Genomic DNA, 43,761 nt, shown 5'->3' with positions numbered 1-43,761 from the left:
GCCCCCGCCGCGTCCCGGCCGACCACGCCCGCTCCGGCGGCCGCCAGGCCCGCGACCACCCGGCCGCCCGCGACGACGAGGCCCGCCACCACGACCCCGGCGACGACCGCGCCGGCCAGGACGCCGCAATGACCGGCGCCCGGCCCCTCAATCCGGGGCGCTGGCTGGGCGTCCCCATGCTGTTCGTGATCCTGGCGACGATCCTGTTCGCCGCCCCGATCCGCATGTGGGGCCTGCAACTGCCCGAACCCATCTTCGCCATGGTCCCGGCCTTCGCCTGGGCGGTGATCCGCCCGTCGATCCTGGCGCCGTTCGCCCTGCTGCTGCTGGGCCTGTTCCTCGACACCTTCTGGGGCGGCCCCACGGGCCTGTGGGGCCTGTCGCTGCTGGTCGCCTACGCCTCGGTGCTGGCGGTGCGCAACATGCTGACCGGCCAGAGCCGTCCGATGCTGTGGGTCTGGTACGCCGGCGCCTGCGCGCTCTCCATGACCGCGGGTTTCCTGTTCACGATGATGGACAGCCTGGCCATGCCCAGCTTGGTGGCCGTGTTCTGGCAGTTCCTGGCCACGGCGCTGCTGTTCCCGTTCGCTCACCGGCTGATCGATCGCTTCGAAGACGCCGACGTCCGGTTCCGGTGAGGCGATGAGCGAACCGTCGATCTTCTTCTTCGAGGTCAACGAGCGGCAGGGGGTCTTCCACCGCCGCGCGTTTCTGCTCGGCGGCTTGGCCGGCGCGGGCCTGCTGACCCTGACCGGGCGCCTGGCCCAGTTGCAGCTGGTCGAGGCCCAGCGCTACCAGAAGCTTTCGGCCGGCAACCAGTTCAACTACCGCCTGGTGCCGCCGCCGCGCGGCCTGATCCTCGACCGCAACGGCGTGGCCCTGGCCTCCAACCGCCCCAACTTCCGCCTGATGGTGATCAAGGAGAAGGGCATGGACGTCGAGGCGACCCTCGACGACCTGGCGACCCTGGTGCCCATCGACGGCACGCGCCGCGCGCGTCTCCTGAAGGAGATCAACAACGCCCCGCGCAAGGCGCCGGTCGTGGTGATGGAAGACATGACCTGGGAGGAGTTCTCCCGGATCAACATACGCGCCCCCGAGCTGCCCAACATCAGCGCCGACATGGGCGAGGTGCGGGTCTATCCGTTCGGCGGCGCCTTCGCCCACGTCATCGGCTATGTCGCCAAGGTCTCCGACCGCGACGTCGAGGCGGCCAAGAAGGATCCGACCCAGGACCAGGAACTGCTGCACAATCCCGGCTTCCGCATCGGTCGCCAGGGCGTGGAGAAGGCCTTCGACCTCGATCTGCGCGGCCGCGCGGGCGCCATCAAGGCCGAGGTCGACGCGCAAGGCCGCGTCGTCAGCCTTGACCCGGCCGGCGACATCCCGGCCACGCCCGGCAAGGAAGTGCGCCTCACCCTGGACGCCGACATCCAGAACCGCGCCCTCGAGGTGATGGGCGAGGAAAGCGGCGCCATCGTCGTGATGGACATCCGCAACGGCGACCTGCTGGCCATGGTCTCGGCTCCCAGCTTCGACGCCAACCGCTTCGTCAAGGGCCTGTCGGGCGCCGAGTACCGGGCGCTGTCGGAATACGAGCGCAAGCCGCTGCTCGACAAGGCGATGACCGGCACCTATCCGCCGGGCTCGACCTTCAAGCCGACGGTGGGCCTGGCCGCGCTGGCGGCGGGCATCGACCCGAACATCCGCATCAACTGCCCGGGCAGCTGGTACTACGGCGGCCGCACCTGGCGCTGCTGGCAGAAGGGCGGCCACGGCGCCCAGAACATGCACGACGCCATCAAGAACTCGTGCGACATCTACTTCTACCAGACGGCGCTGAAGATCGGCCCCGACGCCATCGCCACGGCCGCGCGCGGCATGGGCTTCGGCGAGATCTTCGACATCGGCATTCCCGGCCAGAAGAAGGGCATCGTCCCCGACCGCGAGTGGAAGAAGCGGGCCTTCAAGCGCAATCCGGCCAACCAGATCTGGTTTCCGGGCGAGACCCCCAGCTACGGCATCGGCCAGGGCGCGCTGAGCGTCAACGCCCTGCAGCTGGCGGTGATGACCGCGCGACTGGCCAACGGCCGCAAGGCCCTTAACCCGCGCCTGATCAAGTCGGTCGGCGGCGTCGAGCAGCCCAGCGGAGCCGACGTGCCCGACATGCCGTTCTCCAAGGAGCACCTCGACTACGTGCGCGGCGGCATGGCCGCCGTGGCCAACGACGTGCGCGGCACGGCCTATCGCCAGAGCCAGCTGGGCCTGGGCGACGTGCAGATGGCCGGCAAGACCGGCACGGCCCAGGTCCGCAGCTACGACAAGGCCAAGAGCCGCAACAGCGCCTCGGTGCAGTGGAAGCTCAAGGACCACAACCTGTTCGTGGCCTTCGCGCCCTATGACGACCCGCGCTACGCCGTGGCGGTGCTGGTCGAGCACGGCGGCCTGGGCGGCGCCACCGCCGGCGCCCCGCGCGCCCGCGAGGTGATGCGCGTGGCCCTCTTGAAGGATCCGGAGATCCGCGCCCGCATCGAGCGTCCCATGCCTCTGCCCGAGGCCCCGGTCGAGACCGCCGACGGCGTCGTCGAAGGCGCCGCGCCCGACGAGCCGGAGGAGGGCGCTCCGCCGCCCCCCGAGGCGACCCCGACGACCGGCCAGCCACCCCAGGGAGGCCACATATGACCCTAAGCGGCGGCCTTTCCCGGCCCGGCGAACGCGACCGGCCGATCATCAAGTTCATGGAGATCGACTGGACCTTCTGCCTGCTCCTGTGCCTGATCGCGGGCTCGGGGGCCTTGATGCTGTTCTCGATCGCGGGCGCCTCGTGGGAGCCCTGGGCCGACAAGCACCTGCTGCGTTTCGGCCTCTACTTCATCATGATGATCATCCTGGCGATGGTCGACCTGCGGGTCTGGTTCACCCTGGCCTATCCGATCTACGGCGTGGGCCTGCTGTTGCTGGTGGCGGTGGAGGTGGTCGGCGACGTGTCGCTGGGCGCCCAGCGCTGGCTGTCGATCGGCGGCTTCCGCTTCCAGCCGTCCGAGATCATGAAGATCGGCGTCGTGCTGGCGCTGGCCCGCTACTACCACGGCCTGTCGGCCGACAGCGCCCGGTTCTCCTGGCGGCTGCTGGTGCCGGCCGCGATGATCGGCGCGCCGGTGCTGCTGGTGGCCCACCAGCCCGACCTGGGCACCGCCATGCTGATCGTCATGACCGGCCTGGCCATCGTCGTGCTCGCCGGCCTGTCCTGGCGGGTGATCGCCACCGGGATCATCGGGGCCCTGGTGGCCATCCCGCCCTTCGTGCTGTTCGTGCTGCACGACTACCAGCGCAAGCGGGTGCTGACCTTCCTCAATCCCGAGGCCGACCAGTCGGGCTCGGGCTACCACATCTACCAGTCGAAGATCGCCCTGGGCTCCGGCGGCCTGCTGGGCAAGGGCTTTGGCCTCGGCTCGCAGAGCCAGCTGAACTTCCTGCCGGAAAAGCAGACCGACTTCATCTTCGCCACCCTGGCCGAGGAGTTCGGCTTCGTCGGCTGCCTGTGGGTGCTGGCGCTGTACGGCGTGGTTATCTTCATGGCCCTGCGCATCGCCTCGATCAGCCACAGCCACTTCGGACGCCTGGCGGCCTCGGGCGTGACGGCGACCTTCGCCCTCTACGTGCTGATCAACGGGGCCATGGTCATGGGCCTGGCGCCGGTGGTGGGCGTGCCCATGCCGATGCTGTCCTACGGCGGCACCGTGATGATGACGGTGATGATCGGCTTTGGCCTCGTCCAGGCCGTGCGGGTGCACCGCTATACCGAAGTCACCAGCGGCAAGGGTTCGCTGATGTAGTCGGCCTGGCGCGTGGACTTGCTATTTACGCGCGTCAATTTGAATGCCAGTCTCGCCCTCCGAGTGGGGAGGGAAGTCATGAAGTCTTGGTTGATCGCGGTCGCCGCGGCCGCGGCGGGTCTGGTCGGCGCGGCCCATGCGGGCACGCCCTATCCGGTGAAGATGAAGTGCCCCGTCGGCGGCGAAAGCTTCGTCTACACCGACACCATGTCCTACAGTACCTGGGGCCAACGGCCCGACGGCAAGCCGTATGGCAGCTGGGAATTCCCGCGCCCGATCCCGACCTGCCCCGGCAACGGTCTCGTCGTTTACAAGTCGTTCTCAAAGGCCGAACTCAAGGCGCTGCCGGCTCTGCTCGCCTCCGAAGACTATCGGCGGATGGTCCAGGAGGACACCAGCTACTACCGCGCCGCCTGGCTCGAGCGCGCCCTGAAGGGCGAGGGCGATCCGCTGTGGCTGGTGCTTCAGGCCAGCTGGCAGAGCGACGCCGAGCCCGCGCGCAAGGCGCGTTACCAGCGCGCGTTCATCGCGGGCGCCGAGGCCTTGCCCGCCAAGCCCGACGACCCGCAGTGGCTGGGCATGATGGCCAAGGTGGTCAATGCGCGTCGCGAGCTGGGCGAGTTCGACGCGGCCAAGGCCGATCTGGCGCGGCTGGATGTCGACAAGCAGCTGGCCGCTCTGCCCGCGCCGCCCGCGGAAGGGCAGGAGCCCCAGGCGGTCGCCAACCGTCGCGGGATACTCAATTTCCTGAAGAAGCTCGGCGCGGTGGTCGACCGGGGCGACGCCAGCGCCGAACCGATCGACATGATCCCGCCGATGGCGGCTGCGCACCAATGCGTGGACCTGGAAGCCAAGGGACAGAGCCACGAGGTCTGCAAGTCCGAGCGCGTCGCGAAGTTCCTGGAGAGCATCCGCGAGGCTGGCAAGGGCCGCGACGCGGCGGGAAGTTGAACTCCCGCCAGGGGCGCGTCAGTCGATGCCCTCGACCAGTTCCCGCAGGTAGGCGACGTGGCCCCTGAAGGCCTTGGCGCCCTCCGCCGTGACCTTGGCGCGGGTTCGGGGGCGCTTGCCGACGTGGTCTTTCAGGATCTCGACATAACCGGCCTTTTCCAGGGCGGTCAGGTGGCTGCCCAGATTGCCGTCGGTGGCCTGGGTGATCGCCTTCAGGCGCGAGAACTCGGGCGGCTCGCCGTCGCGCTCGGCATAGAGCGCGGCCATGATCTTCAGGCGCAGGGGCTGGTGAATCAGGTCGTCGGCCTGGGCCATGCTCAGGCCCTCGCCAGCCAGACGCCGCTGACGAACAGCGCCACGCTGGCGCTGGCCATCCAGAAGGCGAGGATCTCGGGGAAGGCGTAGAACCCGACCAGGGTGAGCGCGAACATCACCGCGCCGATCCCCAGGTAGCGCCCAGCCACGAAGACGCCGACGGCCGCGTAGATCGCTCCCACCATCAGGCCGGGAAAGGCCAGGTAGGCCGCCGGATCCGTGGGGCGCAGCACGTAGAAGGTCGACATCACGAAGATGATGGCCACGGCCATGCCGCCCATCATCTTCAGGGAGTTGCCCTGGCTTTTCATGCCGGCGGCCCGCGTGGCCTTGTCCGCCGGACGGGCCAGCAGGATGGAGCCGATCGCGCCGACCGTGTCGAGCACCAGCCAGACCCAGCCCCACTGGTGCGAAGGCAAAAGGCCCATGCCGAGATAGCCCAGGGCCCAGACCACGCTCCACAGCATCAGGATCGGCCCGCCGATGCGGTAGCCGCGCAGGGTGGCGCCCCGGCGGGTGGTTTCCTGAATGTCGGCCAGCGCCGCGGCCGCTTCGTTCTTGGTCAGCACCATCACATCCTCCATGGAGCTTCAAAGCTCTCTGTGGTGCAGAGTGATATCGCGAAGTAACTCTGTCAAGCAGAGTTCTCTGATCGGGTTCTCGGCTCTTTTCCGAGCATCCCCGCGAAGGCGGGGATCCAAGCTGGATTTCAGGGTGGGGCTGGGCGGCGAATGAGCCGCCGAATCGGCTTGGGTCCCCGCCTTCGCGGGGAAGTGCGGATCAGGAAGGGCTGGGGAGGGACGGCAGATCCAGCCTACCGACCCGTCGCCGCGACCAGCAGGCTGGCGGCCAGCAGCAGCATCACCGCGCCGATGACGAGGTCGAGCGCGCGCCAGGCGGCGGGGCGGGAGAACAGCGGGACGAGGAAGCGGGCGCCGAAGCCCAGGGCCGAGAACCAGGAGACGCTGGCCAGGGCCGCGCCGGCCATGAACAGCGGCCGCTCGGCGACGGGCAGGCTGGCGCCGACCGCGCCCATCAGCATCACCGTGTCGATATAGACGTGCGGGTTCAGGAAGGTGAAGGCGGCCGTGCCGGCCAGCGCCGCGCCCAGGGTGATGCTCGGCTGGTCGGCCAGGGCCAGCGCCTCGGGATTGGCCGCCCGCCGCAGGGCGCCGACCCCGTACCAGGCCAGGAACGCCGCGCCGCCCAGGCTCAACGCCAGCGACAGGCCCGGAACCAGCGCCAGCAGCGCGCCCAGCCCGTTGACGCCGGCGATGATCAGGGCGGCGTCGGCCAGGGCGCAGAACAGCACGATCGGCGCCACGTGCTCGCGCTTCAGCCCCTGGCGCAGGACGAACATGTTCTGTGCGCCGATGGCGACGATCAGACCGGCGGACAGGGCGAAGCCTTTTGCAAAGGCGGGGAGGAGGGCGGTGCTCATGGCCGTCTTGATGGCGGCGGCGACGGCTGTAGTCTAACTAAGGATGCTAAATCAAAATTAGGCGATCTAATGCTGGACTATGCGTCCCTGGCCGCGGTGGCGGCTGTCGCCCGTGAGGGGGCCTTCGACAAGGCGGCCGCTGCGCTGGGCGTCACCCCTTCGGCCGTCTCACAGCGGGTGAAGGGCCTGGAAGAGCGCCTGGGCGCGGTGCTGCTGACCCGCGGGCAGCCCTGCCGGCCCACCGCCATCGGCGCGCGGCTCTGCGCCCATGTGGAGCAGGTGCGGCTGCTGGAGGGCGACCTGATCGCCGACCTGCCGCGCTTGACCGACCTGGCCGAGGGGCCGGCCGTGGTGCGCATCGCCGTCAACGCCGACAGCGTCAGCACCTGGTTCCCGCTCGCCGCCGCGCGCTTCGCCGAAGAGACCGGGGCCATGCTCGACATCGTCATGGACGACGAGGCTCACACCGCCGAGCGCCTGCGCGACGGTGAGGTGCTGGCCGCCGTCACCGCCGATCCCGCGCCGGTGGTCGGCTGCAAGACCTATCCCCTCGGGGCGATCGAGTACGTGGCCACGGCCAGTCCCGCCTTCATGGCGCGGGTCTTCCCGGGCGGTTTCGGCGCCGAGCGCCTGCGCCATGCGCCGTTGCTGCGCTTCGACCGCCGCGACGGTCTTCAGGCTCGCTGGGCCCAGGAAGCGCTGGGCGTACGCCCCGAAGGCCCGGTGCACTGGACGCCGGCCACTCAAGGCATGCTCGACATGAACCTGGCCGGCCTGGGCTGGGCGATGACGCCGCGCACGCTCGCGCAGCCTCACCTGGCTTCCGGCCGGCTGGTCGAACTGCCGCCGGGCCACGCCATCGCGGTCACGCTCTACTGGCAGCGCTCGCGGCTGTCGGCGCGGCTGCTGGACCGGCTGACGGCGGCGGTGCGAACGACGGCGGGCGAGGCGCTGGCGGAGGCTACTTGCTCTTCAGCGCCCGGCCGGTGACGACGGCGCTGAGGCCGAACTTGCCGCGCAGGGCGTCGATGGCGGTCTCGCTCTTCAGGGCCCGGCGCTCGTCGCCGGCGAAGAAGTCGTCGGCCGCGCCGGCGGCGGGGACGAATTCGGTCAGGCCCGCGCCGATCAGGCGGTAGGACCGGCCCGGCGGCTCGGCGGCCAGCAGTTCGCGCGCCACCTGGAACAGGGTCTGGGCCGTCTGGGTGGGGACGGGCAGGGTGCGGCGGCGGGTGTGGATCTTGAAGTCGGGCGTGCGCAGCTTCAGCGTCGCGACCCGACCGGCCACCTCTTCCCGGCGCGCCTGCCGGGCGACCTTCTCGCACAGGGGCCACAACTGGTCTTCCAGGTCCTCGCGGCGGAAGAGATCGTCGTTGAAGGTGGTCTCGGCGCTGATGGTCTTGCGGACGCTGTCGGGATCGACCGCCCGGGCGTCCTGCCCGTGGGCCAGGCGATGCAGCCGCAGGCCGCCCGCGCCCAGCTCCCTGGCCAGGGTCTTGAGGTCGGCGTTGGCGATGTCGCCGACGGTGCGAAGGCCAAGGCCCGCCAGCGTCGAGACCGTGGCCGGGCCCACGCCTGGCAGGATCGACACCGGCTTTGACGCCAGGAAAGCCACCGCCTCGGCCGCGCCGATGGCCGAGAAGCCGCGCGGCTTGTCCAGTTCCGAGGCGATCTTGGCCAGGAACTTGTTGGGGGCCAGGCCGATGGAGACGGTCAGGTTCTGCTCGGCCTCGATCTCTCTCTGAACCTTGGCCAGCATCACGGCCGGCGGCGCGCCGTGCAGGCGTTCGGTGCCTGCAAGGTCGATCCAGGCCTCGTCCAGCGACAGCGGCTGGACCAACGGCGTCAGGTTCGACAGGCGCGCCATGATCAGCGCGCTCTCGTGCTTGTATTTGGCGAAGTTGGGCTTCACCACGACCGCGTCGGGACACAGCTGCAGCGCCTTGAACATCGGCATGGCCGAGCGCGCCCCGCTCATCCGGGCGATGTAGCAGGCCGTGGTGACCACGCCCCGCTTGCCGCCGCCGACGATCACCGGCTTGTCGCGCAGGCTCGGATCGTCGCGCTTCTCGACCGAGGCGTAGAAGGCGTCGCAGTCCAGGTGGGCCATCGACAGGACGCCCAGCTCTTCATGGAAGACCGTCCGCGGCGAGCCGCACGACGGGCAGCGCGGCGCCCTGCGCTCGCCGGTCCACAGACAGTCTCTGCAGAGGGCTTTCATCCGAGGGTCTTCATCGCCCGTCGAGCGCCAGCGCCTCGCGGAGGGCGACCTTCAGGTCGGGCCACAGGTCGATGCGCCGGTGCCGGTCGGGCGCGCTGGGGGCCAGGGGGCGCAGGCGTTCGTCCGTCACCATCTGGAAGCGGCCCACGCTCGGGGCGTACTCGGCGACTGATTCGAGTTGGGGCAGCAGATCGTCGATGAACACCGCCGGCCCCTCGACCCGCCCGGCCAGGTCGGCCGCCGACGGACCCTTTGGGCCGGAATTGATGATCAGCGGATAGTCGAAGCCGTGGGTCTTCAGCCAGCGGGCGCGGGTCTGGCGGCCGTGCTCGGGGGCGTTGGTCAGAATCACCACATTGGCGTCCAGCGACAGGTCGGCCAGGGCGTCGGCCGCGCCCTCGGCCGGCAGCAGATCCTCGCCGCCGTCGCGGAAGAAGTCGTTGAACAGGGCCCGGCCGGCGATGAGGTCCAGGTGCTCGGTCTCGCCCGGGCGATAGATGTTCTGGAACAGCGCGAAGCGATCGACGCGCAACTCGAAGCCGTGCCGGCCGATGAACGCGCCGAAGCCGGCCATGAACTGGGCCAGCACTTCGTCGACATCCACGATGACGAGCGGACGGTGCGCATCCAGCGTGCAGGTCTTGAGGTCGAGAGAGCGGGCGTCCATTTGTGTGCGATCGGTCGTTGGAAACGCGATTAGCGCGGGCTTAAGGATATTCGTGCGATCTGAGGATGAAGAAGCGGCGCGAATCCCTCACGTGTCGCCACGGACCGTATGGTCGGGGTCAGGATGACGAAGAAGGTCCTCATCGTCGAGGATAACGAGCTGAACATGAAGCTGTTTCATGATCTGCTCGAGGCCCAGGGCTACGAGACCCTGCAGACCCGTGAGGGACTGCAGGCGCTGTCGATCGCCCGTGAACACCGCCCGAATTTGATCCTCATGGACATCCAGCTGCCCGAGATTTCGGGCCTGGAAGTGACCAAGTGGCTCAAGGAGGACGACGATCTGTCACATATACCCGTGGTCGCTGTTACGGCATTTGCGATGAAGGGCGATGAAGAGCGGATTCGCGAGGGCGGCTGCGAGGCCTACATCTCGAAGCCGATCTCGGTGTCGCACTTTCTCGAAACCATCCGCCGGCTGCTGGAGAGGTAACAGGTCGTGAGCGCGCGAATCCTCGTCGTCGACGACATCGAGGCCAATGTGCGCCTGCTCGAGGCCAAGCTGTCGGCCGAATATTATCAGGTCTCCTACGCCTATGACGGCCCGACGGCCCTGGCGAAGGCGGCCGAGGAACTGCCCGACATCATCCTGCTGGACGTGATGATGCCCGGCATGGACGGCTTCACCGTCTGCCGCAAGCTCAAGGAAGACGCCGCCACCCGCCATATCCCGGTGGTGCTGGTCACGGCGCTGGACGGCCGCGCCGACCGCATCCAGGGCCTGGAGGCGGGCGCCGCCGACTTTCTGACGAAACCCATCGACGACGTCATGCTGTTCGCCCGCGTGCGCAGCCTGACCCGCCTGAAGATGGTCATCGACGAACTGCGCCAGCGCGAGGCCTCGGGCCGCCGCATCGGCGTGATCGCCGGCGCCGCCGCCCGCCTGGACGGCATCGGCGGCCGGGTGCTGATCGTCGACGACAACGAACGCCAGGCCCAGCGCGTCGCCTCCGAACTGGCGGTCGAGCACCGTCCTGTGATCGAGACCGACCTGGCCAAGGCCGAGATCAGCGCCGGCGGGCCGGTGGACCTCGTCATCGTCAACGCCGCCGCCCGCGGCTTCGACGGCCTGCGCTTCGCCGCGACGCTGCGTTCGAGCGAGCGCACCCGTCACCTGCCGATCCTGGCCGTGGTGGATCCCGACGACCGCCCGCGGATGGTCAAGGCGCTGGATATCGGCGTCAACGACGTGCTGCCGCGCCCGATCGACCCGCAGGAGCTGGCCGCCCGCGTCCGCACCCAGGTGCGCCGCAAGCGCTACACCGACTACCTGCGCAACAATCTCGACCACTCGCTGGAGCTGGCCGTCACCGATCCGCTGACCGGCCTGCACAACCGCCGCTACATGACCGGCCAGCTGTCGGCCCTGGTCAACCGCGCCACCATGGGCGGCGACCCGGTCTCGGCCCTGCTGATCGACATCGACTACTTCAAGAAGATCAACGACGGCTTCGGCCACGATGTCGGCGACGAGGTGCTGCGCGAGTTCGCCCTGCGCCTGGCCTCGAACGTGCGGGCCATCGACTTGCCTTGCCGCTACGGCGGCGAGGAGTTCACGGTGATCATGCCCGACACCCAGCTGGCCGACGCCGTGCGCATCGCCGAGCGCATCCGCATGCATGTGGCCGGCTCGCCGTTCCGCGTGGCCGGCGGCCAGGAACTGCTGACGGTGACCATCTCGGTCGGCGTCTCGGCCACCACCGGCGCGGGCGACAGCCCCGAGGCCCTGCTCAAGCGCGCCGACAGCGGCGTCTACGAAGCCAAGGCCGCCGGCCGCAACGCCGTGGTCTGCAAGGCGGCTTGAGCGCCGCCTATTTCGCCACCTTGATCTCGAACAGCCACGGCCAGAACTTCCCCGTAACGAAGATCCGATCGGCCTTGGCGTCGTAGGCGATGCCGTTCAGCACGTCGGCGCGGCGAGCCTCCTCCGGCGTCAGCAGGCCCGACAGGTCCAGCCGTCCGACCACCTTGCCGGTCTTCGGATCGATGCGGATGATCTGGTCGGTCTGCCAGACATTGGCCCAGACCTCGCCCTTGATGAATTCCAGCTCGTTGATCTGGTCCACGGGGCGACCATCGTCGGTCACCTTCACCCGGCCGGTTTCCTTCAGGGTCTTGGGATCCAGGAACCGCAGCTCGGCGGTGCCGTCGCTCATGATGATGCGGCGGTCGTCCTTGGTCAGGGCCCAGCCCTCGCCGGTGTAGCTGAAGGTCGACTTGACGGCGAAGGTCGCCCGGTCGCGCACGAAGCCGATCCCGTTCTGCCAGGTCAGCTGGACGATCTCGTCGCCCCAGTCGACGATTCCCTCGCCGAAATACTTGGGATCGAGGTCCGCCTGCTGCCGCACCGCGCCGGTTTCCAGATCCACCTTGCGCACCCACGAGCGGCCTTCCAGGCCCGTGCTCTCATAGAGCTGGCCGTCGCGCACCAAGAGGCCCTCGGTAAAGGCCTGGCGGTCGTGGGGATAGGTGCGGACCACCTCGTAGCTCTGCACCGGCGCCGGCTGGGCGCAGGCGGGCAGGGCGGCCATGGCGGAGAAGGCGAGGGCGAGGCGAACGATCACGCGATGAACCTATTCCAGGGACCGGAAAAACAAAAACGCCCGACGTTGCCGCCGGGCGTTTTCGAGAATCGTCGGTGCGACGAGGCGATCTTACTTGATCTTGCCTTCGCGGAATTCGACGTGCTTGCGCACGACCGGGTCGTACTTCTTCAGCACCATCTTCTCGGTCTTGGTGCGGGCGTTCTTCTTGGTGACGTAGAAGAAGCCGGTGTCCGCCGTCGAATTCAGGCGGATCTTGATCGAAGCCGGTTTGGCCATGGTCGAATCCCTGCGGTGGTCGCGCAGGTCCCCGCGCGGTCGAAATGAGAGGCGCGGAACATACTCATGAACGGGCCAAAGTCAATCGGCGCCTGAACATCGTTTGTAGGGGAAATCCACGGACCGCGCCTGGCCGCCGATTTCGCCCTCGATCCGGCCCAGCAGGCCGTCCACGCCTTGGCTTTTGTAGATCACGCGCTGGGGGAAGTCGTGGCCGGGATTCTCGAACACCAGCTCGCCCGGCCCAGCGCTCTTCAGCGGAAAGGCGGCCGGCGCCTGGCCCGAGGGCATGGCGAAGAAGGTGAGTCGACCGTCGGCCTCCTGGATCCGCGTGAACTCGTAGGTGCGGACCGTGCCGTCGCGCACCGTGCGGCTCATGCCCAGCATCAGGCCGCCGCCGGGCGCCAGCCACTGCTCCTCGACGACGCCGTTCGGGCGCTCCTGCTTCCAGCAGCCGGCCAGGAAGGCGGCCTGGTCGATGGCCGGCGCCGGCGCGGCCTGCAAGGCGAGGATGAGGGCGAGCATGGCCTAAAGCTCCGTCATCACGGCGTTGCCGCGCAGGAAGCGCATGAACGGGGCGGGGCGGCCGGGGTCCTTCAGGCGCTGGGCCGTCTCGCGCAGCACCATGCGGGTGATGCTGGGCAGATCAAGGTCGCGGGTCTCTTCGAAGGTCACCCAGGCGATTTCGTCCAGCTCGCCGCAGTCGGGCTGGCGTTCCAGGCTCAGCAGGGCGCTGGCCGGGGCCATGAAGAAGCGGGCGTCGAAGCGGCGCGGGCGATAGGGCGGGGTGATGGCGCGGGCCACGAAGCTCAGCGGCGACAGGTCGGGCAGGGCGCCCTGGGCCAGGAACGGCCGCCAGGCGCCGGCTCCGGGCCGCGCCGGCGCGGCCTTGGCCAGCAGCAGGCCGGTCTCCTCGAAGGTCTCGCGCACGGCCGCCAGGGCCAGGGCGCGAGCCAGGCGGGCGGGGGAAGGGTGGCGAGGCTCGGCGGCCAGCCGCGCGGCGACCTCGGGATCCAGCTCCGTGGCCGACGGCGCGCCATAGTCGCCGCGATCGACCCGGCCGCCCGGAAACACCCACTTGCTGGCCATGAAGGCGTGGCCGCGGCTTCGCCGGCCCATCAGCACCCGCGGGGCGGGGCCGTCGTCGCGCACCACGATCAGTGTGGCGGCGTGGCGGGGGCGAATGACGCCGGAACTGGGATCCAGCGCCTCGCCGTCGTCTTTCGAGTCGAAGGTTGGGGAGTCGGATGCAGGCTCGGTCATGGACGAAGCTTAGTCTTCACGACGGTTCTGCAAAGCCGTTCCTTAGGTAAAGCGCCGCCGCCCTTGACCCGGTCCCAGGAACCGCCAAGCTCGCCCGCAAAGTCTTCTCAAGGAGTCGGGAATGGGCGTGCGCGCGAAGGTTTCGGTACTGGCCCTGATGGCGGCGAGCGCCATGTCCGTCCCCGCGCTGGCCGCGCCCTCCGCGGCGAAGGTCGAGGCGGCGGCCAAGGCGGCCCAGCCCAAGGTCGTGGCCTGGCGGCGCGACGTCCACGAGCATCCCGAGCTGGGCAACCAGGAAGTCCGCACCGCCGCCCTGGTGGCCAAGGAGCTGAAGGCCCTGGGCCTGGAGGTCCGCGAGGGCGTCGGCAAGACCGGCGTCGTGGGCGTGCTGAAGGGCGGCAAGCCCGGCAAGGTCGTGGCCCTGCGCGCCGACATGGACGCCCTGCCGGTGCTGGAAAAGACCGGCCTGCCGTTCGCGTCCAAGGCCACCGCCACCTGGGAGGGCAAGACCGTCCCGGTGATGCACGCCTGCGGCCACGACACCCACGTGGCCATGCTGCTGGGCGCCGCGACCGTGCTGGCGGGCATGAAGAACGACATCGCCGGCACGGTGGTCTTCGTCTTCCAGCCGGCCGAAGAGGGGCCCCAGGCCGGCGACGAGGGCGGCGCCAAGCTGATGATCGCCGACGGCGCGCTCGACAATCCCAAGGTCGACGCCATCTTCGGCCTGCATATCGGCCCCGGCGACGCCCACGCCCTGAACTACCGCCCCGAAGGCTTCTACGCCGGCGCCGACCGCCTCACCATTACCGTCAAGGGCAAGCAGACCCACGGCGCGCGGCCCTGGGCCGGCATCGACATGGCCAGCATCTCGGCCGACATCGTCCAGGCCCTGAACCAGATCGCCGCCCGCCAGATCGATGTCGGGACCTCGCCGACGGTGCTGACCATCGCCACCATCAACATGGGCGTGCGCAACAACATCATCCCCGAAGACCTGGTGATGAGCGGCACCCTGCGCACCTTCACGCCCGAGCGTAAGGCCGAGGTGATCGCCAAGACCCAGAAGGCCGTAACCGCCATCGGCGACCGTTACGGCGCCAAGGCCGAGGCGGTGTTCACCCAGCCCTATCCGGTCACCTGGAACGACGCGGCCCTGTCGAAGTGGGTGAAGGCCTCGCTGGAGAAGGCCTCGCCCGGCAAGGTCGACGACCAGGCCGCCCTGGTCACCGGCGCCGAGGACTTCTCGCTCTACGGCCAGAAGATCCCGGCGGTGTTTGTCCAGCTGGGCGGCCGCAAGGTCGACGTCCCCGCCGCCGGCGCGCCAGCCAACCACTCGCCCTATTTCGACATCGACGAGGCGGTGCTGGAGACCGGCGTGAAGGCCGAGGTGTTCATGGCCCTGGATTACCTGGCGAAGAAGTAAGGGTAAGACCCTCCCCCTCTGGGGGAGGCGGCCGAAGGCCGGTGGGGGGACGTTTTTCAGCTTCCGGGGCGGTGGCTGGCTTCCCGAACACTCCCCCCACCGATCGCTTTGCGATCACCTCCCCCACGGGGGGAGGTTCCTCCAAACAGGCGCCCCCCTCGCATTTTTCGTGGAAGCGCCTATCTAACCGCCCCATGACCGACGCCGCCCCCCAGATCCTGTCCGACGACCTCGTTTCCGCCTTCCAGATCGAAGGCCTGCCCGTGCGCGGCCGCGTGGTGCGGCTGGGCGAGGCGGTCAACGAGGTGCTGACCCGCCATTCCTATCCCGAGCCCGTGGCCAACCTGCTGGGCGAGGCCTGCGCGCTGGCCGCCCTGGTCGGCTCGAGCCTGAAATTCGAGGGCCGCCTGATCGTCCAGGCCCAGGGCGACGGCCCGGTGCGCTACGTGGTTGTCGACTACGACACCACCGGCGGCCTGCGCGGCTATTGCCGGTTCGACCCCGACGAGGTCGCGGCCGTCTCGGAGGGCTTCGCGCGTCCCGGCGCCAAGACCCTGCTGGGCGGCGGCGTGTTCATCATGACCCTCGACCAGGGCCAGGACATGGAGCGCTACCAGGGCGTCACCGCCATCGAGGGCGAGAGTCTGGCCCTGTGCGCCGAGCAATACTTCATGCAGTCCGAGCAGATCCCGACCCGCGTGCGCCTGGCCGTCGGCCAGGTCGACACCGGCGAGGGCCTGACCTGGCGCGCCGGCGGCATCCTGATCCAGACCATCGCCGGCGACGAGACGCGCGGCGAGACCAAGGAAGCCTGGAACCACGCCCAGGCGCTGTTCGAGACCACGGGCGAGGACGAACTGATCGACCCGACCGTGCCGACCACCACCCTGCTGTGGCGCCTGTTCAACGAGGACGGCGTACGCCTGATCGACGAGAAGCCGCTGCGCGCCTTCTGCCGTTGTTCGGAAGAGCGGATCGGCGTGGTGCTGCAATCCTTCTCGCCCGAAGAGAAGGCCGAGATGATCGAGCCGGACGGCAAGATCCACGTGACCTGCGAATACTGCTCGCGCGTCTACGCGCTGGAGCCGAACGGCGAGGCCTAAGGCACGAGGAACCTCCCCCTGTGGGGGAGGCGATCGCGCAGCGATCGGTGGGGGGAGTGATTGCGAACTTCCCCGCGCCTAGAAAGCTGAAAACGTCCCCCCTCCGGCCCTTCGGGCCACCTCCCCCAGAGGGGGAGGATCTCGGCGGGCGCCGAGCGAAAGATGCTCCCCTTTTGGGGGAGCTGTCGCGAAGCGACTGAGGGGGTCTTCCCCGTCAGTGCCGTCCTTCCGGCCGTCGGATGACGTATTCGTGCGTCAGGTCCAGATCCAGCCGCACCGAGCCGGCCGGCGGGCCGCCGCTGTCGAGGTGCGGCCGCTCGCCCAGCACCAGATAGGCCTGGGCGCTGGGTTCGAGATTGTTGAAGCTGATCTTCGACGAGCCGCCCGGCGGGATCGACCGCGCCAGGCTCACCGGCCTGGTCGGGGCCTTCTGAAACACCACGACCGTCGAGTTCTGGACGTCGTCGCTCTGGTTGATGAGGGTGAGCTCGTAGTCGGCCACGCCGCAACCTCCCTATGTGTTCGCGGTCTCGCGCCGCTGGGGGAAGTAAACGCGTAACATTGTTACTTGGCAACGGCGCCGTTCGGCGCAGCCGTCAGCTGTAGGTCACCGAGAAGGTTCCGTTCGCCTGCTGGATGACCGTGGCGGTGGTCTGGGGCCTTCCGGTGAAGTCGATCTCAGCGCTGGCGGTGAGCTGGGCCGCGTCGATCACCTCGCCGGGCGCATAGGCCCCCTCGGCGACATAGTAGGTGTGGATCGGCCTGATGTTGGTGATCGTGTTCGGCAGGGCGGGGAAGGTCGTCGTGGGCACGGGGATCGGCGTGCCGGCGATGCGGGCCATGCCCAGCACGTAGCCGCTGGCCGGCGTGAAGTCCGAGCCCGTGACGATCGCGAACGACCCGGGCTGGGCCGTGCCCGGGCTGGTGAGCGTGGTGAAGCCGGTTGGCGAGCCGCCGCTGAAGGCGACCGTGTCCTGGGTCTGGGCGCTGACCTGCATCACGCCGCCGCTGAGCATCTGGCCGCCCACCGGCGGATGGCTCCAGTAGGCGTAGACGGTCTCGTCGAAGGTGATGCGGTCGAAGCCGCCGTTGGTGACGCCGGGAAAGGTCGCCCAGGCGTTGGTGTAGGCCTGGGGCGAGCCCCCGTTGGCGGTGAGTTCCGGCTGCCGCAGGAAGAGCACGTAGCTCTTGGCGGCCTGGGACTGGTTCCAGATCTGGATGGTGTAGGACGTCATCGCTCGGTTCCCCCGCAGGTTCGCGAACGATGACGTACTATCTCAAGGTTGCGTTTTCGGAAACGCGATCGTGCCGTCAGTTCACCCGGCGCGAGGCGCCGGGCAGGTGCAGCGAGAACTCGGGGATCTGCGCGTCGAACGCCTCGCCGGCCTCGGTGACCATCTGGTAGCGGCCGACCATGGTGCCCGAGGCCGTCGGCAGCGGGCAGTTGGAGACGTAACGGAAGGCCTCGCGCGGTTTCAGTTCCGGCTGCTCGCCGACCACGCCCGAGCCCTCGACCTCGTTGCTGCGGTTCATCGCGTCGGTGACCTTCCACCAGCGCGCGACCAGGTGCACGGTCTCGACGCCGTGGTTCTCGATCTCGACTGTGTAGGCCCACAGGTACAGGCCCTGCTCGGGAGAGGACTCCTCGGCCAGATAGCAGGGCGCGACCCGCACGACGATGTCGCGCGTGCGGGCCTCATAGATGCCGGTGTCGGGGCCGCGGCGCCGACGGATCCGCTTCAGCGGCGGGCTGGACTCACGCCTGGTCGAGCGCACGGGTCACGTCTCGCGTCAGGTCGGACAGGCTTTCCAGGCCCACGGACAGGCGCACGCCGCCCTCGGTGACGCCCAGCAGGGGGCGCATCTCTTCCGGAACGGAGCGATGGGTCGTGGTCGGCGGGTGGGTGGCCATCGACTTGGCGTCGCCCAGGTTGTTGGAGATGTCGACGATCTCCAGCGCGTTCAGGAACTTGAACGCCGCCTCGCGCGAGCCGAGGTCCAGCGCGATCACGGTGCCGGCGCCGGTCATCTGCTTCTTGGCGACCTCGTAGCCCGGATGGTCGGTGCGGAACGGGTAGAGCACCCGCGTCACCTTCTTGTGCTCGGCCATGACGTCGGCCAGGGCGGCGGCGGTGTCGGTCTGGCGACGCACGCGCAGGTCCAGCGTCTCCAGGCCCTTGAGCATCACCCAGGCGTTGAACGGCGACAGCGAAGGGCCGGTGTGGCGCATGCTGTCGCGATAGAATTCCTCGTTGATCGCCTCGGTGGTCAGGATCGCCCCGCCCAGCACCCGGCCCTGGCCGTCGATGTGCTTGGTGGCCGAGTAGACGACGACGTCGGCGCCCAGCTCCAGCGGCTGCTGGAAGATCGGGGTGGCGAACACGTTGTCGACGATGACCTTGGCGCCGACGGCGTGGGCCAGTTCGGAGACGGCGCGGATGTCGGTGATCGCCAGCACCGGGTTCGAGGGCGTCTCGATCAGAACGGCCTTGGTGTTGGGCTTGATCGCTGCTTCCCAGGCCTCGATGTCGGTGGCGTCGACGAAGGTGGTCTCGACGCCGAAGCGCGGCAGCCACTCGGCGACCAGCCAGCGGCACGAGCCGAACAGGGCGTTGCCGGCCACCACGTGGTCGCCGGCGCGCACTAGGCCCATCAGCGCCGAGTGGACGGCGGCCATGCCGGTGGCGGTGGCGCGGCAGACCTCGGCGCCCTCCAGCAGGGCCAGGCGGTCCTCGAACATCTTCACGGTCGGATTGTTGAACCGCGAATAGACGAAGCCCGGGTCCTCGCCCGAGAACCGGCGGTCGGCGCCCTCGGCGCTGTCGTAGGTGAAGCCCTGGGTCAGGTAGAGCGCCTCGGCGGTCTCCATGAACGGCGAACGGGCCAGCCCTCCACGGATCAGCTTGGTGGCGACGTCCCAGTTCTTCGGATCTTCGGACACGGCGTACTCCCGACGACGAAAAGGCCCGCGCCGGCAACTTACCGCCGACGCAATCGCGGTGGGTATAGGCGATCTTTCACTGCTTCGTCACGGTCCGAGCGCGTCGGGCGAGCGCCGGGGCGGCAAAGGTCGCCTGGCGGGGGTGACGGGCCTTGCCTCGGCGCGCCGGTTGCGGTTCCCATCCGGCGGAGCGGCGCGCGGGGGCGAGGATGGCGGCGGGGCGACGGATCGTGCTGGCGACGACGGGCTCGCTAGGCGATCTGCATCCGTTCCTGGGCCTGGCGCTCGCCCTGAAAGGTCTTGGCCATGCGCCTCTGCTGGCCACCCACGAGGACCATCGCGCCAAGGTCGAGGCCGAGGGCCTGGCTTTCGCCCCGCTGCGGCCCAGCACCCGGCAGATCCAGGAGCGCCTGGGTCTCGATATAGCCGACGTGTTCGAGCGGATGAGCCGCGACCCCGATTTCCTGCTGCGCGACCTGCAGATGCCCTTCCTGTCGGAGACCTACGAGGATGTCCGCGCGGCGGCGCTGGGGGCCGACATGGTGGTGGCGCACAACATCGTCTTCGGCGCGGCGCCGGCGGCCCGGGCGCTCGGCTTGCCGCTGGTTCGCGTGGCCCTGGCTCCGATCTTCATGCAGTCGGCGACCGATCCGTCCGAGACCGGGCCGGCGCCCTATGTCTTCACGCCGCGCTCGGCCGCGGCGATCGGATGGAACCGGTTCGTCCGCGCACTGGTGCGCGGGCGGATCGCCGCCTCGCTGAAGCCCCTGCGGGATCTGGGCCGCAGGCTCGGCGTCGCCCATGCGGGCGCCGACGCCATGTTCGATTGCGGCCACGGCGACGGTGCGCCGGTGCTCGGCCTCTACTCGCCTGTCTTCGGGCTCGTGCAGCCCGACCACCCGCCCGGCCTGACCCTCGTCGGCTTTCCGTCCTACGACAGCGAGGCCGGGGGGCAGTCCGCGCTGGATCCCGCGCTGGCGGCCTTTCTCGACGCGGGGCCGGCGCCGATCGTGTTCTCGCTGGGCAGTTTCGCGGTGCATGCGCCGGGCGACTTCTATCGCGCCAGCCTAGAGGCGGCGCGCGTGCTCGGTCGCCGGGCGCTGCTGCTGGCCGGCGCCGAGGAGGCCGAGCGGTTGGCGGGTGCGGGAACGGGGGGAGGCGACGTGTTCGTCGGTTCCTACGCTCCCCATTCGCTGGTCTTCCCCCGCGCCGCGGCCATCGTCCATCACGGCGGGATCGGCACGACCGCCCAGGCCCTGCGGTCGGGACGCCCCCAACTGGTGACGCCGTTCCTGGGCGACCAGCACGACAACGCCCGGCGAGTGAGGCGGCTGGGCGTCGGCCGCAGGCTTCGGCCCGACCGTTACGAGCGCGGCGGCGCGGCCGCGGCGCTGAGGGCCGTGCTGGAGGATCCGGCCTACGCCGCCGCCGCGCAGGGCCTGGCGCCGGTCTTTCGGGACGAGGACGGGGCCATGGCCGGCGCCTTGCATCTCGACGAACTGCTCCGGCAGGGCTGAGGGCCTCCAGATTCTCGCGGCGGCTCCCATCGCGCGCTTGCCTCACGGCGGCGGTTTAGAGAGTGTGCCGGCGATGACCGACGCCCACGCCGCAGGGATTCTGCCCTGCCAGACCATCGAGTCCCTGATCGCCCAGGAGGCGATCACCTCGCAGACCCCGTTCGACCGCGACCAGGTCCAGCCGGCCAGCCTCGACCTGCGCCTGGGCGTGCGCTGCTGGCGCGTGCGCGCCTCGTTCCTGCCGGGCGTCTCGCGCCGCGTGCCCGACCGCCTCAAGGACGTGGCCATGCACGAGCTGGACCTGTCGAAGGGCGCGGTGCTGGAGAAGGGCTGCGTCTACATCGCCGAGATCCAGGAGCGCCTGGCGCTGCCGGCCAATGTCGCCGCGCGTGGCAATCCCAAGAGCTCCACGGGCCGGGTCGACGTCTTCGTCCGCCTGCTGAGCGACCACTCCAAGGCCTTCGACGACATCGAGGCCGGCTATGAGGGGCCGCTCTATATCGAGATCGCGCCGCAGACCTTCTCGGTGCTGGTCCGCGCCGGCACGCGCCTGAACCAGCTGCGCCTCAAGCGCGGCGACCCGGTCAAGCTGGCCATCCGCAGCGTCGGCGTCGACCTGACCCCGGGCGACACCGGCATCGTCGGCTTCCGTGGCCGTCGCCACGCCGGCGTCGTCGACCTCGACCACGAGGACGGTCACGACCCGCGCGACTTCTGGGAGCCGCTGGAGACCCGCCACGGCGAACTGCTGCTGGATCCGGGCGAGTTCTACATCCTGGCCTCCAAGGACGACGTCGAGATCCCGGTCATGGAAGCGGCCGAGATGACTCCGATCGATCCGTCGGTCGGCGAGTTCCGCGTGCACTACGCTGGCTTCTTCGACCCGGGCTTCGGCACCGAGGAGGCCGGCGCCGTCGGCTCCAAGGGCGTGCTCGAAGTGCGCAGCCACGAGACGCCGTTCCTGCTGGAAGACGGCCAGACCGTCGCCCGCCTGGTCTACGAGCCCCTCACCGAGCGCCCCGCGCGCCTCTATGGCGAGGGCGGTTCGCACTACCAGCGCCAGGGCCTGAAGCTTTCGAAGCACTTCAAGGCGTGGCGTTAGGCCGCGGCGCTTTGCGCTCGCCCGGTTAACGCGCTCTCGCCTAGCGTGGTCCCCGTGTTTTTGTCGGGGACGGCGTATGGTTCTGGCTTGGGTTAGGGGCGCGGCGGCGGCCGTCGTCGCGCTGGCGGGTCTGTCGGGCGTCGCCCGCGCGGCCCCGGCCATGTGGGAGGTCAGCGACGGCGACTCCCGCATCTACCTGTTCGGCTCGATGCACGTGCTGTCGCCCGACGTGCGCTGGCGCACCCCGGCCTTCGACCGCGCCTATGCCCGCGCCGACAAGCTGTGGTTCGAGACCCGCGTCGACGCCGATCCTGCCGCCGTGAAGGCGCTGGTCGACCGCTACGGCGTCGATCTCGACCGTTCCCTGACCGAGAAGCTGCCGCCGCGCACCGTGGCCAGCCTGCGCGCGGCGCTCGACAGCCGCGGCGCCAGCCTGGACCGCGTCGACCGCCTGCGGCCCTGGGCGGCGGCGATGATGCTGTCGGTGCTGCCGATGGCGGAGGAGGGCGGCTCGGTGCAGGACGGCGCCGACGCAAGCGTCACCCGTCAGGCCGTGCGGGCCGAAAAGCCGGTCCTGGCCTTCGAGAGCTTCGAGCAGCAGCTGCGGCTGTTCGCCGACCTGCCCGAGACGGTCGAGGTGCAGTATCTCGACGACGTCGCCGCCGAGCAGGTCGCGCCGCCGCGCCGGGGCGTTGATTTGCAGCAGGCCTGGCTGAAGGGCGATGTCGACCGCCTGGGCGCGGTGCTGGTCGAGGGCATGCGCCGCGACCGGCCCCAGCTCTACGAGGCCCTGCTCAAGCGCCGCAACCTGGCCTGGGCTCAGGTGCTGGACCGCGAGATGGCCGGCTCCGGCGTCGAACTGGTCACGGTCGGCGCGCTGCACATGGCCGGGCCCGACGGCCTGCCGTCCCTGATGAAGGCCCGCGGCTATCGCGTGCGGCGGGTGCAGTAGCCGCACGAACCGGTGCATGGTCGGGTCATGAACGCGCCCGATCCCGCCTGGCTGCCTGACTTCATGCGTGACGAGCGCCTGGACGCCGGCTTCGTCGAGACCTTCCACGTCCTGCACCGCCCCCTGGCCGAGCGGCTGATCGAGGCCGTCCGCGCCCATGGCCGGCCGGGCTTCGTCGCCGGCCTCTCGGGACCGCAAGGAGCGGGCAAGTCGACCCTGGTGGCGGCGGTCGCCCGGCTGCTCGAGGCCGACGGGCTGAAGGTGGCGGTCCTGTCGCTGGACGATCTCTACCTGACCCGGGCCGAGCGCCAGGCCCTGGTGCGCGACGTCCATCCGCTGCTGGCCACGCGCGGACCGCCGGGCACCCACGACGTCGCCCTGGGCCTGTCGGTGCTCGACGCTCTGGCGGGGCAGGGGCCGGTCGCTCTGCCGCGCTTCGACAAGGCCGCCGACGACCGCGTCCCGCGCGAGGCCTGGCCGGTGTTCGACGGTCCCGCCGACGTGGTGCTGCTGGAAGGCTGGTGCCTGGGCGCGCGGCCGCAGGGGGGCGAGGCCCTGGCCGCGCCAATCAACGTCCTGGAACGCGACGAAGACCCGGACGGCGCTTGGCGCGGCTACATCGACGCGGCCCTGGCCGGTCCTTACCGCGAACTCTTCGGCCGGATCGACTGGCTGGCGGTGCTGACCGCGCCCGACTTCGCCACGGTGCGCGCCTGGCGACGCCAGCAGGAGGCCAAGCTGCAAGCGCGGCTGGCGGCGCGGGGCCAGCGCGGCGGCCTGGATCCGGCGGCCCTGGAGCGCTTCCTCGACCACTACGAACGCCTGACCGCCTGGTGCGCCAAGGACCTGCCGGAACGGGCCGACGTGCACGTGGCGCTGGACGCGAGGCGGCGACCGCTTACCCCGTCCTGAGTCGCGCAAAGCGCAAGTCGCTGAACATGTTCAAGCTGTCGCGCGGCATGGCGTCGCACTACATGTGGTGTTAGCTGCGTTAACTGTCACCAAGAGCTAGTGTCGTGTTGTTGCGATTACACGCAGATTCGTTCTTCGGATCCGCGCCGCGTCGACGGGAGCCTTGCGTCATGAACCGCCTCTTCTCCGGTCCGTTCTCGACCCACAGCCAGCGGGTGGCCGCCTGGGAGCGCGCCGAGCGCATCCCCGGCTGCGACAAGGCGGTGTGGCGCCTCGACGCCGACGGGCGGGTGATCCGCTGGGACGACTACGGCGACCGCTTCTCGCAATACGGCTGGCTGATCCACGCCGACCCCAAGGCCCACTGGCTGGCCAAGGCCCTGGGCGTCGCCGCCCCGGCGCCGCTGCACTGGCGCAGCGGCCGCATCGCGGCTTGAGAGCGGGCGCGCGTACTTCACGCTCTGCGCGAGAATTTTGTCCAGGGTCCTTGACATGATCCTGGGCTTTGATGTCAATGGTCCTTGTCATTTTGACGGGGGTACTTGGCATGGCGGGGCAGCAACTGGCGCGGCGACGGCTGGTGGTCACGTTCTGGGCTTCGCTCGGCGTGGCCCTGTTCGTGGGTGTGCTGGCGGGCGTTCTGGGGGATGTCGGCCGCGTGCGGCCGGAGTTCGCCGTCTATGCTCTGGTCGCCGTCGCCCTGGGCGTCGTCGCGGCCATGGTTCTGGCGTTCTGGTTGTGCGTCCGTTGGTGGCGTGTTGCCGACGAGGCCGCGCGTGAGGCGCATAAATGGTCCTGGTACTGGGGCGGCACGGCAGGCCTGGCCCTGGCGGCCGTACCCTTCATCCTGCTTCACACCATGCCCAGAATCGCCGAGGTCCTGCTGCCCGTCGGCATGAGCACCCCCCAGGCGGTGGTGTTCGGCATGGCCTTGCTCGGCGGCTTCCAGCTGGTCGGCTACGGCCTGTTCTGGGCCGGCTGGTGGCTGGCGCGGCGCTGAGGTCAGGATGAAGAACCGCCTCAAGGTGCTGCGCGCCGAACGCGACTGGAGCCAGGCCGACCTGGCCCAGCGGCTCGACGTCTCGCGCCAGACCATCAACGCGCTGGAGACCGGCAAGTACGATCCCAGCCTGCCGCTGGCCTTCAAGATCGCCCGTCTGTTCGGCCAGCCCATAGAAGCCATTTTCCAGGACGAGGACTGAGATGAGCGTCGCTTCCAACGCCCAGAAGCTGTCGCCCCGGGCGCGCCGGGCGCTGATCCTGATGGCCGTCGGCGCGCCGGTCGGCTTCTTCGCCGGCCGGGCCCTGATGTGGCTGAAGCGCCAGGGCTACTGGCACGGCCTGGAATTCTCCACCAGCGACGTGGTCTCGCTGGGCCTGGCGGCTTTCCTGGCGGCGGTGGGCCTGGTGACCATGGCCGTCAGCCTCAGCCGCAAGGCGCTGGGCCGCCGGATCAACGGCGACGAGGCGCCGAAGGCCGCCACGCCCGCCCAGGCCGGCTTCTATGCCGGGCAGGGCGGGGTGCTGGTGCTGGCCGCCGGCATGCTGGCCGCCCCGCCGCTGGCCGGGGCCCTGTTCGTGCCGCTGTCGCCGCTGCTGGCCTCGGCGGTGATGACCGGCCTGATCGCCCTGTTCCTGGTGCAGACCGCCGGCAACATCAGCCTGTGGGTGCGCAGCGACGAACTGATGCGCCGGACCATGGCCGAGACGGCCGCCGTCTCCTACGTCCTGCTGCAGGGGCTGCTGTTCCTGTGGGCGGCCGGCGAGAAGCTTTCCCTGCTGCCGCCGCTGACGCTGTGGGACGCGGTCAACGTCAACATGATCGCCTACCTGCTGATCTCGATGATCGTGGCCTGGCGACGGGGCTTCGTCGACTAGCCGCCCGCCCAACCTTTTCCGAACCGATTTCACCCGAGAGGATCCGCATGCTTCGTTCGTCCGTCAAAGCCGCCCGCCGCGTCGTCGTCGGCCTGGTTTCCGTCCTCGCCCTGGGCGCGGCCACGCCGTCCCTGGCCGATCCGGCGCTGTGGAAGATCCAGGACCACGACTCGACCATCTATCTCTTCGGCACCGTCCACGTGCTGCGCCCCGAGACCCAGTGGCGCTCGCCCAAGCTGGACGCGGCCCTGAAGTCCAGCGACGAGCTGGTGGTGGAGGTGCTGGGCGCCACCGACATGGCCGTCATGCAGCCGCTGATCGTCAAGTACGGCATCGACCAGGCCACGCCGCTGTCGAAGAAGCTGGCGGCCGCCGACTGGGAGAAGACCAAGACCTACGGCCAGGAGATGGGCATGCCGTCCGCGGCGCTGGAGGCCTTCCGTCCCTGGATGGCGGCCATCACCCTGGCCATGGCCCCGATGCTCAAGGCCGGCTTCGATCCCAAGAAGGGCGTCGAGCAGGTGCTGACCGCCGAGCTCAAGGCCGACGGCAAGGGCCTGGGCCAGCTCGAGACCGCCGAGCAGCAGATCCGCTTCTTCGCCGACCTGCCGGCCGCCGACGAGGTGCTGCTGCTGAAGTCGACGCTCGACGAGGTCGACGAAGGCCCGGCCAAGCTCGACGCCATGGTCAAGGCCTGGGCCGACGGCGACGTGAAGGCCCTGGAAGGCCAGTTCGTCACCGAGATGCGCACCAAGTACAAGCCGCTCTACAACACCTTGATCCTCGGCCGGAACACCGCCTGGGCCGATCAGCTGAAGACCAAGCTCGACGGCAAGGGCGTCAGCTTCGTCGCCGTCGGCGCGGGCCACCTCGTCGGTCCCGACAGCGTCCAGGCGCTGCTGGACAAGCGCGGGATCAAGGTCGAGCGAGTCCAGTAGGACGCGCTCAGCCTTCCGTGGCTCGCAGGTAGATCGATCGCTTCGGCGTGCTCATCACGCGCCGGAGCATCGGCTCGAAGGCCTCCAGCGGCAGGGTCTCGTAGGCGGGATCGAAGGCCGGCTGGTCGTACTGATGGCAGAACTTGGCCGTGCGCTCGAAGTGCGGATGGCCCCTGAAGGCCTCGCGCATGTCGCGGTCCAGGCCCAGGTGATGGAAGAAGTAGTAGCCCTGGAAGATCGCGTGATTGGCCACCATCCAGTGGTTGGCCTCCGACACGAAGGGCTGGACGATGGCGGCGGCGATGTCGGCGTGGTTGCGCGGGCCCAGGATGTCGCCGATGTCGTGGAGCAGGGCGCAGACGACGTATTCCTCGTCCTCGCCGGCCAGGTGGGCCCGGGTGGCGGTCTGCAGGCTGTGCTCCAGCCGGTCTACCGCGAAGCCCCCGCAGTCGCCTTGCAGCAGCTGAAGATGCTTGATCAGCCGGTCGGGCAGCTCGCGCCCGTACTCGCCGGCCGCCTGGGCGATGATGCCCCAGTCCTCGGCCGTGCCCTCGGTCATGGCGTGGAAGCGCGCGCGGGGATGATCCTCGCCGTCGGCCATCGCGTTCTCCTCCCGAACGTCCGTTTGACGGTCAGCGTGCGCCGCGCGCGGGCGGGCGTCAACGTTTCGGGATGGGGGAGGAGATTGGAGCGGGCGAGGGGAATCGAACCCCTGACATTCAGCTTGGGAAGCTGACGTTCTACCTCTGAACTACGCCCGCACGGGTCGCGAGCGACCGTGGAGGTCGTGCTTAGCCGGTCTTGCCGCGTCGCTCAAGCGTTGAAGGAGGGGCTTTCACAGCCAACGAAAAAGGCCCGCCGTCGCCGGCGGGCCTTCGTCGTTTCCGGGCGAAGCGATCAGGCCGCGGCGGGCGTCTTGGTCAGCTTGACCGACGCCGCCAGCAGCACGGCGCCCAGCACCAGGGACACGTCCATGATCCAGGCGACCGGATCGACCGAGCGGCCGGTATTGAGGCCAAGATGCACCAGGGCCACGAGGACCAGGCTGACGGCCGAGGCCAGGCGCAGGCGGATCGAGATCACCTGCGGAGTCCACAGGAAGGCGCTCGCGCTGGCCAGCAGGGTGACCCCGCCCCACACCGCCACGGGCGGCACGCCCTGGGCCAGCAGGGCGACCATGGCCGCGACGCCGTAGCCCAGCGGCTGACTCCAGCAGAAGGCGACCCAGACCCGCTCCCAGCGCGGGGCCGGGCGGCCCTTGTCGCGCCGGCGGGCCAGCCAGATGGCCACGCCGCTGGCGGTCACGGCGGTGAGGCCCAGGCCCAGCAGGAAGTAGGCGACCTTCACCGGCCAGCCGCCGAACCAGCCGAAGTGCAGCGGGGTCAGGCTGGCATAGATGGCCATGCCGACATTGCCGCTCTCGAAGCCGGCCTCGCCCAGCACCCTGGCGTTGCCGTCGACGATGAACATCTCGCCGCGCGACAGCTTGCCGGGCGTGACGCGGTTGATGCTCATGTGCTGGCCGGTCTCGCCGGGGTGTTCGACGAAGATGTAGTTGAAGCCCGCTTCCGGATGCCTGGCTTGCAGGACGGAAAGGCCCTTGGCCACGTCGACCACCGGGGCCGGGCGCGGGTCGTCGGCCACGGCCGGGCCGCTGAACAGGGCGAAGACCTTTTCGCGATTGCCGTCGAACACCACCATGGCCAGCACGCCGACGATCAGGACGGACAGGCCCAGGAACGCGCCGGTCAGTGACACCACCACGTGGAAGGGCAGGCCCCACACCGAGATGCGGTTGTGCAGGTCGGCCTCCTGCAGACGCTTGGAGCCGCCCCAGCGGAAGGCGAAGGCGTCCTTGAACACGCGCGGATGCGACAGCACGCCCGAGACAAGCGACGACAGCAAGGCCACGCCCGTCAGGCCCACGAGGAAGAACCCCCAACTGCCCGGCAAGTGCAGGGCGGTGTGAAGCTTGGCCTGGAACTCACTGAAGGGCGTGCGCTGCTCGGCGACGATCTTGCCTGAGGCGTCGGCGAACCAGGTGTGCTCGCCGCCCCTGGCGTCGTCGCCGTGCACCGACAGGCGCGGCACGGCGGGTTCGGGCATGCGGATGAAGAGGTCGTGGGCCTTGGGGTTCTTGGCCAGCACCTCGTCGAAGGCCGCGCCGACGGCCGCCGGCGTCACGCTGTGCAGCACGGGGGCGGTCGGCTGCTCCCAGCGATTGAACTCGTTGGTGAACACCGCCACCGCGCCCGAGAAGCAGACGAGGTAGATCAGCGCGGCGAACGCCAGGCCCAGGGCCGAGTGACCGGCCAGCATGGCGCGCACGAAGGGGGCAGGGATCTTCGGCCAGATCGGCTTGCCGGGTTTGGGTTTTTGTTGCGGGGCGTGCATCAGAGGGAGCCCTTCAGGAACACGGCGCCGAAGCCGGCGACGGTGACGCCGACCAGCACGGCCAGGGCGCGCAGGATCTTGTCGTCAGACAGGGTCCAGGCCATGCCGCCGGCCCACAGGAACGGCACCAGCATGCCGCCGATGATCAGGCGGGTCTTGACCTCGGCCGGAAAGCAGACGGCGACCGCCAGGCCCACGGCCATGGCCGCCGCGCCGCCCAGCGGGCCCGCGAGAAAGCCGCGCAGCCAGCCGCGCCAGGCCACCCGGCGACGGTCCGAGGGCTCCAGGGCCAGCTCGCGCGGCGCCTTGCGCTTGGCCTCGCGCAGCTCGATCCCGGCGGCCACCAGCGCCAGGGCGACGGTGGAGGCCAGGGCCAGCACGATCGAGGGCCCGCGCGCCGCGCCCAGGAACGGCACGGAGACCGCGATGGCCAGCGCCAGCAGCGCCCAGCCGCCGACGATCAGCCAGGGCCGTCGCGCATCGGCGTTGGTCCAGGCGCGCCGCAGCAGCAGCGCGCCCCCTAGAGCCAGGGGAGCTAGAGCAAGACCGCCCAATCCCACCATGGGCCCGATCACCAGCGCGCCTCCAGGCTGACGCCCAGCACGCGCGGCTCGCCCAGCAGGGCCACGGCGAAGTCGGGGCGGCTGTACTGGCTGTATTTCTCGTTCAGCAGGTTCTTGCCGAACACATAGGCGCCCCAGCGATCGCTCTCGTAGCCGAAGCGGCCGTTCACCAGGGTGCGGGCGTCGGCGATGCGGCCGTCCTGCTCGCCGCCGGCCTGGGTGAAGGCCTTGGCGCGATAGTTGGCGTTGAGGTTGGCCACTAGGCCGTTGTCCCAGCGGTAGTCGCCGCCGACTGCGAAGGTCCAGTGCGGCGCGTAGGGGAATTCCGAGCCCGACAGGTTGCGGGTGTCGGTTCCGGTCTGGACGTTGAACTCGTCGAACTCGGTCTTGGTGTGGCCCAGCGAGGCCCACCAGCTGGCGTTGCGCGTCACGCGCTGGGCCAGTTCCAGCTCGAAGCCGTAGAGGTGCGAGCTGCCGGCGTTCTCGACCTGGTAGTCGTACTGGTTGAGGCCCAGGTTCAGCGACACCTGCTGGTCGGTCCAGTCCACGTAGTAGGCGTTGGCGTTGGCCGTCAGGCCCCACTGCGGCCAGTAGGTGCGCAGCGAGAACTCGTAGTTCCAGGTGTACTCGGGATCGTAGGGCACGACGGTGGCGCGGGCGGTGTTGATCGCCGTGCCGCCCGAGCGATAGCCGCGCTGGACCACGAAGCTGGCCGAGACGTCGTCGGTGAAGGCGTACCTGGCGCCCAGCTTGGGCAGGAAGGCCTCGAACTCGCGCGCCGTCTCGGGCGAGGGGGCGCCGGCCTGGGCGACCATCGAGCCGACGAACTGGTTCACCAGCACCACATAGGGAGCGGAGGCGCCGAAGGCGGCCGGGGTCGGGTAGACGCCGGCGAAGCGCGCGGTCTGCACCGAGCTCTGGGTGTTCTTCTCGCGGTCGTAGCGGAAGCCGGCCAGCACGCTGAGCTTCGGCGTCAGGGCGAAGCTGCCGTCGGCGAAGAGCGCGGTGGTCTCGACCAGCTCAGGCGCGTCCGAGGTGTAGTCGACCGGGATGACGGGCAGGGCGGCGATATAGGCGTTGGCGAAGGTGTTGGCCTGGCCTTGGGCCTGGGTCAGGGTGATGCCGGGCACGCTGCCCATCAGGGTCGAGGTCAGCACGCTGACCAGGGTGGCGCGCGGGAACGCCACGTTGGTCAGGCTGGCCGACTTGCGGTCGGCGTCACGGGTGGCGTGGAACAGGCCGACCAGGCCTTTGAGCCGCTCGCCCTCGTAGTTCAGGCGCACTTCCTGGCTGGCCGTCTCGATCCGCTCGTTCTGGCCGCCGTAGGACAGGGTCTGCGGCCCCAGGTCGCCGTCATAGCGCTGGATGAGATCAACCTGGCTCCAGGAAGCCACGCCCGACAGGATGAAGCGCTGGCCCAGCTTCTGCTCGACCTCCAGCGTGGCGATGTCGGTGGTGATGTCGCTGGTGTTGGGCGAGTTGGTCGTGGTGACGCGGTGGTCGTAGTGGTCCGGCGTGTCGGTGCGGCTGTAGGTGTAGAGGTAGCCCGACTTGCGCTCGTTGTGGCTCATGGTGGCCACGGCCTTGAAGCCCTCGGCCGCCGCCGGCGTCAGCAGCAGCTTGCCGCGGATCATGCGGGTGTCCAGCGCGTCGTCGTCCAGCTTGCGCGTGTTGTTGTAGATGAAGCCGTCGCTTTGGCGGTCCTCGAAGGCCAGGCGGAAGGCCAGTTGGTCGGCGACGATCGGGCCGCCGCCGGCCAGGGCGATCGAGCGGTCGTCGCCGCTGGCGGAGGTCACGCGGGCCTTGAAGTTCCAGTCGCCGGTCGGGTCGGTGGTGCGCACGATGACCGCGCCGGCCAGGGCGTTTCGGCCCTGCAGGGTCGATTGAGGACCACGGAACACCTCCACCTGGCCCACGTCCCACATGTCCAGCGGGCCGCCGTACATGGCGCGCTCGGGAACCGCCGCGCCGTCGACATAGACCGTGGCCAGGCCCCCGCTGCCGCCGCCCGAGACGTTGTTGTTGGCCACGCCCCGGATCGTGAAGCCGCTCTTGCCGTACGTCTCGCTCATGTTCGCGGTCCTGGCGACCACGTCGTAGAAGTCGCGGATCTGCTCGCGCTCGATGGTGCGGGCGGTGGTCACGGCCACGCTGGTGACGGTGTCCTGGATGCTGCGGCTGGCCTTTTCGCCGGTGACGATCACCTGGTCGACCTGCGTCGGCGCTTCGGGCGCCGTGGCGTCCGGGGCCTCGGCCCGCGCCGCGCCGGCCAGCACCGCCCAAACGCCGACGGCGCTCGCCATCATCAACCGCGACTTCATGCATTCCCCCGTTATTTAAGAACGGGTCGCAGCTAACGACGGTTTAATTGCGAGTCAAACGCAAACTCATTCGCAGAAATGATGGAGGCGGCGTGGATTTGCAGGGGATATTGTTTCTGTTCGGAAATATCTTTTAGTCGCCTGGCGGGTTTCTGGCCTCGGGTTGCCGGCCTAGCTCGAACCATGTGGAAGCATCCCCCCGGCCGCCTTGGCCGCGTCGTAGGCGGCCCATTCCTCCTCCATCTGCCGCTGCCAGCGGGCGCGCAGCACGGCGGGGCGCTGGCCGTGGCGGTCGTCGAGGAACTCGGCGGCCACCACCCGGTCGGTGCGGAAGTTGCGGAAGTCGTCGCGCAGCTCGCACCAGGCGATCAGCATGCGGGTGGTGGCCATGTAGCCGACGGTCACCGGCCAGACGATGCGCTGGCTGACCGCGCCCTTCTCGTCGCGATAGTCCAGCCGGATCTTGCGGCCGGCGTGGATCCAGGCCCGGGTCTGGGCCATGTCGATGTTGTCGGGCGCGGGGTTCCAGGGCGCGGGCGCGCGGGTGGCCGGCTCCAGCACGTAGGGCCGCAGGTTGTCGGGCACGGCGGCGGCGATCTTTGCAATAAGGTCGCGGGCGGCGGTGGCCAGGGCGGGATCCCCGCGGCCGGCCACCCATTGGGCGCCCAGCACGGCGGCTTCGATCTCGTCCGGCGTCAGCATCAGGGGCGGCATGTCGTATCCGGCCTCCAGCACGTAGCCGACGCCCGCCTCGCCGCGGATGGGCGCCCTCTGACCGACCAATGCGGCGATGTCGCGATAGACGCTGCGCTTGGAGGTCTCCAGTTCGGCGGCGATGGCGTCGGCGGTGACCGGCGCCCGGCTGCGGCGAAGGATCTGGATGATCTGGAATAGGCGTTCAGCGCGTCTCATGTGTCTCACTGTGCCGGATCGTTGCTGACAGCATGCTGGCAGCAGGGTGGCGGCAGTCTCTCCTCATCGCAATACCGCACGAGAGGGACCTCGAGATGATCACGCTCTACGCCGCCGGCCCGGCCTACGGCCTGCCTGAGGGAAGCCCCTACGTCACCAAGACCGAAATCCACCTGATGATGGCGGGCCTGGATCACCAGAAGGTCCCCGCCCATCCGGAGACCTCGCCCAAGGGCCAGCTGCCCTGGATCGACGACGACGGCGTCAAGGTCGCCGACTCCACCTTTATCCGCGCCTATCTCGAGCGCAGCTACGGCGTCGATCTCGATGCGGGCCTGTCCCGTGTCGAGCGGGCTCAGGCCTGGGCGATCGAGCGGATGGTCGAGAACCAGCTGGGCTGGGCCAACTGCTATTTCCGCTTCTTCGACTTCGACAATTTCGAGAAGGGGCCGGCCCGCTGGTTCGACGGCGCGCCCGAAGCCATGCGCCAGGACCTGAAGGCGGGGCTGCTCGACACCGTCGAGGCCAACCTCAAGGCCGTCGGCATTGGCCGGCATTCCCCCGACGAGATCGTCGAACTGGCGTCCTGGTCGCTGACCGCGCTCTCGGAGATGCTCGGCGACAAGGCCTTCATGATGGGCGAGCGGCCGACCAGCGTCGACGCCATCGTGTTCGCCGTGCTGGCCCAGATCCTGACGCCGTTCTTCGACTCGCCGATCCGTCGCCGGGCCGAGGGGTTCTGCAACCTGGTGGCCTATGCCGAGCGGATGCTGGCGACCTTCTATCCGGCCTTCGCGCCGGAGGTCGGCTCGGAGACCCTCAAGGCCGCCTGACTAGGTAGCCCTCCGGACGTTGTATCAAGGTCGTCCATCCTGTAGATGCGACGCATTCTTATGAGTGTCGCGGAATCCATAGGCGTGAGACGGCCCCGGTCGGGCCGGCGGGGCGGGGACAAGGTCCTCGCCGCCGGCGTGTCGGTCGGGCTGCATGCGGCCGTAATCGCTGGGCTGGTCGGCTTCGTCCGCGCCATGCCGGGCCTCTCCGAGCCGCCGGCCATGGAGGCTTCGCTGTTCGAGGCCATGACCCCGAGTCCTCGGCCCTCGCCGTCGCAGGCCTCGGACGAGCGGCGTGAGCAGGCCGTGCCCCGCGAAGCGCGCATGGCCTCGCCGATCCGGCCGCGCCCGGTTCCCATTCCCGCGCCGGACCCGCTGGTCGCCGCCCCGCAGGTCGCGCCCCAGCCGGTCGAGACCCGCTCGATCTCGACGGCGACCCCCGTGGCGGTGGCCGCCTCGGCCGCCTCGGCGCCGGCCGGCGGCGGCGCGCCGGTGCAGGTGCGCGGCGAGGCCGCCAGGACCCACGATCCCTACGCCGCCCAGGTGCTGTCCTGGATCGAGGCCCGCAAGGTGATGCCCGAGGGGCTGAAACGCCGCCGCACCCAGGGCGTCGTCGTCGTGGCCTTCACCCTCGACCGTTTCGGCCGGATGTCGCGGGCGGTGATCGTCGAAAGCAGCGGCGACCGCGCGCTCGACGCCGCCGCCATGGACCTGCTGTCCGCCGCCGCCCCGTTCCCCAAGGCCCCCCGCGACTCGGACTGGAGCCGCCGCCGCTTCGAGACCCCGATCTCGTACGCGGTGAAGGGGTAGGGGCCAGGTCCTCCCCCTGAAGGGGGAGGTGGCCCGAAGGGCCGGAGGGGGAAGTATCTGATGAGGTCAGTGCGCTTCTAAAGCCAGCAGCTACTCCCCCCTCAGTCGCTCCGCGACAGCTCCCCCTTCAGGGGGAGCATCTTTCGAAGGGCCGGAGGGGGCTACAGCGTCTCCAGGAACGCCACCAGCGCGGCCTTCTCCTCGCGCGTCAGGCCCAGGGGCTTCAGCAGCGGGGTCGTGGTCGGGAACAGGCGGTCGCCGGCCTGCTCGGGCTTGGGCCGGGGGCGCGCGCCGCCCTCGTTGTAGAAGTTCACCGTGCCTTCCAGCGTGGGGAAGATGCCGTTGTGCATGTAGGGGCCGGTCTTGGAGATCCCGCGCAGCGAGGGCGTCAGGAACGCGCCGACGTCGGCCGGGTCGCCGCTGACCTCGTAGCGCCCCAGGTCCTGCAGCTTGCGACCGTAGAAGCTGAGGCCGATGTTGTGGAACTTGCCGTCCGACAGCAGCGGGCCGTTGTGGCAGTTGGCGCAGCCGGCCTTGCCCCGGAACAGCTCCAGGCCCTGCAGTTCCTGGTCGGTCAGCACCCGGCCGCCGAGCGACAGCACGCGGTCCCACTTGCTGCTACGCGGCTTGAGGGTGCGCTGGTAGGCGGCCAGGGCCTTGGCGGCGTCCTGCATCGTCGGACGCTTGGCGCCGAACACGGCCTGGAAGTCCTTGCGATAGTCGGGATCGGCGGCCAGGCGCTTTTCGATCTCGCGCGGGTCGCCGGCCATCTCCTTGTGGTCGACGACGGGACCCAGGGCCTGGGTCTCCAGGCTGCCGGCGCGGCCGTCCCAGAACAGCGGCGTGCGCCAGGCCACGACGCTCAGGGTCGGGGCGTTGCGGCGGCCGCGCTGGCGGTCGTGGCCGAACGAGGTCTTCACCCCGTCGCCGAAGGCCAGTTCCGGATTGTGGCACGAGGCGCAGGCGATCTGGCCCGAGCCCGACAGCTTGGGATCGTCGAACAGCTTGCGGCCCAGCGCGATCTTCTCCGGCGTCTGCGGATTGTCGGCCGGGACGGCGGGGGCGGGCAGGGCGCCGAACGGCGTGAAGCTGGCCCCCGGCAGCAGGGTGGGGGCGGGCCAGGTGTCGGGCTTGCCCGCGAAGGCGGCGCGGCGAAGCGCCGTCGGGTCGGGCGCCGGCGCCAGCCCGATCAGGGCCGCCGCCGTTCCCAGCAGAAGAAGGAGATTCGCCGCGCGCTTCATGAGTTAGAACTTGTAGCTCATGCCCACCCAGAACGACCGGCCCATGCGGTAGGGCTGGCTGCGCGTGGCCGCCGTCACCGTCTGGGGCAGGGTGTCGAACAGGTTGGTCACCCGCAGGTCCAGCCTCGCCTCGCCGTAGGCGGTCTTGGCGACCTGGGCCTGGACGTTGGCGTTGAAGGTGGTCTGCGACTTGTAGCGGATGACGTCCCACACCGCGTAGCGGGTTCCGCTCACCAACTGGGTCGCCCCGGTGTCCTCGATCTGGTCGTAGCCCGAGCGCCAGCGGGCGTTCAGGTTGGTGCGGATCCGGCCGTTCCACCAGTCGGCGCTCCAGTCGGCGTTGGCCAGGCCAGGGGCGGCATAGTTGAGGCGGTCGTTCTCGGCAATGACGGCCAGCAGGCTGCGGACCTCGCCCTTGTAGTAGACGCGCTCGTCGCCGTACTCGCCTTCGTCCGCGATCGAGTCATAGCCGTTGTCGCCCAGATTGTCGGAGGTCTCCGACACCGAGCCGTTCAGGCTGAAGGTGTGGCGGCCGACGCTGCGGCTCCATTCGGCCGACAGGCCGCGATACGAGCTTTCGCCGCCGTTGCTCAGGCGCGAGAGGCGATAGGTCGAGGTGCGGCCGGTCTCCTGGACATAGGTCACCGTCTCGGTGACCGACGAGGTGAACTGGTCGTCGGCTTCGCGGGCCACACCCTTCAGTCTGGCGACGCCGCCGAAGATCGGCTTGGACAGGGCGAAGGTCAGCTCGTCGGAGTAGGGCGTCTTGACGCCGGTGCCGCTGACCGTGGCCGAGATCGAGTGGGCCGACAGCGCCCAGGGCCCGATCACCGCCTTGCCGTTCACGAGGTTGTAGCTGCGTTCGTAGGTGTAGTTGCCCGGGTACTTCGAGCGGATGGCGTAGCCGAGGAAGTCGCGCGAGTAGTAGCGGTTGACGCCGACCGTGGCCGTGACGTCCCAGGGCAGCTCGTAGACCACCGACAGGCGCGGGGCGAAGCTGTGGTTGGCCAGCAGGCTCTCGTGGTCGTAGCGCAGGCCGGCGCGCACGGTCAGCGGGCCGCGGTTGACCTCGTACTCGGCGAAGGCGCTGACGGCGTCCAGGTCAACCGAGATGTCGTAGGCCTTGTAGATGCTGTAGGCGGTCAGCACCACGTCGCCGTCGCGGCAGGCGATGTCGCCGGTGGGGCAGACGATCGTGCTGTGGACCTTGCCGGTGCGGTAGGAATAGTCGTCCTGCGGCCGGCGCTTGCGGGCCTCGACGTGGCTGTAGTCGGCGCCGATCCGCAGGTCGCCGCCCAGCAGGGGCTGGCTCCAGCGGGCCTGCAGACCGATGTCCTTCTGCCATTGGTCGAGATTGCCGAAGCTGCCTTCGGTGCAGTTGCCGGTCGAGGCGCAGAAGCCGCCGGCGACCGACGACGAGGGCCAGGCGAACACCGGCGAGGGCGCGTCACGGCTGCTGTCGGCCTTGGTGTAGGTGGCCACCAGCGACCAGTCGGCGGCGTCGCGCTTGCCGGCCAGCTCGAGCTTGCCGGTCAGACCGCCGCCCTTCTGGGTCATGACGGCGTTGCGGGCGTTCTCGGCCGAGTTCTCGCTGGTGTAGGGGCTGTAGGCCACCTGGCCGCGCAGCGTCAGGTCGGGGGCGAGATCGACCTCGACCTTGGCCAGGACGTTGTCGCTGCGGCTCTTCAGGCCGAACGGCGTGCCGCCATAGTTCGCATGGCGGTAGTAGGTCATCTCGGTTTCCTGCCGGCCCGCGCCGAGCAGAACGCGGACCTTCTCGTTGATCGGCAGGTCCACCGTCGCATTGACCTTGCACTTGTCGTACTTCGGGTGCTCGGGCTCCACGCCGGCCAGCAGGGTCTTGGTGGCGTTCGGGATCTTGAACGAGGTCATATCGTCGTTGGTGCAGCCGACGGTCACCGAGCCGCCGAACACGTGCGACGGCTGCCTGGTCTCGACCTGCACGACGCCGCCCGTGAACCCGCCGTACTGGGCCGAGATGTTGCTGTCGCGGACGGTCAGGGACTCGATCAGGTTGGTGTCGAGCCAGATCGACTGGGCGCTGGCGCCGCCCGTCTCGTTGTAGTTCTGAAGGTTGCTGCCGCCCAGGCCGACCACGTCCAGGCGGCTGTTCACGCCCACGCCGTCGATGGCGAAGTAGTTGTCGTAGAACTGCCCGCCCGAGATCGAGACATTGGCCGGGCGCAGGTCCTGGATGCTCTCCTGGGTGGCGACGCCCTGGTTGGAGTCGAAGTTGGCGAAGGGCAGGATCTTCAGGGTCTCGATGACGTCGCCGTTGCCGGGCGTGCGGTCCTCGAGAGCGCGGCGGGTGATTTTCGAGGTGCCTGAGTCGACCGGATTGGCGGCCTGGTAGGCCGCGGCGGGCGGGGCGGCTGCGGTCGCCTCGATGCTGACTTTCGGCAGGCGCTCGGCCTTTTCGTCCTGGCTCCAGGCCTGGCCGGCCGCGCCCAAGGCCACGGCCATCGCCGCGGTCGCCATCATCGCTCGCTTCATCTACTCGCCCCGTACCAACGCTTGTGCGTATCAATCGCAATAAGGGCGGGGGTCTTAGTCGCGTTGAGATCGACTCGCAACTACGGGATGGCCGCAGTCGGCAAAAAATGGGCGGAATTTGGGAGGGGGCGGCCGGCCGACGGCCGGCAAGGGATTACCGCTACTTGCGACGGTCTTTCAGATCTTCCAGGAAGCGATATTCCAGCGCTTGCTCGAATTCGCTGGCCGGGACGAAGCGGCGCTTCATCGACAGGCCGGGAAAGCCGGCCTCGTCCGGTTTCTCAGCCTTGGCCTTGCCGGGCCTGAGGCGGGGACCCCGATTGGGCGGGCTCAACGGCTGGGCGGCGGGCAGTTCGGCGGCGTCGCCGGACGCCAGATGCTCGGCGGCCTCGACCGGGCTGACCACGCCGTCGCCGTCGCGGTCGGCCAAGTTCAGCACCAGCCTCTGCGGCGCCGGACTGGCGGCCGGCGGCTGGGCCAGGGCCGGAGCGGCCAGCAGCAGGGGCAGGGCGAGGGCGGCGAGGCGGATCATGGCGCGTCTCCACGGGAGACTGGAGCGTGCCTCAGGCGGCGACGCCATGCAACCCGGGCGAGAGCCTCAGTATTCGTCCTCGTCGTCCAGGTCGAACGGCAGCTCGTCCTGGTCGCCCTTGGCGTCGCGGGCGGCCTTGGACACCGGCTTGTAGGGACGGTCGGGCGGCAGGTAGGCCGGCTCGTCGGCGGTGTCGCCGTCGTCGGCCCAGGCGTGGATGGGGGCGTCGGGGTCGGACCACGGCGGATCGGCGGCCTCGGGGCCGTCGTCGATCTCCTCGAACAGGGGCGCGGTGGCCACGGCCGCGGCGGCGCCGCCGGCTCCGGCGGTCACGGCCTCGCGGGCCGAGCGATAGGGCTTGGGCTTGTCGGCGGGGGCCGCAGGTTCGGCGCGGCGGGCGATCTCGGGCTCGGCGGCCTTGGCGGCGGTCGGCGAGGGGCCGCGCGGAGCCAGCGGGCGGCGCACGATCGCCTCGGCCCTCGCCAGCCAGCGGTTGGCCTCCTGGATCGCCAGGGCCGGCGAGCGGCTCTGGCGCTGCTGCTCGTCGCCTTCCAGCCACAGGTCCAGCTCGAAGTCGGGATGGCGCGGGTCGTCGAAGATCAGCCGCAGGCAGACGCGGGCGGCCTGCTGCACGATCTGGTCGATCGCCCGGCGCTGCTCGCCGCGGAAGACGCGGCCCACCACCTGATTGTCGACCGACAGCTCGGCGCCCATCAGTTCGTCGATGCGATAGAGCAGGCACCATGTCCCGCTGTCCCAGGCCACGGCGGCGGTGTTGGTGTCGAACGAGAAGCCCACGCCCTTGCCGCGACCGCGCGCGATGATGACGGTCTCCGGCTCGCCCTTCAGCACGTGGCGCAGGGCGCGGCGGATGCGACGCTCTTCGTCCATGAACCAGATGGCCGCGCTGCCCATGAAGGTGACGGCCGACCCGGCGATGGCGACGAGCAACAGGAGGCGCCAGAACTCGCTCATGGCGCGGAGGCTAGCGGCGTTCGCGGATTCGCGACAGAGGCGCCGGTTACCGGCCGCCTGCGTGCTTACAGCGCCAGGGTCGCCACCACCGGCACGTGGTCCGACGGCTTTTCCTTGTCGCGCTCGTCGCGGTGGATCTTCACTTCGGCCAGCTTGTCGGCGGCCTGGGGCGAGAGCAGCAGGTGGTCGATGCGGATGCCCAGGTTCCGGGGCCAGGCGCCGGCCTGGTAGTCCCAGAAGGTGTAGCCGCCAGGCGCGCCGTCAGCTTGGCAGTAGGCGTCGGTGAAGCCGAGGTTCTTCAGGGCCCGGAAGGCCGCCCGGCTCTCGGGCTGGAACAGGGCGTCGCCCAGCCAGGCCTCGGGGTTGGCCACGTCCTCGACCTCGGGAATGACGTTGTAGTCGCCCGCGATGACCAAGGGCTCCTCAAAGGCCAGCAGGCCCTTGGCGTGCTCGTGCAGACGGCGCATCCACGACAGCTTGTAGGCGAACTTCTCGGTGCCGATCGGATTGCCGTTGGGCAGGTAGATACCGATCACCCGCACCGGCTTGGGCCCCGAGATCACCGCTTCGACATAGCGCGCCTGCTCGTCCTCGGCGTCGCCTTCCAGAAGGGGCAGGCCCTTGCGGACGTCCTCGACCGGATGCTTCGAGAGCAGGGCCACGCCGTTATAGGTCTTCTGGCCATGGACGACGACGTTGTAGCCCAGGCGCTCGAAGGCCTCGGCCGGGAACTTCTCGTCGACGCACTTTATCTCCTGCAGCACCGCGACGTCGGGCGCCTCGGCCTCGAACCAGGCCAGGACATTGTCCAAGCGGGCGTTGACCGAATTGACGTTCCAGGTGGCGATGCGCATGGCGGGCTCCGATAGGCGGGCGGAGGCTAGGGGGCGGCGGCCTCGCGCTCAAGCCATGCGGGCGAGATTTCGGGGGATAGGGAGGGACGCCCTTGGGGCATCCCTCCGTCTAGCCGGTCTAGGCCTTGCGGGCTTGACGACCCGCACGGACGGCTTGCGCCAGGTCTTCGAGCATGCGCACCGACGTATCCCAGTCGACGCAGGCGTCGGTGACCGACTGGCCGTAGGTCAGGGGCTGGCCGGGAACGATGTCCTGGCGGCCTGCGACCAGGTTGCTCTCGATCATCACGCCCATGATCGGCGAGGCGCCGCTTGCCACCTGGGCGGCGATGTCGGCGACCACGGCCGGCTGGTTCTCGTGGTTCTTGCCGCTGTTGGCGTGGCTGGCGTCGACCATCAGGCGCGGCGGCAGGCCGGCCTTGCTCAGCGCTTCCGCCGCCGCCGCGACGCTGGCGGCGTCGTAGTTGGGCGTCTTGCCGCCGCGCAGCACCACATGGCTGTCGGCGTTGCCGGTGGTGGTGGCGATGGCGGCGCGGCCTTCCTTGGTCACGGCCAGGAAATGGTGCGGCTGGGCGGCGGCGGTCACCGCGTCGACCGCGACCTTCACGTCGCCGTTGGTGCCGTTCTTGAAGCCGACCGGGCACGACAGGCCTGACGCCATTTCGCGGTGTATCTGGCTTTCGGTGGTGCGGGCGCCGATCGCGCCCCAGGCCACCAGGTCGGCGATGTATTGCGGGGTGGTGACGTCCAGGAACTCGCAGGCCGCCGGCAGGCCCTGGGCGGAAACATCGAGCAGCACGCGGCGCGCCAGGCGCAGGCCCTCGTTGATGTGGAAGCCGCCGTCCAGGCCCGGGTCGTTGATCAGGCCCTTCCAGCCGACCGTCGTGCGCGGCTTTTCGAAGTAGACGCGCATGATCACTTCCAGCTCGCCGGCATGGCGCTCGCGTTCGGCGGCCAGGCGGGTGGCGTAGTCGATGGCGGCCTTGGGATCGTGGATCGAGCAGGGACCGATCACCACCACCAGCCGGTCGTCGCGGCCGTGCAGGATCTCGTGCACCGCTTGGCGCGATCCTTCGACGATCTCGGCCGTCGTCGAGGTGGCCGGCGCTTCGCCGATCACCTGGGCGGGCGGGCTGAGGGTCTGGAGTTTCTGGATGCGCAGGTCGTCGGTCGGGACGGGCAGCGAGACGAGAGTGGCGGCGGTCGAGGATGGCATGGCGTGCTCCGGAAAATTCGAGGGGTCCGGCGGCCATCAAAAAAGCCGCCCGGGGAACCCCTGGCGGCTGGTGAAAGGCGTTTTTGGCGGCCTGATCTCAGGCCAAACGATCCCCTCCCGGCGCCAGAGGCGTCGGATAGCTAAAGTACCAAAACAGCTGTTGGCTGGCGGCGAGGATCATGGCGGGAACCGTAGAGCCTAGTTTGGCGCGTGTCACGCCATAAACTTGAGAGGGGCGGGAAGGGACGTCAGATCGAGAAGCTGACGCCGCAGCCGCAGCTGGACTTGGCGTTGGGGTTCCTGACCCGGAACTCTGCGCCGGCCAGTTCGTCGACGAAGTCGATCTCGGAACCCTTGAGCAGGGCCAGCGACACGACGTCGACCAGGGCCGCGGCGCCGTCGCGCTCGATCTTCAGGTCATCGTCTTCGGCGGCCTCGACCAGGTCGAACCGGTACTGGAAGCCCGAGCAGCCGCCGCCGTCGACCGCCACGCGAAGCATCACCTCGCGCCCCTCGGCTTCGGAAAGGGCGTGCAGCCGGCGGGCGGCGTTGGAAGAAAGCGTAACGGTGATGTCGGTCATGGCTGTGGAAACTTGATCTATCGCATATATGAGGGCGACCGCGCTCCGGGAAAAGGGGCGATCAGCAAAGGCCGCTCATGTCGACGTCTCCGTTCGCCGTCCCCCGCGCCCCCTACGCCGAAGATCCGGCCAAGTCACGCGACCGGCGCTATCAGGAAGACGAGAGCCGCACCCGCACGCCGTTCGCCCGCGATCGCGACCGCATCATCCACACCTCGGCCTTCCGCCGGCTGAAGGAAAAGACCCAGGTCTTCGTGGCCCACGAGGGCGACCAGTTCCGCACCCGCCTGACCCACTCGCTGGAAGTGGCGCAGATCGCCCGCTCGCTGGCCACGGCTCTGGGGCTGGATGCGGATCTCGCCGAGACCATCGCCCTGGCGCACGACCTGGGCCACCCGCCGTTCGGCCACGCCGGCGAGGACGAGCTGGAGCTGCAGACCAAGGAATTCGGCGGCTTCGACCACAACGTCCAGACCTTCCGGGTCGTGACCGAGCTGGAGCACCGCTATCCCGACTTCGTCGGCCTTAACCTGACCTGGGAGACGCTGGAAGGCGTCATCAAGCACAACGGCCCAGTGATCCATAAACTGGGGCAGCCCTCGTGGAAGGCGATCTCCAAGTACGACGGCGAGTACGGACTCAAGCTCGACACCTGGGCGTCGGCCGAAGCGCAGGTGGCGGCCCTGTCGGACGACATCGCCTACAACAACCACGACATCGACGACGGGGTCGAGGCGGGGCTGTTCACGCTGGACGAACTGATGGACGTGCCGCTGATCGGCCCGATCCTGGCGGCCGTGCGCAGCGAGCGGCCCGATCTCGACGCCCGCATCACCCGCCTGGAAGCCGTTCGCCGCATGATCGGCGCCATGGTCGACGACGTGATGGGCGAGACCCTGCAGCGCGCCGCGATCACGGGCGTCGCCTCGGCCGACGAGGTGCGGGCCCTGCCGCACGCCCTGGTGTCGTTCTCGTCCGACATGCTGGAGGACCTGGCCCGCCTGCGCGAGTTCCTGCACGCCAGGATGTATCGCCACTGGCGCGTGAACCGCACCCGCAGCCAGGCGCGCCGCATTCTGGCCGAGATGTTCACGCTGTTCTTGGCCGAACCCGAGGTGCTGCCATCGGAATGGTTCGCCAAGTCGCAGAACCGCGACCAAGCCGGAAGGGCTCGCGTGGTGTGCGACTACATCGCCGGCATGACCGACCGCTTCGCCATCGAGGAACACCGCAAGCTGTTCCATCTCGATGTCTGGAGCTGACGGGGCGAGCGCCGGGCGACGCACGACCGTCGAGGGTGCGACAGTTCTGAACGGCCATCGGGTCCAGTAGAGTAGGGACTTGCGCGCGTGATTCGCACATGGTGAACGCGCGCCGGAATTCTGGAGCCTTTTTCGATGTCCGACCCGCACCGCGGCGCCTATGCGCCGCCCACCGATGCGCCGCTTTCGTTCGATGCGCGCCAGCCGGTGCGCGGGTCGCGGCCCTTGCCGCTGACCCTGATCATCAGCGCGGTGGTGCTAGGAACGCTGCTGGTGGCGGTGTTCCTGATCTATCGCAACGGCGTGCGTGGTCCCAACGACGCCCCGCGCACCGTCGGCGAGCCAGTGGCCGAGATCAAGGCCGCTCCGGCGCCTGACCAGAACAAGCCCGACGAAGCCGCCGGCCTGCAGA

General features: G+C 69.4%; 48 protein-coding genes and 1 tRNA gene (1 of these 49 only partly in view). 22 read left to right on the top strand and 27 right to left on the bottom strand.

Annotated elements, in window-relative coordinates:
- Window positions 1-128: 128 nt before the first annotated feature.
- The 4 genes from DDF62_RS08280 to DDF62_RS08265 all read left to right on the top strand — a co-directional run bounded on the left by DDF62_RS08280 (window position 129) and on the right by DDF62_RS08265 (window position 4,787).
- Window positions 129-638, top strand: coding sequence for a hypothetical protein (locus tag DDF62_RS08280; RefSeq protein WP_058348486.1), 510 nt, complete (start codon window positions 129-131; stop codon window positions 636-638).
- A 4-nt stretch (window positions 639-642) separates the two neighbouring features.
- Complete coding sequence (gene mrdA, locus DDF62_RS08275; protein WP_116488681.1) at window positions 643-2,682, top strand: penicillin-binding protein 2; 2,040 nt, start codon at window positions 643-645, stop codon at window positions 2,680-2,682.
- Window positions 2,679-3,836: a rod shape-determining protein RodA gene (rodA, locus tag DDF62_RS08270; protein WP_116488680.1), complete on the top strand. Its 1,158-nt coding sequence runs from the start codon at window positions 2,679-2,681 to the stop codon at window positions 3,834-3,836. The genes mrdA and rodA overlap by 4 nt, the downstream gene beginning before the upstream one ends.
- Before the next feature lie 78 nt (window positions 3,837-3,914).
- Window positions 3,915-4,787, top strand: coding sequence for a hypothetical protein (locus tag DDF62_RS08265; RefSeq protein ID WP_116488679.1), 873 nt, complete (start codon window positions 3,915-3,917; stop codon window positions 4,785-4,787).
- 18 nt (window positions 4,788-4,805) lie between these two features.
- Here the strand turns inward: DDF62_RS08265 and DDF62_RS08260 are convergent, their stop codons facing one another.
- From DDF62_RS08260 to DDF62_RS08250, 3 genes are all read right to left on the bottom strand, one after another.
- Complete coding sequence (locus DDF62_RS08260; RefSeq protein ID WP_116488678.1) at window positions 4,806-5,102, bottom strand: winged helix-turn-helix domain-containing protein; 297 nt, start codon at window positions 5,100-5,102, stop codon at window positions 4,806-4,808.
- Between the two features lie 2 nt (window positions 5,103-5,104).
- Window positions 5,105-5,674, bottom strand: coding sequence for a hypothetical protein (locus DDF62_RS08255; RefSeq protein WP_244286751.1), 570 nt, complete (start codon window positions 5,672-5,674; stop codon window positions 5,105-5,107).
- Window positions 5,675-5,916: 242 nt separating this feature from the next.
- On the bottom strand, window positions 5,917-6,543 hold the full coding sequence (locus tag DDF62_RS08250; RefSeq protein WP_116488676.1) for a LysE/ArgO family amino acid transporter: 627 nt from the start codon (window positions 6,541-6,543) through the stop codon (window positions 5,917-5,919).
- 69 nt (window positions 6,544-6,612) lie between these two features.
- Here DDF62_RS08250 and DDF62_RS08245 point away from each other — a divergent pair, with 69 nt between their 5' ends.
- A complete protein-coding gene (locus DDF62_RS08245; protein WP_116488675.1) occupies window positions 6,613-7,533 on the top strand; it encodes a LysR family transcriptional regulator ArgP in 921 nt (306 codons plus the stop codon).
- On the opposite strand, the gene DDF62_RS08240 is transcribed toward DDF62_RS08245, so the two are convergent.
- Window positions 7,505-8,761 (bottom strand): DNA polymerase IV, encoded by a 1,257-nt coding sequence (locus tag DDF62_RS08240; RefSeq protein WP_116488674.1) that lies wholly within the window; start codon window positions 8,759-8,761, stop codon window positions 7,505-7,507. The two genes, DDF62_RS08245 and DDF62_RS08240, sit on opposite strands and share 29 nt — an antisense overlap.
- Before the next feature lie 10 nt (window positions 8,762-8,771).
- Window positions 8,772-9,428: an HAD family hydrolase gene (locus DDF62_RS08235; RefSeq protein ID WP_116488673.1), complete on the bottom strand. Its 657-nt coding sequence runs from the start codon at window positions 9,426-9,428 to the stop codon at window positions 8,772-8,774.
- Between the two features lie 123 nt (window positions 9,429-9,551).
- On the opposite strand from DDF62_RS08235, the gene divK reads away from it, so the two are divergent.
- Window positions 9,552-9,920, top strand: a complete 369-nt coding sequence (gene divK / locus DDF62_RS08230; RefSeq protein WP_058348522.1) for a cell-cycle response regulator DivK — start codon at window positions 9,552-9,554, stop codon at window positions 9,918-9,920.
- Window positions 9,921-9,926: 6 nt separating this feature from the next.
- Window positions 9,927-11,291 (top strand): PleD family two-component system response regulator, encoded by a 1,365-nt coding sequence (locus DDF62_RS08225; RefSeq protein ID WP_116488672.1) that lies wholly within the window; start codon window positions 9,927-9,929, stop codon window positions 11,289-11,291.
- 7 nt (window positions 11,292-11,298) lie between these two features.
- On the opposite strand, the gene DDF62_RS08220 is transcribed toward DDF62_RS08225, so the two are convergent.
- The 4 genes from DDF62_RS08220 to DDF62_RS08205 form a co-directional block, all read right to left on the bottom strand.
- A complete protein-coding gene (locus tag DDF62_RS08220; protein ID WP_425267034.1) occupies window positions 11,299-12,048 on the bottom strand; it encodes a glutaminyl-peptide cyclotransferase in 750 nt (249 codons plus the stop codon).
- Window positions 12,049-12,141: 93 nt separating this feature from the next.
- Window positions 12,142-12,309, bottom strand: coding sequence for a 50S ribosomal protein L33 (rpmG, locus tag DDF62_RS08215; RefSeq protein ID WP_004620056.1), 168 nt, complete (start codon window positions 12,307-12,309; stop codon window positions 12,142-12,144).
- A gap of 81 nt (window positions 12,310-12,390) precedes the next feature.
- Complete coding sequence (locus DDF62_RS08210) at window positions 12,391-12,834, bottom strand: DUF6265 family protein (protein ID WP_116488671.1); 444 nt, start codon at window positions 12,832-12,834, stop codon at window positions 12,391-12,393.
- A gap of 3 nt (window positions 12,835-12,837) precedes the next feature.
- Window positions 12,838-13,572 (bottom strand): NUDIX hydrolase, encoded by a 735-nt coding sequence (locus DDF62_RS08205; protein WP_116488670.1) that lies wholly within the window; start codon window positions 13,570-13,572, stop codon window positions 12,838-12,840.
- A 121-nt stretch (window positions 13,573-13,693) separates the two neighbouring features.
- Here DDF62_RS08205 and DDF62_RS08200 point away from each other — a divergent pair, with 121 nt between their 5' ends.
- Window positions 13,694-14,998 carry an amidohydrolase gene (locus tag DDF62_RS08200; RefSeq protein ID WP_425267032.1) on the top strand — a complete coding sequence of 435 codons (1,305 nt, stop codon included), beginning with the start codon at window positions 13,694-13,696 and terminating at the stop codon, window positions 14,996-14,998.
- Between the two features lie 194 nt (window positions 14,999-15,192).
- Window positions 15,193-16,101, top strand: coding sequence for an Hsp33 family molecular chaperone (locus tag DDF62_RS08195; protein ID WP_116488669.1), 909 nt, complete (start codon window positions 15,193-15,195; stop codon window positions 16,099-16,101).
- 214 nt (window positions 16,102-16,315) lie between these two features.
- Here DDF62_RS08195 and DDF62_RS08185 read toward each other — a convergent pair whose 3' ends face one another.
- The 4 genes from DDF62_RS08185 to metZ form a co-directional block, all read right to left on the bottom strand.
- Window positions 16,316-16,603 (bottom strand): hypothetical protein, encoded by a 288-nt coding sequence (locus tag DDF62_RS08185; RefSeq protein ID WP_116488668.1) that lies wholly within the window; start codon window positions 16,601-16,603, stop codon window positions 16,316-16,318.
- Between the two features lie 94 nt (window positions 16,604-16,697).
- The gene (locus DDF62_RS08180) at window positions 16,698-17,336 is read right to left on the bottom strand and encodes a hypothetical protein (RefSeq protein ID WP_116488667.1); all 639 of its coding nucleotides are present in this window, start codon (window positions 17,334-17,336) and stop codon (window positions 16,698-16,700) included.
- 76 nt (window positions 17,337-17,412) lie between these two features.
- Window positions 17,413-17,877 carry a Co2+/Mg2+ efflux protein ApaG gene (apaG, locus tag DDF62_RS08175; protein ID WP_116488666.1) on the bottom strand — a complete coding sequence of 155 codons (465 nt, stop codon included), beginning with the start codon at window positions 17,875-17,877 and terminating at the stop codon, window positions 17,413-17,415.
- A complete protein-coding gene (metZ, locus tag DDF62_RS08170) occupies window positions 17,858-19,042 on the bottom strand; it encodes an O-succinylhomoserine sulfhydrylase (RefSeq protein WP_116488665.1) in 1,185 nt (394 codons plus the stop codon). The genes apaG and metZ overlap by 20 nt, the downstream gene beginning before the upstream one ends.
- A gap of 230 nt (window positions 19,043-19,272) precedes the next feature.
- On the opposite strand from metZ, the gene DDF62_RS08165 reads away from it, so the two are divergent.
- The 9 genes from DDF62_RS08165 (at window position 19,273) to DDF62_RS08125 (ending at window position 26,341) form a co-directional block, all read left to right on the top strand.
- Complete coding sequence (locus tag DDF62_RS08165) at window positions 19,273-20,559, top strand: glycosyltransferase (protein WP_165832197.1); 1,287 nt, start codon at window positions 19,273-19,275, stop codon at window positions 20,557-20,559.
- 73 nt (window positions 20,560-20,632) lie between these two features.
- Window positions 20,633-21,661, top strand: coding sequence for a 2'-deoxycytidine 5'-triphosphate deaminase (locus DDF62_RS08160; protein WP_101716502.1), 1,029 nt, complete (start codon window positions 20,633-20,635; stop codon window positions 21,659-21,661).
- A 76-nt stretch (window positions 21,662-21,737) separates the two neighbouring features.
- Window positions 21,738-22,613 carry a TraB/GumN family protein gene (locus tag DDF62_RS08155; RefSeq protein WP_116488663.1) on the top strand — a complete coding sequence of 292 codons (876 nt, stop codon included), beginning with the start codon at window positions 21,738-21,740 and terminating at the stop codon, window positions 22,611-22,613.
- A gap of 27 nt (window positions 22,614-22,640) precedes the next feature.
- Window positions 22,641-23,525: a kinase gene (locus tag DDF62_RS08150; RefSeq protein WP_116488662.1), complete on the top strand. Its 885-nt coding sequence runs from the start codon at window positions 22,641-22,643 to the stop codon at window positions 23,523-23,525.
- Between the two features lie 170 nt (window positions 23,526-23,695).
- Complete coding sequence (locus DDF62_RS08145; protein WP_116488661.1) at window positions 23,696-23,962, top strand: hypothetical protein; 267 nt, start codon at window positions 23,696-23,698, stop codon at window positions 23,960-23,962.
- A 143-nt stretch (window positions 23,963-24,105) separates the two neighbouring features.
- Window positions 24,106-24,525 (top strand): hypothetical protein, encoded by a 420-nt coding sequence (locus DDF62_RS08140; protein ID WP_244286750.1) that lies wholly within the window; start codon window positions 24,106-24,108, stop codon window positions 24,523-24,525.
- 7 nt (window positions 24,526-24,532) lie between these two features.
- Window positions 24,533-24,727: a helix-turn-helix transcriptional regulator gene (locus DDF62_RS08135; protein ID WP_058348510.1), complete on the top strand. Its 195-nt coding sequence runs from the start codon at window positions 24,533-24,535 to the stop codon at window positions 24,725-24,727.
- Window position 24,728: 1 nt separating this feature from the next.
- The gene (locus DDF62_RS08130) at window positions 24,729-25,403 is read left to right on the top strand and encodes a hypothetical protein (RefSeq protein WP_116488660.1); all 675 of its coding nucleotides are present in this window, start codon (window positions 24,729-24,731) and stop codon (window positions 25,401-25,403) included.
- 47 nt (window positions 25,404-25,450) lie between these two features.
- Complete coding sequence (locus DDF62_RS08125) at window positions 25,451-26,341, top strand: TraB/GumN family protein (RefSeq protein ID WP_116488659.1); 891 nt, start codon at window positions 25,451-25,453, stop codon at window positions 26,339-26,341.
- Between the two features lie 7 nt (window positions 26,342-26,348).
- Here DDF62_RS08125 and DDF62_RS08120 read toward each other — a convergent pair whose 3' ends face one another.
- The 6 genes from DDF62_RS08120 to DDF62_RS08095 all read right to left on the bottom strand — a co-directional run bounded on the left by DDF62_RS08120 (window position 26,349) and on the right by DDF62_RS08095 (window position 32,531).
- Window positions 26,349-26,942, bottom strand: coding sequence for an HD domain-containing protein (locus DDF62_RS08120; protein WP_116488658.1), 594 nt, complete (start codon window positions 26,940-26,942; stop codon window positions 26,349-26,351).
- A gap of 85 nt (window positions 26,943-27,027) precedes the next feature.
- Window positions 27,028-27,102: transfer RNA gene (locus tag DDF62_RS08115), tRNA-Gly, on the bottom strand.
- A 136-nt stretch (window positions 27,103-27,238) separates the two neighbouring features.
- The gene (locus DDF62_RS08110; RefSeq protein WP_116488657.1) at window positions 27,239-28,735 is read right to left on the bottom strand and encodes a PepSY-associated TM helix domain-containing protein; all 1,497 of its coding nucleotides are present in this window, start codon (window positions 28,733-28,735) and stop codon (window positions 27,239-27,241) included.
- Window positions 28,735-29,310, bottom strand: coding sequence for a hypothetical protein (locus DDF62_RS08105; protein WP_244286749.1), 576 nt, complete (start codon window positions 29,308-29,310; stop codon window positions 28,735-28,737). The genes DDF62_RS08110 and DDF62_RS08105 overlap by 1 nt, the downstream gene beginning before the upstream one ends.
- On the bottom strand, window positions 29,307-31,619 hold the full coding sequence (locus DDF62_RS08100) for a TonB-dependent receptor (RefSeq protein ID WP_116488655.1): 2,313 nt from the start codon (window positions 31,617-31,619) through the stop codon (window positions 29,307-29,309). Before DDF62_RS08100 ends, DDF62_RS08105 begins: the two co-directional genes overlap by 4 nt.
- Window positions 31,620-31,790: 171 nt before the next feature.
- Window positions 31,791-32,531, bottom strand: a complete 741-nt coding sequence (locus DDF62_RS08095; RefSeq protein WP_116488654.1) for a helix-turn-helix transcriptional regulator — start codon at window positions 32,529-32,531, stop codon at window positions 31,791-31,793.
- A 95-nt stretch (window positions 32,532-32,626) separates the two neighbouring features.
- Here DDF62_RS08095 and DDF62_RS08090 point away from each other — a divergent pair, with 95 nt between their 5' ends.
- Both DDF62_RS08090 and DDF62_RS08085 read left to right on the top strand, forming a co-directional pair.
- Entirely contained in the window at window positions 32,627-33,364 is a 738-nt protein-coding gene (locus DDF62_RS08090; protein WP_116488653.1) for a glutathione S-transferase family protein, read from the top strand.
- A gap of 84 nt (window positions 33,365-33,448) precedes the next feature.
- The gene (locus DDF62_RS08085; RefSeq protein ID WP_165832196.1) at window positions 33,449-34,174 is read left to right on the top strand and encodes an energy transducer TonB; all 726 of its coding nucleotides are present in this window, start codon (window positions 33,449-33,451) and stop codon (window positions 34,172-34,174) included.
- Window positions 34,175-34,335: 161 nt separating this feature from the next.
- On the opposite strand, the gene DDF62_RS08080 is transcribed toward DDF62_RS08085, so the two are convergent.
- The 8 genes from DDF62_RS08080 to erpA all read right to left on the bottom strand — a co-directional run bounded on the left by DDF62_RS08080 (window position 34,336) and on the right by erpA (window position 42,087).
- Window positions 34,336-35,415, bottom strand: coding sequence for a cytochrome c peroxidase (locus tag DDF62_RS08080; protein WP_116488651.1), 1,080 nt, complete (start codon window positions 35,413-35,415; stop codon window positions 34,336-34,338).
- A 3-nt stretch (window positions 35,416-35,418) separates the two neighbouring features.
- Window positions 35,419-37,929, bottom strand: a complete 2,511-nt coding sequence (locus DDF62_RS08075) for a porin family protein (protein ID WP_116488650.1) — start codon at window positions 37,927-37,929, stop codon at window positions 35,419-35,421.
- A gap of 160 nt (window positions 37,930-38,089) precedes the next feature.
- Window positions 38,090-38,461, bottom strand: a complete 372-nt coding sequence (locus DDF62_RS08070) for a hypothetical protein (protein WP_116488649.1) — start codon at window positions 38,459-38,461, stop codon at window positions 38,090-38,092.
- Window positions 38,462-38,527: 66 nt separating this feature from the next.
- Window positions 38,528-39,436: a hypothetical protein gene (locus DDF62_RS08065; RefSeq protein ID WP_116488648.1), complete on the bottom strand. Its 909-nt coding sequence runs from the start codon at window positions 39,434-39,436 to the stop codon at window positions 38,528-38,530.
- 65 nt (window positions 39,437-39,501) lie between these two features.
- Window positions 39,502-40,290, bottom strand: a complete 789-nt coding sequence (gene xth, locus DDF62_RS08060) for an exodeoxyribonuclease III (protein ID WP_116488647.1) — start codon at window positions 40,288-40,290, stop codon at window positions 39,502-39,504.
- A gap of 118 nt (window positions 40,291-40,408) precedes the next feature.
- The gene (locus DDF62_RS08055; RefSeq protein WP_116488646.1) at window positions 40,409-41,506 is read right to left on the bottom strand and encodes a 3-deoxy-7-phosphoheptulonate synthase; all 1,098 of its coding nucleotides are present in this window, start codon (window positions 41,504-41,506) and stop codon (window positions 40,409-40,411) included.
- Between the two features lie 97 nt (window positions 41,507-41,603).
- The gene (locus tag DDF62_RS08050; RefSeq protein ID WP_101711352.1) at window positions 41,604-41,687 is read right to left on the bottom strand and encodes a hypothetical protein; all 84 of its coding nucleotides are present in this window, start codon (window positions 41,685-41,687) and stop codon (window positions 41,604-41,606) included.
- Window positions 41,688-41,754: 67 nt separating this feature from the next.
- The gene (erpA, locus tag DDF62_RS08045) at window positions 41,755-42,087 is read right to left on the bottom strand and encodes an iron-sulfur cluster insertion protein ErpA (RefSeq protein ID WP_116488645.1); all 333 of its coding nucleotides are present in this window, start codon (window positions 42,085-42,087) and stop codon (window positions 41,755-41,757) included.
- Window positions 42,088-42,164: 77 nt separating this feature from the next.
- Between erpA and DDF62_RS08040 the strand changes: the two genes are divergently transcribed.
- Entirely contained in the window at window positions 42,165-43,349 is a 1,185-nt protein-coding gene (locus DDF62_RS08040) for a deoxyguanosinetriphosphate triphosphohydrolase (protein ID WP_116488644.1), read from the top strand.
- Window positions 43,350-43,484: 135 nt separating this feature from the next.
- Window positions 43,485-43,761, top strand: the start of a protein-coding gene (gene ftsN / locus DDF62_RS08035) for a cell division protein FtsN (protein ID WP_116488643.1). Its footprint extends 524 nt past the window's final position; 277 of the gene's 801 nt are visible here — the first part of the coding sequence; the start codon lies at window positions 43,485-43,487; its stop codon lies off the right edge, out of view.

It is taken from the genome of Caulobacter radicis (assembly GCF_003094615.1).
Lineage (GTDB): Bacteria > Pseudomonadota > Alphaproteobacteria > Caulobacterales > Caulobacteraceae > Caulobacter > Caulobacter radicis.
This window is presented reverse-complemented; position numbering and strand designations above follow the sequence as displayed.

What these genes read in the sequence shown, in the direction of transcription:
- DDF62_RS08200 (WP_425267032.1), top strand. Translation starts at nt 13,694, where the DNA reads ATGGGCGTGCGCGCGAAGGTTTCGGTACTGGCCCTGATGGCGGCGAGC.
- divK (WP_058348522.1), top strand. Translation starts at nt 9,552, where the DNA reads ATGACGAAGAAGGTCCTCATCGTCGAGGATAACGAGCTGAACATGAAG.
- DDF62_RS08260 (WP_116488678.1), bottom strand. Translation starts at nt 5,102, where the DNA reads ATGGCCCAGGCCGACGACCTGATTCACCAGCCCCTGCGCCTGAAGATC.
- DDF62_RS08130 (WP_116488660.1), top strand. Translation starts at nt 24,729, where the DNA reads ATGAGCGTCGCTTCCAACGCCCAGAAGCTGTCGCCCCGGGCGCGCCGG.
- DDF62_RS08195 (WP_116488669.1), top strand. Translation starts at nt 15,193, where the DNA reads ATGACCGACGCCGCCCCCCAGATCCTGTCCGACGACCTCGTTTCCGCC.
- rodA (WP_116488680.1), top strand. Translation starts at nt 2,679, where the DNA reads ATGACCCTAAGCGGCGGCCTTTCCCGGCCCGGCGAACGCGACCGGCCG.
- DDF62_RS08070 (WP_116488649.1), bottom strand. Translation starts at nt 38,461, where the DNA reads ATGATCCGCCTCGCCGCCCTCGCCCTGCCCCTGCTGCTGGCCGCTCCG.
- DDF62_RS08250 (WP_116488676.1), bottom strand. Translation starts at nt 6,543, where the DNA reads ATGAGCACCGCCCTCCTCCCCGCCTTTGCAAAAGGCTTCGCCCTGTCC.
- DDF62_RS08075 (WP_116488650.1), bottom strand. Translation starts at nt 37,929, where the DNA reads ATGAAGCGAGCGATGATGGCGACCGCGGCGATGGCCGTGGCCTTGGGC.
- DDF62_RS08055 (WP_116488646.1), bottom strand. Translation starts at nt 41,506, where the DNA reads ATGCCATCCTCGACCGCCGCCACTCTCGTCTCGCTGCCCGTCCCGACC.
- DDF62_RS08255 (WP_244286751.1), bottom strand. Translation starts at nt 5,674, where the DNA reads ATGGTGCTGACCAAGAACGAAGCGGCCGCGGCGCTGGCCGACATTCAG.
- DDF62_RS08080 (WP_116488651.1), bottom strand. Translation starts at nt 35,415, where the DNA reads ATGAAGCGCGCGGCGAATCTCCTTCTTCTGCTGGGAACGGCGGCGGCC.
- DDF62_RS08050 (WP_101711352.1), bottom strand. Translation starts at nt 41,687, where the DNA reads ATGATCCTCGCCGCCAGCCAACAGCTGTTTTGGTACTTTAGCTATCCG.
- DDF62_RS08065 (WP_116488648.1), bottom strand. Translation starts at nt 39,436, where the DNA reads ATGAGCGAGTTCTGGCGCCTCCTGTTGCTCGTCGCCATCGCCGGGTCG.
- DDF62_RS08095 (WP_116488654.1), bottom strand. Translation starts at nt 32,531, where the DNA reads ATGAGACGCGCTGAACGCCTATTCCAGATCATCCAGATCCTTCGCCGC.
- DDF62_RS08280 (WP_058348486.1), top strand. Translation starts at nt 129, where the DNA reads ATGACCGGCGCCCGGCCCCTCAATCCGGGGCGCTGGCTGGGCGTCCCC.
- DDF62_RS08090 (WP_116488653.1), top strand. Translation starts at nt 32,627, where the DNA reads ATGATCACGCTCTACGCCGCCGGCCCGGCCTACGGCCTGCCTGAGGGA.
- DDF62_RS08210 (WP_116488671.1), bottom strand. Translation starts at nt 12,834, where the DNA reads ATGCTCGCCCTCATCCTCGCCTTGCAGGCCGCGCCGGCGCCGGCCATC.
- xth (WP_116488647.1), bottom strand. Translation starts at nt 40,290, where the DNA reads ATGCGCATCGCCACCTGGAACGTCAATTCGGTCAACGCCCGCTTGGAC.
- DDF62_RS08235 (WP_116488673.1), bottom strand. Translation starts at nt 9,428, where the DNA reads ATGGACGCCCGCTCTCTCGACCTCAAGACCTGCACGCTGGATGCGCAC.
- DDF62_RS08120 (WP_116488658.1), bottom strand. Translation starts at nt 26,942, where the DNA reads ATGGCCGACGGCGAGGATCATCCCCGCGCGCGCTTCCACGCCATGACC.
- DDF62_RS08110 (WP_116488657.1), bottom strand. Translation starts at nt 28,735, where the DNA reads ATGCACGCCCCGCAACAAAAACCCAAACCCGGCAAGCCGATCTGGCCG.
- DDF62_RS08145 (WP_116488661.1), top strand. Translation starts at nt 23,696, where the DNA reads ATGAACCGCCTCTTCTCCGGTCCGTTCTCGACCCACAGCCAGCGGGTG.
- DDF62_RS08135 (WP_058348510.1), top strand. Translation starts at nt 24,533, where the DNA reads ATGAAGAACCGCCTCAAGGTGCTGCGCGCCGAACGCGACTGGAGCCAG.
- rpmG (WP_004620056.1), bottom strand. Translation starts at nt 12,309, where the DNA reads ATGGCCAAACCGGCTTCGATCAAGATCCGCCTGAATTCGACGGCGGAC.
- DDF62_RS08245 (WP_116488675.1), top strand. Translation starts at nt 6,613, where the DNA reads ATGCTGGACTATGCGTCCCTGGCCGCGGTGGCGGCTGTCGCCCGTGAG.
- erpA (WP_116488645.1), bottom strand. Translation starts at nt 42,087, where the DNA reads ATGACCGACATCACCGTTACGCTTTCTTCCAACGCCGCCCGCCGGCTG.
- mrdA (WP_116488681.1), top strand. Translation starts at nt 643, where the DNA reads ATGAGCGAACCGTCGATCTTCTTCTTCGAGGTCAACGAGCGGCAGGGG.
- DDF62_RS08205 (WP_116488670.1), bottom strand. Translation starts at nt 13,572, where the DNA reads ATGACCGAGCCTGCATCCGACTCCCCAACCTTCGACTCGAAAGACGAC.
- DDF62_RS08100 (WP_116488655.1), bottom strand. Translation starts at nt 31,619, where the DNA reads ATGAAGTCGCGGTTGATGATGGCGAGCGCCGTCGGCGTTTGGGCGGTG.
- DDF62_RS08150 (WP_116488662.1), top strand. Translation starts at nt 22,641, where the DNA reads ATGAACGCGCCCGATCCCGCCTGGCTGCCTGACTTCATGCGTGACGAG.
- DDF62_RS08160 (WP_101716502.1), top strand. Translation starts at nt 20,633, where the DNA reads ATGACCGACGCCCACGCCGCAGGGATTCTGCCCTGCCAGACCATCGAG.
- DDF62_RS08125 (WP_116488659.1), top strand. Translation starts at nt 25,451, where the DNA reads ATGCTTCGTTCGTCCGTCAAAGCCGCCCGCCGCGTCGTCGTCGGCCTG.
- DDF62_RS08155 (WP_116488663.1), top strand. Translation starts at nt 21,738, where the DNA reads ATGGTTCTGGCTTGGGTTAGGGGCGCGGCGGCGGCCGTCGTCGCGCTG.
- DDF62_RS08265 (WP_116488679.1), top strand. Translation starts at nt 3,915, where the DNA reads ATGAAGTCTTGGTTGATCGCGGTCGCCGCGGCCGCGGCGGGTCTGGTC.
- DDF62_RS08180 (WP_116488667.1), bottom strand. Translation starts at nt 17,336, where the DNA reads ATGACGTCCTACACCATCCAGATCTGGAACCAGTCCCAGGCCGCCAAG.
- DDF62_RS08040 (WP_116488644.1), top strand. Translation starts at nt 42,165, where the DNA reads ATGTCGACGTCTCCGTTCGCCGTCCCCCGCGCCCCCTACGCCGAAGAT.
- DDF62_RS08240 (WP_116488674.1), bottom strand. Translation starts at nt 8,761, where the DNA reads ATGAAAGCCCTCTGCAGAGACTGTCTGTGGACCGGCGAGCGCAGGGCG.